Annotated in this window: 58 protein-coding genes and 3 tRNA genes (1 of these 61 running past the window's edge); 29 read left to right on the forward strand and 32 right to left on the reverse strand. The window is 62.3% G+C overall.

Annotated features, from left to right (window positions below; translation table 11 throughout):
• Positions 1-113: 113 nt before the first annotated feature.
• The 3 genes from Q8L50_RS18020 to hrcA all read right to left on the reverse strand — a co-directional run bounded on the left by Q8L50_RS18020 (position 114) and on the right by hrcA (position 1343).
• Positions 114-190 (reverse strand) — tRNA-Arg (locus Q8L50_RS18020).
• 27 nt (positions 191-217) lie between these two features.
• A tRNA-Ile gene (locus Q8L50_RS18025) sits at positions 218-294 on the reverse strand.
• Positions 295-323: 29 nt separating this feature from the next.
• Positions 324-1343, reverse strand: coding sequence for a heat-inducible transcriptional repressor HrcA (gene hrcA / locus Q8L50_RS18030; RefSeq protein WP_305350012.1), 1020 nt, complete (start codon positions 1341-1343; stop codon positions 324-326).
• Positions 1344-1391: 48 nt separating this feature from the next.
• Here hrcA and Q8L50_RS18035 point away from each other — a divergent pair, with 48 nt between their 5' ends.
• Genes Q8L50_RS18035 through rapZ form a run of 3 tightly spaced genes read left to right on the forward strand, consistent with a single transcriptional unit; the run spans position 1392 to position 4873 of the window.
• Positions 1392-2267: an NAD kinase gene (locus Q8L50_RS18035; protein WP_305350013.1), complete on the forward strand. Its 876-nt coding sequence runs from the start codon at positions 1392-1394 to the stop codon at positions 2265-2267.
• A 54-nt stretch (positions 2268-2321) separates the two neighbouring features.
• The gene (gene recN / locus Q8L50_RS18040) at positions 2322-3965 is read left to right on the forward strand and encodes a DNA repair protein RecN (protein WP_305350014.1); all 1644 of its coding nucleotides are present in this window, start codon (positions 2322-2324) and stop codon (positions 3963-3965) included.
• Positions 3962-4873, forward strand: coding sequence for an RNase adapter RapZ (gene rapZ / locus Q8L50_RS18045; RefSeq protein WP_305350015.1), 912 nt, complete (start codon positions 3962-3964; stop codon positions 4871-4873). Before recN ends, rapZ begins: the two co-directional genes overlap by 4 nt.
• A 57-nt stretch (positions 4874-4930) precedes the next feature.
• On the opposite strand, the gene mutY is transcribed toward rapZ, so the two are convergent.
• From mutY to mutM, 3 genes are all read right to left on the reverse strand, one after another.
• Entirely contained in the window at positions 4931-6025 is a 1095-nt protein-coding gene (gene mutY, locus Q8L50_RS18050) for an A/G-specific adenine glycosylase (protein WP_370869839.1), read from the reverse strand.
• Positions 6026-6072: 47 nt separating this feature from the next.
• Complete coding sequence (locus Q8L50_RS18055; RefSeq protein ID WP_305350016.1) at positions 6073-8043, reverse strand: dynamin family protein; 1971 nt, start codon at positions 8041-8043, stop codon at positions 6073-6075.
• Positions 8044-8118: 75 nt separating this feature from the next.
• Positions 8119-8934, reverse strand: a complete 816-nt coding sequence (mutM, locus tag Q8L50_RS18060; RefSeq protein ID WP_305350017.1) for a bifunctional DNA-formamidopyrimidine glycosylase/DNA-(apurinic or apyrimidinic site) lyase — start codon at positions 8932-8934, stop codon at positions 8119-8121.
• 61 nt (positions 8935-8995) lie between these two features.
• Here mutM and Q8L50_RS18065 point away from each other — a divergent pair, with 61 nt between their 5' ends.
• The 7 genes from Q8L50_RS18065 to pth all read left to right on the forward strand — a co-directional run bounded on the left by Q8L50_RS18065 (position 8996) and on the right by pth (position 15265).
• Positions 8996-10771, forward strand: a complete 1776-nt coding sequence (locus Q8L50_RS18065) for a tetratricopeptide repeat protein (RefSeq protein WP_305350018.1) — start codon at positions 8996-8998, stop codon at positions 10769-10771.
• 14 nt (positions 10772-10785) lie between these two features.
• Entirely contained in the window at positions 10786-11295 is a 510-nt protein-coding gene (locus tag Q8L50_RS18070; RefSeq protein WP_305350019.1) for a lipoprotein insertase outer membrane protein LolB, read from the forward strand.
• A 32-nt stretch (positions 11296-11327) separates the two neighbouring features.
• Complete coding sequence (gene ispE / locus Q8L50_RS18075; RefSeq protein ID WP_305350117.1) at positions 11328-12182, forward strand: 4-(cytidine 5'-diphospho)-2-C-methyl-D-erythritol kinase; 855 nt, start codon at positions 11328-11330, stop codon at positions 12180-12182.
• A 108-nt stretch (positions 12183-12290) separates the two neighbouring features.
• A tRNA-Gln gene (locus tag Q8L50_RS18080) sits at positions 12291-12367 on the forward strand.
• A gap of 224 nt (positions 12368-12591) precedes the next feature.
• Positions 12592-13566, forward strand: a complete 975-nt coding sequence (locus Q8L50_RS18085; RefSeq protein WP_305350020.1) for a ribose-phosphate pyrophosphokinase — start codon at positions 12592-12594, stop codon at positions 13564-13566.
• Positions 13567-13795: 229 nt separating this feature from the next.
• Complete coding sequence (locus tag Q8L50_RS18090) at positions 13796-14494, forward strand: 50S ribosomal protein L25/general stress protein Ctc (RefSeq protein WP_305350021.1); 699 nt, start codon at positions 13796-13798, stop codon at positions 14492-14494.
• 144 nt (positions 14495-14638) lie between these two features.
• The gene (pth, locus tag Q8L50_RS18095; protein ID WP_305350022.1) at positions 14639-15265 is read left to right on the forward strand and encodes an aminoacyl-tRNA hydrolase; all 627 of its coding nucleotides are present in this window, start codon (positions 14639-14641) and stop codon (positions 15263-15265) included.
• 581 nt (positions 15266-15846) lie between these two features.
• Here the strand turns inward: pth and Q8L50_RS18100 are convergent.
• The 5 genes from Q8L50_RS18100 to Q8L50_RS18120 all read right to left on the reverse strand — a co-directional run bounded on the left by Q8L50_RS18100 (position 15847) and on the right by Q8L50_RS18120 (position 20403).
• On the reverse strand, positions 15847-16128 hold the full coding sequence (locus Q8L50_RS18100) for a YfhL family 4Fe-4S dicluster ferredoxin (protein WP_305350023.1): 282 nt from the start codon (positions 16126-16128) through the stop codon (positions 15847-15849).
• Positions 16129-16130: 2 nt separating this feature from the next.
• Positions 16131-16634 (reverse strand): pantetheine-phosphate adenylyltransferase, encoded by a 504-nt coding sequence (gene coaD / locus Q8L50_RS18105; RefSeq protein WP_305350024.1) that lies wholly within the window; start codon positions 16632-16634, stop codon positions 16131-16133.
• A gap of 219 nt (positions 16635-16853) precedes the next feature.
• Entirely contained in the window at positions 16854-17522 is a 669-nt protein-coding gene (gene rsmD / locus Q8L50_RS18110) for a 16S rRNA (guanine(966)-N(2))-methyltransferase RsmD (RefSeq protein WP_305350025.1), read from the reverse strand.
• Positions 17519-18886 carry a M16 family metallopeptidase gene (locus Q8L50_RS18115; RefSeq protein WP_370869835.1) on the reverse strand — a complete coding sequence of 456 codons (1368 nt, stop codon included), beginning with the start codon at positions 18884-18886 and terminating at the stop codon, positions 17519-17521. Before Q8L50_RS18115 ends, rsmD begins: the two co-directional genes overlap by 4 nt.
• A gap of 62 nt (positions 18887-18948) precedes the next feature.
• Positions 18949-20403, reverse strand: coding sequence for a pitrilysin family protein (locus tag Q8L50_RS18120; RefSeq protein ID WP_305350026.1), 1455 nt, complete (start codon positions 20401-20403; stop codon positions 18949-18951).
• 28 nt (positions 20404-20431) lie between these two features.
• Between Q8L50_RS18120 and ftsY the strand changes: the two genes are divergently transcribed.
• A complete protein-coding gene (gene ftsY, locus Q8L50_RS18125; protein WP_305350027.1) occupies positions 20432-21538 on the forward strand; it encodes a signal recognition particle-docking protein FtsY in 1107 nt (368 codons plus the stop codon).
• An 8-nt stretch (positions 21539-21546) separates the two neighbouring features.
• On the opposite strand, the gene Q8L50_RS18130 is transcribed toward ftsY, so the two are convergent.
• Together Q8L50_RS18130 and Q8L50_RS18135 are read right to left on the reverse strand one after the other, a co-directional pair.
• A complete protein-coding gene (locus tag Q8L50_RS18130; RefSeq protein ID WP_305350028.1) occupies positions 21547-22587 on the reverse strand; it encodes a YeiH family protein in 1041 nt (346 codons plus the stop codon).
• Positions 22584-23372 (reverse strand): GntR family transcriptional regulator, encoded by a 789-nt coding sequence (locus Q8L50_RS18135; RefSeq protein WP_305350029.1) that lies wholly within the window; start codon positions 23370-23372, stop codon positions 22584-22586. The genes Q8L50_RS18130 and Q8L50_RS18135 overlap by 4 nt, the downstream gene beginning before the upstream one ends.
• Before the next feature lie 118 nt (positions 23373-23490).
• On the opposite strand from Q8L50_RS18135, the gene Q8L50_RS18140 reads away from it, so the two are divergent.
• From Q8L50_RS18140 to rpoH, 12 genes are all read left to right on the forward strand, one after another.
• Positions 23491-23772, forward strand: coding sequence for a UxaA family hydrolase (locus Q8L50_RS18140; protein ID WP_305350030.1), 282 nt, complete (start codon positions 23491-23493; stop codon positions 23770-23772).
• Positions 23773-23924: 152 nt separating this feature from the next.
• On the forward strand, positions 23925-25100 hold the full coding sequence (locus tag Q8L50_RS18145) for a UxaA family hydrolase (RefSeq protein ID WP_305350031.1): 1176 nt from the start codon (positions 23925-23927) through the stop codon (positions 25098-25100).
• 9 nt (positions 25101-25109) lie between these two features.
• Positions 25110-26036 carry an NAD(P)-dependent oxidoreductase gene (locus Q8L50_RS18150; protein WP_305350032.1) on the forward strand — a complete coding sequence of 309 codons (927 nt, stop codon included), beginning with the start codon at positions 25110-25112 and terminating at the stop codon, positions 26034-26036.
• Entirely contained in the window at positions 26036-27058 is a 1023-nt protein-coding gene (locus Q8L50_RS18155; RefSeq protein ID WP_305350033.1) for an Ldh family oxidoreductase, read from the forward strand. Before Q8L50_RS18150 ends, Q8L50_RS18155 begins: the two co-directional genes overlap by 1 nt.
• A gap of 63 nt (positions 27059-27121) precedes the next feature.
• Positions 27122-28096, forward strand: coding sequence for a tripartite tricarboxylate transporter substrate binding protein (locus tag Q8L50_RS18160; protein WP_305350034.1), 975 nt, complete (start codon positions 27122-27124; stop codon positions 28094-28096).
• A gap of 135 nt (positions 28097-28231) precedes the next feature.
• Positions 28232-28693, forward strand: coding sequence for a DUF962 domain-containing protein (locus Q8L50_RS18165; protein WP_305350035.1), 462 nt, complete (start codon positions 28232-28234; stop codon positions 28691-28693).
• Positions 28694-28760: 67 nt separating this feature from the next.
• The gene (locus Q8L50_RS18170) at positions 28761-29057 is read left to right on the forward strand and encodes a hypothetical protein (protein WP_305350036.1); all 297 of its coding nucleotides are present in this window, start codon (positions 28761-28763) and stop codon (positions 29055-29057) included.
• A gap of 131 nt (positions 29058-29188) precedes the next feature.
• Positions 29189-29890, forward strand: a complete 702-nt coding sequence (locus tag Q8L50_RS18175) for a GntR family transcriptional regulator (RefSeq protein ID WP_305350037.1) — start codon at positions 29189-29191, stop codon at positions 29888-29890.
• Between the two features lie 35 nt (positions 29891-29925).
• Positions 29926-30897 carry a tripartite tricarboxylate transporter substrate binding protein gene (locus Q8L50_RS18180; protein WP_305350038.1) on the forward strand — a complete coding sequence of 324 codons (972 nt, stop codon included), beginning with the start codon at positions 29926-29928 and terminating at the stop codon, positions 30895-30897.
• 101 nt (positions 30898-30998) lie between these two features.
• Positions 30999-32378 (forward strand): MmgE/PrpD family protein, encoded by a 1380-nt coding sequence (locus Q8L50_RS18185; RefSeq protein WP_305350039.1) that lies wholly within the window; start codon positions 30999-31001, stop codon positions 32376-32378.
• Positions 32375-33358: a D-2-hydroxyacid dehydrogenase family protein gene (locus Q8L50_RS18190; protein WP_305350040.1), complete on the forward strand. Its 984-nt coding sequence runs from the start codon at positions 32375-32377 to the stop codon at positions 33356-33358. The genes Q8L50_RS18185 and Q8L50_RS18190 overlap by 4 nt, the downstream gene beginning before the upstream one ends.
• Before the next feature lie 294 nt (positions 33359-33652).
• Complete coding sequence (gene rpoH / locus Q8L50_RS18195) at positions 33653-34597, forward strand: RNA polymerase sigma factor RpoH (protein ID WP_305350041.1); 945 nt, start codon at positions 33653-33655, stop codon at positions 34595-34597.
• A 99-nt stretch (positions 34598-34696) separates the two neighbouring features.
• Here the strand turns inward: rpoH and Q8L50_RS18200 are convergent, their stop codons facing one another.
• From Q8L50_RS18200 to Q8L50_RS18220, 5 genes are all read right to left on the reverse strand, one after another.
• A complete protein-coding gene (locus Q8L50_RS18200; protein ID WP_305350042.1) occupies positions 34697-35326 on the reverse strand; it encodes an SCO family protein in 630 nt (209 codons plus the stop codon).
• Positions 35323-36240: a heme o synthase gene (gene cyoE / locus Q8L50_RS18205; protein WP_305350043.1), complete on the reverse strand. Its 918-nt coding sequence runs from the start codon at positions 36238-36240 to the stop codon at positions 35323-35325. Before cyoE ends, Q8L50_RS18200 begins: the two co-directional genes overlap by 4 nt.
• The gene (locus Q8L50_RS18210; protein WP_305350044.1) at positions 36237-37406 is read right to left on the reverse strand and encodes a heme A synthase; all 1170 of its coding nucleotides are present in this window, start codon (positions 37404-37406) and stop codon (positions 36237-36239) included. Before Q8L50_RS18210 ends, cyoE begins: the two co-directional genes overlap by 4 nt.
• Before the next feature lie 136 nt (positions 37407-37542).
• Positions 37543-38172 (reverse strand): hypothetical protein, encoded by a 630-nt coding sequence (locus Q8L50_RS18215; RefSeq protein WP_305350119.1) that lies wholly within the window; start codon positions 38170-38172, stop codon positions 37543-37545.
• Positions 38173-38285: 113 nt separating this feature from the next.
• Complete coding sequence (locus Q8L50_RS18220; RefSeq protein ID WP_305350045.1) at positions 38286-39011, reverse strand: SURF1 family protein; 726 nt, start codon at positions 39009-39011, stop codon at positions 38286-38288.
• An 18-nt stretch (positions 39012-39029) separates the two neighbouring features.
• Between Q8L50_RS18220 and Q8L50_RS18225 the strand changes: the two genes are divergently transcribed.
• The gene (locus Q8L50_RS18225) at positions 39030-39251 is read left to right on the forward strand and encodes a twin transmembrane helix small protein (RefSeq protein WP_305350046.1); all 222 of its coding nucleotides are present in this window, start codon (positions 39030-39032) and stop codon (positions 39249-39251) included.
• A 44-nt stretch (positions 39252-39295) separates the two neighbouring features.
• Here the strand turns inward: Q8L50_RS18225 and Q8L50_RS18230 are convergent, their stop codons facing one another.
• The 8 genes from Q8L50_RS18230 to Q8L50_RS18265 form a co-directional block, all read right to left on the reverse strand.
• Positions 39296-40177 carry a cytochrome c oxidase subunit 3 gene (locus Q8L50_RS18230; protein WP_305350047.1) on the reverse strand — a complete coding sequence of 294 codons (882 nt, stop codon included), beginning with the start codon at positions 40175-40177 and terminating at the stop codon, positions 39296-39298.
• Positions 40178-40230: 53 nt separating this feature from the next.
• Positions 40231-40443 (reverse strand): DUF2970 domain-containing protein, encoded by a 213-nt coding sequence (locus Q8L50_RS18235; protein ID WP_305350048.1) that lies wholly within the window; start codon positions 40441-40443, stop codon positions 40231-40233.
• Positions 40440-41030 carry a cytochrome c oxidase assembly protein gene (locus Q8L50_RS18240; protein WP_305350049.1) on the reverse strand — a complete coding sequence of 197 codons (591 nt, stop codon included), beginning with the start codon at positions 41028-41030 and terminating at the stop codon, positions 40440-40442. Before Q8L50_RS18240 ends, Q8L50_RS18235 begins: the two co-directional genes overlap by 4 nt.
• A 3-nt stretch (positions 41031-41033) precedes the next feature.
• Complete coding sequence (locus tag Q8L50_RS18245) at positions 41034-41147, reverse strand: cytochrome oxidase small assembly protein (protein ID WP_305350050.1); 114 nt, start codon at positions 41145-41147, stop codon at positions 41034-41036.
• Positions 41148-41171: 24 nt separating this feature from the next.
• Positions 41172-42788: a cytochrome c oxidase subunit I gene (gene ctaD, locus Q8L50_RS18250; protein WP_305350051.1), complete on the reverse strand. Its 1617-nt coding sequence runs from the start codon at positions 42786-42788 to the stop codon at positions 41172-41174.
• Between the two features lie 104 nt (positions 42789-42892).
• Complete coding sequence (gene coxB / locus Q8L50_RS18255) at positions 42893-44023, reverse strand: cytochrome c oxidase subunit II (RefSeq protein WP_305350052.1); 1131 nt, start codon at positions 44021-44023, stop codon at positions 42893-42895.
• 218 nt (positions 44024-44241) lie between these two features.
• Positions 44242-44733: a DUF2244 domain-containing protein gene (locus tag Q8L50_RS18260; protein WP_370869836.1), complete on the reverse strand. Its 492-nt coding sequence runs from the start codon at positions 44731-44733 to the stop codon at positions 44242-44244.
• A gap of 184 nt (positions 44734-44917) precedes the next feature.
• Positions 44918-45817, reverse strand: a complete 900-nt coding sequence (locus Q8L50_RS18265; protein ID WP_305350053.1) for a biotin synthase — start codon at positions 45815-45817, stop codon at positions 44918-44920.
• A gap of 72 nt (positions 45818-45889) precedes the next feature.
• Between Q8L50_RS18265 and Q8L50_RS18270 the strand changes: the two genes are divergently transcribed.
• Both Q8L50_RS18270 and Q8L50_RS18275 read left to right on the forward strand, forming a co-directional pair.
• A complete protein-coding gene (locus Q8L50_RS18270) occupies positions 45890-46630 on the forward strand; it encodes a ComF family protein (protein ID WP_305350054.1) in 741 nt (246 codons plus the stop codon).
• Positions 46631-46765: 135 nt separating this feature from the next.
• The gene (locus Q8L50_RS18275) at positions 46766-47245 is read left to right on the forward strand and encodes a tRNA (cytidine(34)-2'-O)-methyltransferase (protein WP_305350055.1); all 480 of its coding nucleotides are present in this window, start codon (positions 46766-46768) and stop codon (positions 47243-47245) included.
• Here the strand turns inward: Q8L50_RS18275 and Q8L50_RS18280 are convergent.
• Positions 47242-48195 carry a LysR family transcriptional regulator gene (locus tag Q8L50_RS18280; RefSeq protein WP_305350056.1) on the reverse strand — a complete coding sequence of 318 codons (954 nt, stop codon included), beginning with the start codon at positions 48193-48195 and terminating at the stop codon, positions 47242-47244. The two genes, Q8L50_RS18275 and Q8L50_RS18280, sit on opposite strands and share 4 nt — an antisense overlap.
• Before the next feature lie 210 nt (positions 48196-48405).
• Between Q8L50_RS18280 and Q8L50_RS18285 the strand changes: the two genes are divergently transcribed.
• Together Q8L50_RS18285 and Q8L50_RS18290 are read left to right on the forward strand one after the other, a co-directional pair.
• On the forward strand, positions 48406-48699 hold the full coding sequence (locus Q8L50_RS18285) for a DUF4148 domain-containing protein (RefSeq protein ID WP_370869837.1): 294 nt from the start codon (positions 48406-48408) through the stop codon (positions 48697-48699).
• A 330-nt stretch (positions 48700-49029) separates the two neighbouring features.
• Positions 49030-49251: a hypothetical protein gene (locus Q8L50_RS18290; protein WP_305350057.1), complete on the forward strand. Its 222-nt coding sequence runs from the start codon at positions 49030-49032 to the stop codon at positions 49249-49251.
• Between the two features lie 30 nt (positions 49252-49281).
• On the opposite strand, the gene Q8L50_RS18295 is transcribed toward Q8L50_RS18290, so the two are convergent.
• A complete protein-coding gene (locus Q8L50_RS18295; protein ID WP_305350058.1) occupies positions 49282-50199 on the reverse strand; it encodes a LysR family transcriptional regulator in 918 nt (305 codons plus the stop codon).
• A 202-nt stretch (positions 50200-50401) separates the two neighbouring features.
• Here Q8L50_RS18295 and Q8L50_RS18300 point away from each other — a divergent pair, with 202 nt between their 5' ends.
• On the forward strand, positions 50402-50686 hold the full coding sequence (locus Q8L50_RS18300) for a DUF4148 domain-containing protein (protein WP_370869838.1): 285 nt from the start codon (positions 50402-50404) through the stop codon (positions 50684-50686).
• Positions 50687-50805: 119 nt separating this feature from the next.
• Here the strand turns inward: Q8L50_RS18300 and Q8L50_RS18305 are convergent, their stop codons facing one another.
• The 4 genes from Q8L50_RS18305 to Q8L50_RS18320 all read right to left on the reverse strand — a co-directional run.
• The gene (locus tag Q8L50_RS18305; RefSeq protein WP_305350059.1) at positions 50806-51261 is read right to left on the reverse strand and encodes a MaoC family dehydratase; all 456 of its coding nucleotides are present in this window, start codon (positions 51259-51261) and stop codon (positions 50806-50808) included.
• A gap of 63 nt (positions 51262-51324) precedes the next feature.
• A complete protein-coding gene (locus Q8L50_RS18310) occupies positions 51325-51942 on the reverse strand; it encodes a ParA family protein (protein ID WP_305350060.1) in 618 nt (205 codons plus the stop codon).
• Between the two features lie 153 nt (positions 51943-52095).
• Entirely contained in the window at positions 52096-54126 is a 2031-nt protein-coding gene (locus Q8L50_RS18315) for a serine/threonine-protein kinase (RefSeq protein ID WP_305350061.1), read from the reverse strand.
• Positions 54127-54219: 93 nt separating this feature from the next.
• A protein-coding gene (locus tag Q8L50_RS18320) for an adenylate/guanylate cyclase domain-containing protein (RefSeq protein ID WP_305350062.1) crosses the window boundary here: on the reverse strand, positions 54220-54899 show its 3' portion. Its footprint extends 208 nt past the window's final position; 680 of the gene's 888 nt are visible here — the last part of the coding sequence; its start codon lies beyond the right edge, outside the window; it ends in the stop codon at positions 54220-54222.

Here is a 54899-nt window from a genome sequence, read left to right on the forward strand (position 1 = left end):
TCGGTTTCTTTGGTGAAGGCTTTGCTCATGGGAGCTTGGGGGTAAAAACGTGTTCAGAGAAGAACATCGTAACGAAAAAGCCCTGGAACCTTGCAGTTCCAGGGCTTGACGTCTGGTGCGGCTGGCAGGAATTGAACCCACGACCCCTTGGTTCGTAGCCAAGTACTCTATCCAACTGAGCTACAGCCGCTAAGCCTCAAATTATAGCGTAATTGGGTGGTAGGGCGTCACAGACTTGAACTGTGGACCAAAGGATTATGAGTCCTCTGCTCTAACCAACTGAGCTAACGCCCCACGTCGCCAAGGCAGATTGTAAGGTGTCGCTACTTGCTGTGACTGAGCGCGCTGCTGACCATCTTGGCGGTGATATCGACGATCTGGATCATTTTTTCGTAGGGCATGCGCATGGGGCCGATGACACCCAGCGTGCCCACCACCTTGCCGTCCACCTCATACGGCGCCGTCACCACGGACAGCTCATGGTAAGGCACCACCTGGCTTTCGCCGCCGATGTAGATACGCACGCCTTCGGCGCGGCTGGACACGTCAAGCAGGCGCATCAGCTGGGCCTTTTGCTCGAACAGGTCAAACAGCTTGCGCAAATTGCCCATGTCGCCAGAAAAATCGCTGACGGCCAGCAGGTTGCGTTCACCCGAAATCACCACCTCGTCGCGCGACTCGATCGCCTCGGAGCTGACCTGCACCGCCGCCTGCATCAGGCTGGCAATCTCGCCGCGCAGGGCTTCGACTTCGCGCGCCAGACGTTCACGCACTTCCTCGATGGCCATGCCGGCGTAATGCGAGTTGAGGAAGTTGGCGGCTTCCACCAGCTGGGTCTGGGTGAAGTCGGTTTCGGTGAAGATGACGCGGTTTTGCACATCGCCATCGGGCGAGACGATGATGACCAGGATGCGTTTTTCCGACAAACGCAAAAATTCGATGTGGCGAAACACGGAGGTGCGGCGCGGCGCCATCACCACGCCAACAAACTGCGACAGGCTGGACAACATGTTTGCAGCGTTGCTGAAGACCTTCTGCGGCTGGTCCGGCGCCAGCCGGGGAGCGGCCAGAGGCCCCCCCGCTGAAAACTGGTCGCGCTGCACGGTCAGCATGGTGTCGACAAAAAGCCGGTAACCCCGTGCCGTCGGGATGCGGCCAGCAGAGGTGTGCGGGCTGACGATCAGGCCCAGCTCTTCCAGATCGCTCATGACGTTGCGTATCGTCGCCGGCGACAGGTCCAGCCCGGAGGCCCTGGACAAGGTGCGCGAGCCGACTGGCTGACCGTCGGCGATGTAGCGCTCTACAAGCGCTTTTAACAACAGGCGGGCACGTTCATCAAGCATGGGGCCATTCTACGAAGCTTGTTCACCATGTTGTGATGTAATTTGGCGATGAAGTCGCAATTTCGTCACGTCGCCCTGATTGGCAAGTACCACGCTCAGGGGTCGCGCTCCGCGCTGGAAGAAATTGCGCACTTCCTGCACGCCCAAGGCTGCGAGGTCGCCCTCGAAAAGGACACCGCCAGCAACACCGGCCTGACGCAGTACCCCGTACTTGACGTGGCAGCCGTCGGCGCTCAGTGTGACCTGGCCCTGGTGGTCGGCGGTGACGGCACCATGCTGGGCATAGGGCGGCAGCTGGCCCAGTTTGGTGTGCCGCTGGTGGGGATCAACCAGGGTCGCCTGGGCTTCATCACCGACATCGCTTTTGAGGATTTTCAGACGGCGCTGGGGCCCATGCTGCGCGGTGAATTTGAAGAAGACCGGCGCTGGATGATCCAGGCCGAGGTTGTGCGTGACGGACGCTGCGTCTTCAGTGCCACAGCCATGAACGATGTGGTGGTCAACCGCGGCGCGTCGGCCGGCATGGTCGAACTCCGTGTGGAAGTCGATGGCCGTTTTGTGGCGAACCAGCGCGCCGACGGCCTGATCATCGCCACCCCCACCGGCTCCACCGCCTACGCGCTGTCGGCGGGCGGGCCGCTGCTGCATCCCTCCATTTCAGGTTGGGTCATGGTGCCAATTGCGCCTCACACGCTGTCGAACCGGCCCATCGTGCTGCCCGACACGGGTGAGATCACGGTTGAAATTGTGGCCGGCCGCGACGCCAGTGCCAACTTCGACATGCAGTCGCTGGCCAGCCTGCTGCACGGTGACCGCATCACGGTGCGGCGTTCGGATTACCAGATGCGGTTTTTGCATCCCAGGGGCTGGAGCTACTTTGACACCCTGCGTAAAAAACTGCACTGGAACGAGGGTGTGGCATGAGCCGCCGGACCGCCCCAAGGGAAATACCGCAGTGCGCAGCGCGGAGGTTCTCCCATGAGTCTTAAAAGTATTGCCCTGCGCGACTTCGTCATCGTCCGCGAACTGGCACTGGATCTTGAAGGCGGCTTCAGCGTCCTGACTGGCGAAACCGGCGCCGGCAAATCGATACTGATAGACGCTCTGCAACTGGCCCTGGGTGCACGCGCCGACGCCGGCGTAGTACGTGAGGGTGCAGAGCGCTGCGAGATCAGCGCCACCTTTGATGCGCCCGCTTCCCTGGCCGGATGGCTCGAAGAAGCCGGCTTTGCCAGTGACGACGAGTTGCTGCTGCGCCGCACGGTCGATGCCCAGGGGAAAAGCCGTGCCTGGGTCAACGGAAGCCCGGCTACGGCCACACAATTGCGTGAAATCGCCGACCTGCTGGTGGACATCCACGGCCAGCACGCCTGGCAAAGCCTGACGCGGCCTGATGCGGTACGCGGCCTGCTTGACGCCTACGCCGGGCTGTCCACGCACGCGCTGGTGCAGCAGTGGCAGGGCTGGCGCGGCGCACACAAAACCTTGCAGGAAGCGCGCGACGCACAAGACAGCCTGCAGCGCGAACGCGAACGCCTGGCCTGGCAAATTGGCGAGCTCGACAAGCTGGCACCCGGCGCCGAGGAGTGGAACGAACTCAACACCCAGCACAGCCGGCTGTCCCATGTCCAGGCGCTGCGCGATGCCGTGCAGGCGGCGCTTGACGCCCTGCAAGAGGCCGATGACAACGCCGCCGCGCTGATCGGCCGGGCGCTCTCGTCGCTACAAAATCAGGCGCACATTGAACCCGAATTCAAGGGTCTGACTGAGGTATTGGGCAGCGCATTGGCGCAGGTTGAAGACACGGTGCATTCGCTCAATGGTTATGCCCGACACGCAGAGCTGGAGCCGCAGCGCCTGGCCGAACTTGACGAGCGCCTGGCACTATGGGTCAGCCTGGCACGGCGCTACAAACGCACACCGGCCGATCTACCCGAGCTGCTGGCCGGCTGGCGCCGGGAGCTGCGCCAGCTGGACGCAGCAGCCGATCTGGTTGGACTTGAACAGGCCGAAAAACTGGCCAGGGCGGCCTATACAGAAGAGGCGGGCAAGGTGTCGAAAGCGCGAGGCAAAGCCGCACCCCAGCTTGCCAAAGCCATTACCCAGGCCATGCAGGGCCTGGGCATGCAGGGCGGCAAGTTTGAAGTGGCACTGACACCGCTGCCGCAACCGGCCCAGCACGGGCTGGAGCAGGCTGAGTTTCTGGTCGCCGGGCACAGCGGAAGCACGCCGCGCGCGGTTGGCAAGGTGGCCTCGGGCGGCGAGCTGTCGCGTATTGCGCTGGCCATTGCAGTGACCACCAGCGAGCTGGGCCAGGCGCAGACGCTGATTTTTGATGAGGTGGACTCCGGTGTCGGCGGGGCCGTCGCAGAAACCGTGGGCCGGCTGATGAAGCAGCTGGGCAAAGACCGTCAGGTGCTGGCCGTCACGCACCTGCCACAGGTCGCCGCCTGCGCCGATCACCACCTGCTGGTAGCCAAACGCAGCGACAAGGGCCAGACCGCCAGCAGCGTCGCCCCGGTTCATGGCGAGCAGCGCGTTGCCGAGGTTGCGCGCATGCTGGGCGGCGAGAAACTGTCCAGCACCACACTGGCACACGCCAAGGAGATGCTGGGCCAATGAGCAACGCGCCGGTTCTCGATATGGTGCTGATCACCGGCATGTCGGGGTCGGGCAAATCCGTGGCCCTGCATGCGCTCGAAGACGCCGGCTATTACTGCGTGGACAATCTGCCGCCGGAATTGCTGCTGTCTTTTGTGGCACTTGAGAAGCAGCACGGCGCGAGCAAGGTGGCCATCGCGATGGACGTGCGCAGCGCCGTCTCGCTGCCGCTGGTGCCGCAACAACTCAGGCAGATGCGCGAGCAGGGTGTGGCCGTGCAGTCGGTGTTTCTCGATGCCAGCACCGACACGCTGGTGCGGCGCTTCTCGGAAACCCGGCGTCTGCACCCGCTGTCGCGCCGCGATGCGTCGGACCAGCAGCGCGCGCTGGTCGATGCCATCAACGAAGAGCGCGAACTGCTGGGCGAGCTGCGCGAACACGCCCATGTGATCGACACCAGCATGATTCGTTCGTCGCAGTTGCAGGGCTACGTGAAGGCGCTGATTTCGTCGCCAGCGGCCCAGCTCACCCTGGTGTTCCAGTCCTTTGCCTTCAAGCGCGGCGTGCCGGTCGATGCCGACTATGTGTTCGACGTGCGCATGCTGCCCAACCCGCACTATGAAGCCGGCTTGCGCCACCTGACCGGCAAGGACAGCGAGGTCGTGAGCTACCTGCAGGCGCATGCCGATGTGGATGACATGTTCCGGCACATCGAGCAGTTCATCGGCCACTGGCTGCAGGCGCTGGTGCGCGACCACCGCAGTTATGTGACGGTGGCCATCGGCTGCACCGGCGGCCAGCACCGCTCGGTTTACCTGGTGGAGCGGCTGGCATCAGCGTTCAGCGCCAACTGGGTCACGCTCAAGCGCCACCGTGAGCTCGACTCGGCCCTCCATGTCACTTCGGGACAGGCCGAAAAACGCTCCTGATTTGATAGCTGATTGCACCCGTCGAATAAGGGCCGGAGGCCGATTTGACTATAAACCTCAGGTTGAAACGGTCAAAGCATGCAGCGCCAGCAGTTTTCGGATGGGCGCTGGCAGGCCCAGGCCAAGCCATACATCGCGTGCCACCCACGCACCCTGCCCCGGAAGCTGGATGCTTTTTGCTTCACGCGCCGACACCTGCAGCAGCATCGGCGACAGGCGCATGTCCTTGTGGGTCAGCACATGCACAAAAGGTGTGACTGCACTCAGGCGAGTCTGAAACTTCACCGGCAATGCAGCCAGCAAGGCATCTTCACTGTCAAACACCGGAAAGCAATACAGCCCGCCCCAGATGCCGGGCGCCGGTCGGCGCTCCAGCCAGACGGAGCCGTCGGCTTGTTGCGCCCAAAGCAGGCTCAGCGCCATCGCGCTGCGTTTGAGCTTGCGGGTCTTGACCGGGTAGGCCTGCGGCTCGCCCGTGGCCAGACCCCGGCACAAGGCCTGCACCGGGCACAGCAAACAGGCTGGCTGGCGGATGGTGCAGACCGTTGCGCCCAGGTCCATCAAGCCCTGCGTGTAGCGCGGCATCGCGGTGCCCAGCTGGCGCTGCGGCAGCAAGGCGGTGGCAATCGCCTGCAGTTCGCGCGCCTGGGCACTGGACGCCAGATCGCCGGCAAAAGCAGTCACCCGCGCCAGCACACGCTGGACATTGCCGTCAAAAATCGCCACTCGCTCGCCAAAGCAGAAAGCGGCAATCGCTGCCGCTGTGGATGGCCCGATGCCGGGCAGGGTTTGCAGCAGCTCGGCAGTCTGCGGAAACTGCCCGCCATGCAAAGACACAATATCCCGCGCGCAGCGGTGCAGGTTACGGGCGCGGCTGTAATAACCCAGGCCACTCCACAGACCCAGCACCTCGTCCAGCGGCGCTGCGGCCAGATCGGCGACCGCCGGAAACCGCAGCAAAAAGCGCGTGTAGTAGTCCAGCACCGTCGCCACCTGGGTTTGCTGCAGCATGATTTCTGACAGCCAGACGCGGTACGGGTCGCGCGTGTTCTGCCAGGGCAGACCGTGGCGGCCATGGCTTTTCTGCCAGCGCACCACATCCGCAGAAAATTGCGCCAGCAATTCGGTGGAAAGGCCGGGCAAAGCGGTGATCGGGGACGTGGCAGGGTCAGCGGGCAAGGCGGCAGGTCACCCGGCCTTCAAGCGGCCACCACTGCGGCCAGCACCGGCATGGCTGCAGCGGGCGCCTGCTGCTCATGCGGCGTCTCCAACAAGCGGGCCGTCAGTTCGTCGAGCTTGCTGTCCATCTCATTGATGGCGCCCTCATGGGCATCAATCTCTGCAATCCGTTCGTCGAGCCCGGTGGCGGCATGCTGGATACGTTCAATCGCCTCGATACGCCGGCTGAAGTTGCGCCTGCGCTCCTTGAGCTGTGCATCCAGCTGGGAAGCGGCCGACTTGTTCCAGAGTTCGACTTCGCCGAGCGCGGTTTCATACACCACGCGCAGACGTGTCGCCAGGGCCCGGACCAGGCGCTCGGAAAATTCGGGCTGCGCGAGTTTGAGGATGTTGGCCACCCCCAGGTACTGCAGGTGGCTGCGTTCAATCTGCTCCAGATCGACCATGAAGCGGCTCATCTCCGGCTCTTTAGGCGCCTGCAGGGAAAAACCGAATTCGGAATTGAGTTGCTTGAAAGAGCCGCCCAGCATGTTATGGATTTCTGCGCTGGTGCTTTGTGCTTTCTGCAAACCTTCGCGCAGCCGCGCAAAAGTCTGCCCATAGGCTTTCTTGACCCCCAGCTTGATGCCGGGTTGCTTGAGCGCGTCGGTCAGCTGCGCCAGCTCGGTTTTCAAAGTCGGTGTACCCAGCAGGTGAAACACCTCGCGGAGCAGCTTCAGGTGGATGGAGCGCACCGCCTGTATCTTGGCGCCGCTGGTGTTGAACTCGACCTGCTCCTGCTCAATGCGCGAGCGCATGTGCTTGATGACGGTGTCGTTTTTGCCGCGCAGGCCGCGCAACTCAATCATCTGTTCAGCCAGGTCTCGGCGGCGGATGTGGATCACGCGCCCCGCCTCAGCCCGCAGCTCGGCAATGCCGCCGGCCACGGCCGAGCGCAGGATTTTCTGGCGCTGCCCCATCACGCCCTGGCCCAGCGCCTGCTCCAGCGCGGGCAGGCAACTGGCCTGCAGCAGCTTGTCGTCGCGAGTGACTTTGGCGACCAGGCCCTTCTGGGCCGACACCGGGATCACCTGCTCTACCGGCAAACCCAGGATTTCTGCTGATGTTGCGCGCTGGCGGTCAATCTGCGCCTGAATCTGAGCGGGTGAGCTGAGTGCATCCCACAAGGTATCGATCTTGTTGAGCACCACCAGCCGGGATTCGTTGCTCTGGTCTTCGGTGATCAGGTGCTCGCGCCAGATGGCCAGGTCGGACTTGGTGACGCCGGTATCTGCCGCCAGAATGAACACCACCGCATGCGCCTGCGGAATCAGGCTGACGGTGAGCTCCGGCTCTGCGCCTATGGCGTTGAGCCCCGGGGTGTCCAGAATGACCAGGCCCTGCTTGAGCAGCGGATGGGCGATGTTGATCAGGGCGTGGCGCCACTTGGGCACTTCAATCAGGCCGTCTGCACCCACGCGGGGGTTGTCATCGGGCGATTCGTCGTGCCAGAACCCGAGCGCGCGGGCCTCGTCGCGGCTCACATGCCGCACCTCGGCCACTTTTTCAAGCGCCTGCGCGAGCTGCACCGGGTCGTTCACATCCAGGTCAATGCGCGTCCACTTTTCCGGGACCATGCGCCACTCCATCAGTGCCTGGGGCTTGAGCCGGGTCTCAATCGGCAGCAAACGCAGGCAGGGCGGCACCTCGGCGTCGTAACCCAGTTCGGTCGGGCACATGGTGGTGCGGCCGGCGCTGGCCGGCATGATGCGGCGACCATAACCGGCAAAAAATATCGCGTTGATCAGCTCTGACTTGCCGCGCGAAAACTCGGCCACAAAAGCCACCATGACCTTGTCGGAGCGCACCTGCGCTTCCAGCCTGAGCAAGCGCTCTTCCACCGCCGCATTGAGCAGGTCGTGGTCTTTCATCCACTCAGACAGGAGCTTGAGCCGCAAGGCAAACTCGCGCCGCCAGGCGCCGTGCTGGTCGAATTTTTCGTTAAAGGACATGGTGCGCCGCAGACATAGGTCAATCAATATAGCATCGCCTACCCGAAACAGGCATTGAAGTACTCCGCCCGGCGTTCAGGGTTTCTGGCAGTTGACACAGAAAAAGGTGGAGCGCTGGCCCTGCCGCAGGCTGCGCACCAGGCCAGCGCACACCTTGCAGGGAAGCCCGGCCCGGTCATACACCATGGCCTCCAGCTGAAAGTAGCCACTCTGGCCCTGGGCGTTGGAAAAGTCCTTCAGGGTGCTGCCGCCCTTTTCAAGCGCGCGCGCCAAAACCGTGCGAATCGCCGCATGTAACCTGGCCGCGCGCGGTTTGCTCAGACGCGCCGCCCGCACGGTGGGACGAATACCGGCCAGAAACAGCGCCTCGGAGGCGTAAATATTACCCACGCCCACCACCACATTGCCAGCCAGCAGCACCTGTTTGATCGCCGATTGCTTCGATTGCAGCGCGCGATGAAAAGCCAGCGCATCAAAGCCATCGCTCAGAGGCTCCACCCCCAGGTGCCCCAGCAATTTGCGGGCTGCCGGGTCGTCTTCGCTGGAGGCGTACACCACCGCACCAAAGCGGCGCGGGTCATGCAGGCGCAGACGGCCTGTGCTGGTGCGCATTTCAAAATGGTCGTGTTTGCCGGGCGGCGGCAAGTGCGTGCCAAAACCCAGACTGCCCGACATGCCCAGATGAATCAGCAGCAGTCCGCCGGTGGTGTCCAGCAACAGGTATTTGCCGCGCCTGCGCACCTGCAGCACCGTGTGACCCACCAGCTGCGACGGCTCGCAGCCCAGCGGCCAGCGCAGCGCTTTGCCCATCTCCAGATCCAGGATTTCGGCCCCGGCGATACGGTCGGCAAAACTCAGCCGGGTGACTTCAACTTCGGGCAATTCGGGCATGCAATGGGGCAATCGGTCGGGAGCGCCTGTGTCGGCGCGGTGCTTCAATTATCATGGCTTGATGAACCCACTTTTCAGCGTTTTCAGCGCGCTCTGTCTGGCAGTGCCAGCGGTACTGGCCCAGACCACCCCGACGGTGCCGGCAGAACCCGCGGCCGCGCGGCCCAATGCGCCGGCGGCCAGCGTGGCCAGGCCACCGGCGGCCTCCAGCCTGGACGGTGAGTTGTTTTACCAGGTGCTGATCGGCGAAATCACCTTGCGCAATGGGGATGCCCCCGCCGGCTTTGCCCTGATTCTGGATGCTGCACGCAAAACCGGCGACGCCAAGCTGTACCAGCGCGCCACCGATATTGCCCTGCAATCACGCTCCGGCGACGCAGCGCTGCAGGCTGCCCGGGCCTGGCGCCAGGCCCAGCCTGCGTCGCGCGAGGCCAACCGCTACGTTCTGCAAATCCTGGTGGCGTTGAACCGCCTGACCGAAACCGTGGAGCACCTCAAGGCCGATGTGCAACTGGCAGCACCCGCAGAACGCACGCAGGCGATCATTAACCTGCCGCGCTTTTTTGCCCGCGTGGGCGACAAAAAACTGGCCACCGAGTTGTTTGAACAGGCGCTGGCCGCCGAGCTCAAAACCAGCACGCCCGAAAGCACTGCCGCCTGGGCCGCAGTCGGGCGCATGCGCCTTGCCGCAGGCGACATGCCTGGTGCACTGAACGCGGCAGAACGCGGACAGGCGATCAGCCCGCAAGCCGAGGCCCCGGCGCTGCTGGCGCTGGAGCTGATGGACCCGAAGATGCCCCGCGCCGAAGCGCTGGTGCAATCGTATTTGAATATCAACGCCGCGGCCCAGCCTGAAATCCGCATGGCCTATGCACGCGCCCTTCTGGACACGCAACGATATGCAGAAGCCAGCACCCAACTACAGATGGTGACGCGCGACAAGCCCGACTACCCTGAAAGCTGGCTGGTGCTGGGGTCGCTGCAACTGCAGGACAACCAGTTGGCTGCGGCGCAGGCCTCGCTGCTGCGTTACCTGGAGCTTGCCGGACAAGGAGAAGCCCAGGCCGGTCGTGGCCCGTCGCAGGCCTACCTTGCGCTGGCGCAGGTGGCTGAAAAACGCAAGGATTATGCGGCAGCGGAACTCTGGCTCAACAAAATTCCGGACTCCCAGGAGCTGGTTCAGGCCCAAACCCGGCGCGCCTCGCTGTTGGCCAAACGCGGCAAACTCAGCGAGGCCCGCCAGTTGCTCCAGCAATTGCCCGAACGCAACGCTGAAGAGGCCCGCATCAAGCTGATGGCCGAGGTCAATTTGCTGCGCGAACAAAAAGAGTACCGCAGCGCCTACGACCTGCTGGCGCAGGCCGTGGCCCGCTACCCGAACGAGCCCGAGCTTGTTTACGACCAGGCCATGCTGGCCGAAAAACTGGAGTTGCTGCCAGAAACCGAGCGTTTGCTGCGCCAGGTGATACAACGCAAGCCGGACTATCACCACGCTTACAACGCGCTGGGGTACTCGCTGGCTGAGCGCAACATACGGTTGCCCGAGGCCAAGCAGTTGATCCTGAAAGCGCTGGAATACGCGCCACAAGACCCGTTTATCCAGGACAGCCTGGGCTGGGTCGAATTTCGCATGGGCAACAAGGCCGAGGCCCTGAAAATCCTCGAGGCTGCCTACAGGGCCAAGCCCGACTCAGAAATCGCCGCGCATTTGGGTGAGGTGCTCTGGAGCATGGGACAGCGCGACCGCGCGCTGGCGATCTGGAAAGAGGGTGCCCTACTCAATCCCGACAACGAGACCCTGCTGGGCACTCTCAAGCGCCTGCGCGTGCGGCTGTGAAGGCGCCAGCCCGCGTGGATGCCGTCCTTACGCGCCGTCTGGGCCTGCTGGCCAGCCTCTGGTTTGCTACCGTTTTTATAGCTGGGTGTGCACAAACACCAAGGGCTGCAGCCCCAAATGATGCTGAAGTTTCATCGTGGACCGGGCGCATCAGCCTGCAGGTACAGAGCGAACCGCCCCAGGCCTTTTTTGCCGGTTTTGAACTCAAGGGATCAGCCGCGCAGGGCGAGCTGGTACTCAACAGTCCGCTGGGCAACAGCCTGGCGTTGCTGCGCTGGTCTGCCGAAGAAGCGGTGCTTGATTCGGGCAACCAGATCCAGCGATTTGCCTCGGTGGGTGAGCTGATCGAAAAAGCCACTGGTGCGGCCCTGCCCGTGCCCGCGCTGTTTGATTGGCTGCGCGGCAAAAACACCGCCGCAGATGGCTGGACCGCCGACCTTACCCAACAGGCCGAAGGCCGCATCTCGGCCAGCCGCAGCATACCGCTGCCGCGCGCCGACCTGCGGGTGGTGCTGGCACGGTGATGCAGCAGCAGCCCATCCGCGCTGCCGCGCCGCTGAAGGCCCTCTACGACGTTGCGGCGCCGGCCAAACTCAATCTGTTCCTGCACATCACCGGCCGAAGGCCCGATGGCTACCATTTGCTGCAGTCGGTTTTCATGCTCATCGACTGGTGCGACACCCTGCATTTCGAATTGCGCACCGACGGGCAGATCACACGCAGCGATCTGGGCACCGGCAGCGCAGAGGCGCTGCCGGCCGAAGACCTGGTCGTACGTGCGGCCCGGGCGCTGCAAAACGCTTCGGGCACGTCGCTGGGGGTTCACATCGGGCTGGAAAAGCGCATTCCTGCGCAGGCAGGCATGGGCGGGGGCTCATCGGACGCCGCGAGTTGCCTGCTGGCGCTTCAGCGCCTGTGGGGCGTGCGCCTGCCGCCAGCCAACTTGCAGGCCATTGCGCTGAAACTCGGCGCCGACGTGCCATTTTTTCTCTCAGGTGGCCATGCGTGGGTGGAAGGGATAGGCGAAAAGATCACGCCCCTGGCGCTGCCGGCCGCACGTTTCGTGGTGGTCAAGCCCCTTGCCGGCCTGCCGACCGACGCCATTTTCCGGGCGCCCGAGCTCAAACGCGACACAGAAACTGCTACAATCCAAGGCTTTGCTGCAAACTCAAATGGCCCTGTTTACGAATTCGGCCATAACGACTTGCAGCCAGTCGCGCAGGCCTTGTGTCCGCAGGTTGGTCAATCCCTTGATTGGCTTTCCATGCAGCATTTAAAGGGCCGCATGACTGGCTCTGGAAGTGCTGTATTTGCGCATTTGCCGCATGCGATGACGCTGGCAGTCGCCCCGGGCGACTGGCAAGTCCGCACATGCAGCAACCTGGAGGCACATCCCCTGGCTGGCTGGTAAACCCGGCGCCATGACATGTGTTTCCGGAAACAACGGTTTATAGGTTGATTGCCCTGACCCGCCACCTGTCTGTCTGACAGGTTCGGGAAAGAAGCAGTGGACCTGTGTAGGGGTGTCGCCAAGTTGGTTAAGGCACCGGATTTTGATTCCGGCATTCGCAGGTTCGACTCCTTCCACCCCTGCCAAAATTTTCGGGTCCCTTGAGGGGCCCGTGTTTTTAGGCCCCCGATGTCGGGGGCCTGTGTTTGCTGACTGCCAGTATCTGCGCTTGAATTTTCGGGTCTGCCTCCCGCAAAATCCACTCCAGGCCACATGCACACCCAGCAGCCAGAGGGCGTCCATGTTTAAAGTGCGTTATTGCCACCTTCCATTCAGCCTCGTTCATCTCTAGACACCAGCTGGGCCCCACATGCAACCGCACCACTCCGACTTCATGCTTTTTACAGGCAATGCCAATCCGAGCATGGCCTCTGAAATCGCGCAGCACCTGGGCATATCGCTCGGTGCGGCCCATGTAGGCCGCTTTTCAGACGGCGAAGTGACGGTCGAGATCCAGCAGAATGTGCGCGCGCGCGATGTGTTTGTGGTGCAGTCCACCTGCGCTCCAATCAATGAAAACCTGATGGAATTGCTGATCATGGTCGATGCGCTCAAACGCGCCTCCGCCGAGCGCATTTCCGCCGTGATTCCCTACTTCGGCTACGCCCGCCAGGACCGTCGCCCGCGATCGGCACGTGTGCCCATCAGCGCCAAGGTAGTGGCCAACATGCTGCAGGCGGTGGGTGTCTCGCGTGTGCTGACCATGGACTTGCACGCCGACCAGATACAGGGATTTTTTGACATCCCGGTGGACAACATCTATGCCTCACCGGTGCTGCTGGGCGATTTGCGCCTGAAAAACTACAACGACCTGATGGTGGTTTCACCCGACGTCGGCGGCGTGGTGCGCGCACGGGCACTGGCCAAGCAGCTCGGCTGCGACATGGCGATCATCGACAAGCGCCGGCCCAAGGCCAATGTGTCGGAAGTGATGCACGTCATTGGTGACATCGACGGGCGCAACTGCGTGATCATGGACGACATGATTGACACGGCCGGCACGCTGGTCAAGGCAGCCGAGGTGCTGAAAGAGCGCGGCGCCAAAAAGGTTTATGCCTATTGCACGCACCCGATTTTTTCGGGCCCGGCCATTGAACGCATTGCGCAAGGTGAAGCCCTCGACGAGGTGGTCATCACCAACACCATTCCCCTGAGCCAGGCGGCCCAGGACTGCAAGAAAATTCGCCAGCTCTCCGTGGCCCCGCTGATTGCCGAAACAATCCAGCGCATTGCCAACGGTGAGTCGGTCATGAGTTTGTTCTCGGACCAGGACAATTTGTTCTGATCCGGGGCAAAAAGCCGGCTGCATTTTTGTGCAGCTTTTTTAGGAAAGTTTCAGAAATTCCGTTATGGGGATGCAGGGCAAGGCGCCCGGAGCGCAGGACACCGGAATGCACTTCAGTGCATGAGGATTCCGAGCACCACGCAACGCCGCCATGCGCCCAAAGACGGGATTTATGGGACTTTCCATGTCGGGGTGAGCTGGTCGCGGCCCACCTCTTTTGGAGAAGATTATGAAATTCGTCGCTTTTGAGCGCGCCAAGCAGGGTACGGGTGCGAGCCGCCGTCTCCGCATCACCGGCCGCACGCCCGGTATTGTTTATGGTGGTACCGGTGAGCCGTCGCTGATCGAACTCGATCACAACGCACTCTGGCACGCCATCAAGAAAGAAGCCTTCCACGCTTCCGTCCTCGAGATGGAAATGGGCAGCAAGACTGAAAAAGTCCTGCTGCGCGATCTGCAGATGCATCCGTTCAAGCAACTGATCCTGCACATCGACTTCCAGCGCGTTGACGCGAAAACCCGCCTGACCATGAAAGTGCCACTGCACTACAGCGGTGAAGAAGAGTCCCCAGCGGTCAAAGCCGAGAACTGTCTCGTCAACCATGTGCTGACCGAGCTGAGCATCTCCTGCCTGCCAAAAGACCTGCCTGAATTCATTGCCGTCGATCTGACCGGCCTGAAAAAAGGCAACTCGCTGCGCGCCAAGGACATCACACTGCCCAAAGGCGTGAAACTTGTTGCCAAAGGCACCCAGGACAATCCGGTTCTGGTTTCCGTGTCGGCCGTCTCAGCCGAAGCAGAAGCCGATGCAGCAGCCGCTGCAGCAGCCGCTGCGCCAGTTGACCCGAAAGCTGCCAAAGCCGCTGCCGCCAAGGACGCCAAAGCCGGCGCCAAAGCCGATGCGGCCAAGCCTGCTGCCAAGAAGTAATTTACCTCCTGCGGCAGTGGCCTGAAAAGCCAGCGGCCCTTGTTCTCTGCGGAGGACAAGGGCCGTTTTTCTTGGGCGGCGGTCTGCCTTGCGATAATCCTCTGGGCAGCCACGTCGGCAGCATCTTTCAGCTTCATCCATCGCATGATCAAACTTTTTGTGGGCCTGGGCAATCCGGGCACCGAATACGAGGCAACACGCCACAACGCCGGCTTCTGGTGGACCGAGGCGCTGGCGCGTGAACTCAAACTGTCCCTGGCGCTGGACAAAAATTACCACGCCCGTGTAGCACGCACCACCATCGCCGGTCAAACCGTCTGGTTGCTGGAGCCCCTGACCTTCATGAACCTGTCCGGCAAATCCGTGGCGGCGCTGGCGCGCTTCTTCAAACTCGCGCCCGAAGAAATCCTGGTGGCGCATGATGAGCTGGACATCGTGCCGGGCCAGGCCAAGCTCAAGTTCGGCGGCAGCCACGCCGGCCACAACGGCCTGCGCGACATCCACGCGCAGCTCGGCACCGGCGACTACTGGAGGCTGCGCATAGGTGTCGGCCATCCCGGGGTGAAGTCCGAAGTCATCAACTGGGTGCTGAAAAAGCCGTCGCAGGAGCACCGGGTGGCCATTGAGGACAGCATCACCCGCTCACTCAAGGCGGTACCGGCGCTGCTTGCCGGCGAGATGGAAAAAGCCACGATGCTGATCCACACCAGTGCGCCGCAGCGGCCCAAGCCGCCGCGCAAGCCTGAGGCTGAAGACTCGGAAAACGATTAGAGGCATCACGCTGCTGCTGTGGACTGCCTTGGACAGTAGGACAGACTCCCCACTCCCACCCCTAACCCCTCCCTCGCCCCGCTGGGCGATGGAGGGGGACTTCATTTGGCCGCGTGTGCTGCTCTCGCGTGCAAACATGACCGACTCTTGGGATTCCCGCAGAAGAAGCGCTGCGCGCTTCTTCTGCTCCGGATTTATGTCCCCGGCATTCGTTTTCTTCTCCCCCACCCGTCGGGCTGGGCCGAGGAGCGCAGGCAAAAGCGGATCAGGGCTCGCGATTGTCTGAGCCGGAGGCGAGTTCGAGCGAGACCCCGCTTTTGACGAGCACCACAGGTTGCCTGGAGCGAAGCGGAAGGACCCAGACCATCGGGTCGCCTTTTCTTTTGCTTACTTTTCTTTTGGCGACGCAAAAGAAAAGTGAGTTGCCGCCGGGCAACCCCCGGCTTGTAGGCACACCCAACAGTACGAGGTAACAAACATGGATCCCGGGGCCAGCCCGGGATGACGAGAAGCGGTGCGAAATTCGCTATAAATTCAATAGCTACTCACACCCGCCAGTCAAGGGCCAAACTCCGAAAAGGCTATAAGCCCCGAGCCTGGACGACACCAGCAGCAGACTCGGCCTGCAAACGCCGGTATTTCTGCCAAAGCGTCTCCTGGTCTTCGATGAAAGCCGGGTTCAGGGGAATACAGGCCACCGGACAGACCTGCACACACTGCGGCTCGTCAAAATGCCCCACACACTCCGTACAACGTTGCGGGTCGATCTCGTAGATCTCTTTGCCCAGATAAATCGCCTGATTGGGACACTCCGGCTCGCACACGTCGCAGTTGATACATTCGTCGGTGATCAACAAGGCCATGCTCAGCCTGCCTGTTGCGGCGCGTGCGCCCCTTGCAGGGCTGCGGCCACTGCGGGGCTGACCATCTGCCCCACGTCGCCGCCCAGCTTGCTGATCTCACGCACCAGGGTGCTGCTGATACATTGCAGCGGCGCATCAGGCAGCAAAAACACGGTTTCAACGCCAGGCTGCAGCTTGCGGTTCATGGCTGCCATCTGCGCTTCGTAGTCGAAATCGGTCAGGTTGCGAACGCCACGCACCACGGCCACCGCCTGCTGAGCCACGCAAAAATCCATGATCAGGCCGTCAAAAGGCAGGACGCTGACGTGGCCCATGGCCTGGGTTTCGTCTTTGACCTGCTGCAGCCGCTGCTCCAGGCTGAACAGCGTCTTCTTGTGGTGGGCAACGGCAACCCCGATGACGAGCCGGTCAAACAAGCCGCCAGCGCGGCGCGCGATGTCTGCATGACCGAGGGTGAAGGGGTCGAAGGTGCCGGAATAAACCGCAACGCGGGGGTTTGCTGCCATGCGGCAATTATGCCGCGCTACCTCAGGGGCCGCCCGCCCCTGCCGCCCGAAGGGCCAGGAGGCTGGGCGGCAGAAGGCGTCGAAGCGAAAAGCGGCCCCAGCGAGGACGGTTTTTGCCGGGTTTGTAGGCCCATAGCCGTAGCTATGAGGCAAAAAGACGGTGAAAAACGGACCGCTGCGGTCGCTTTGCAGCCGACGACCCTTCTGCCGCCCAGCCTCCTAGGCTGGTTGCCGCAAAGCCGGGGCGCGCACCAGCAAATGGTAAAACACCGCGCCCGCCTTGCCGCTGCGGTGCACCTGCAGGCCGTAATCGGCCAGTGCCTCGTCGGCCCACGCCTGCGGTGCTTCCAGATACACATAACCGGGCTCGGCCACCGCCTGGGCGGCAGCACGAAGCGCAGGCTCGAACAGCGGCGAGTCAAACGGTGGGTCCAGAAACACCAGTTGCTGACTACCCGCAGACAAGCGGCGCAAAACCGCCAGGCCGTCGCAGCGCTCGACTTTCACCATGGTCGCATGCAATTTGTCCTGAAGCGCCTTGAGCTGAGCTGCCAGGGCGGCGTCCTGCTCGCACAGCAAGACCTCTGCGGCACCGCGCGAGGCGGCTTCAAAACCCAAAGCGCCGGTGCCGGCAAACACGTCGATGCAGCGCCAGCCGGTCAGGTCTTGCCCCAGCCAGTTGAAAACGGTTTCGCGCACGCGGTCTGGTGTGGGCCGCAAACCCGGCTTGTTGGCCACCGGCAGCTTGCTGCGTTTGTACTGCCCGCCGATGATGCGTACTTCGCCGGGCGGCACGGTTTTGCGTGCCACCACTTTGCCCGACCTGGCGCGCGTTGCGGCGGCAGTGGCGGGGGCTGGTTTGGCGCTGGAAGCGGGGGTGTATTTCATGGTGTGGCGTTTGGAGCGGCCCCAAGAATAACAGTCACCATTTTTTCAGGCTGCAGCTTGCGTGCAAATGCGGCTCTGACATCGGCCACGCTCACTTTGGCGATGCGTGCGGTCCAGCTGTCGAGGTAATCGAGCGGCAGGTCGTTCCAGGCGATGTTGGAGAGGTTACCGAGCAGCTTGCGGTTACTGTCGATCAACAAGGGAAACCCGCCAATCAGGTTGTCCCGTGCGGCTTGCAGCTCGGCTTCGCTGGGGCCGTCTGCCACAAACCTGGCCAGCACCTGGCGCGCCACCTCGGTGGCCTGCGCGGCCTGGTCAGGCCGGGTCTGCAGGCCCAGGGTGAAAGCACCGGCATGTCGGCCAGGCGAGAAATAGCTGGAGACGCTGTAGCTGAGGCCGCGTTTTTCGCGCACCTCTTCGGTCAGGCGCGAGACAAAGCCACCACCGCCCAGCACGTAGTTGCCAAGCGTGAGCGCAAAAAAATCCGGGTCATCGCGCTTGTAGCCGGGCTGGCCCAGCAGCACATGCGCCTGCGCCGAGTCAAACGGTATGCGTATCAACCGGGCGGCCTCCAGCGCCGCCACCTCGGGCACCGGCGGCAAGGGTGGTACGGCCGCGCAGTCGCTTGTGGGCAGCCGCGCCAGCAGACCCTTCACCAGGGCATCGGCCTGCGCACGCGTCAGCGCACCGACGATGCTGACGCGGGCGTTGCACGCCGATATGTAGCCCGCATGAAACGCGCGCATGTCGGCCACTCCAATACGGCCCAGCGTGGCCTCACTGACTTCATGCCCGTAGGGATGGTTGCGGTACACCGCCTCGGAAAATGCCCGGGCCGCCAGGTAAGCAGGCCGGGTGTAGGACTCCTTGAGCTGGGCCAGCAGGCGCTGGCGGTCACGCTGCCAGACCGCATCGGGAAACGCGGGCTCAGCGATCTGGCGCGCCGCCAGCTGGACGGCCCGCTCCAGCAAATCCGGCTCGGTGAGGCTGCGCAGCGAAAAACTGAAGCGGTCGCTGCCGGCAGAGACCCCAAATTGCGCGCCCAGATCAGCCCAGGCTTCGCCCAGCGCGTTTTCATCCAGCGCCGGCGCGCCGTTGCGCGCGGCCACCCCTTTGGAGAGCAGGGCCGCGGTCACACCGGCCAGCCCCGCCTGGTCGGCTGCAACCCGACGGCTCCCGCCATCCATGTCGACCTGCACATCGACCATGGCAATCGCCGGGCTTTCGATCAGATACACCCTGGCGCCACCGGGCTGGGTCCAGTGCTGGATGGGAATCGCTGCCAGTGCAAATCCAGAATAAAAAAGGCCTGTAGCCCATACCAGTATTGCGCAAACAGCTCTGTTTTTGATAGCAATTTTCACATCAGTTCCCGCAGAAATCAAAAGGTGGTGGAAGCGGCGAAAGGCAAGCGGGCAAGCCGCACTCAATGCCTGCTTCCCGCAGCTGGCGCTGGCCTGGCGCGAGGCGGACCCGGCGGCTGCGGCAGCAAGCTGGCCAGTGTCAACTGGTCGTCCGAAAAATAACGTGCCGCCACGGCCTGTACTTCAGCGCTGGTGATGCTGCGCAACTGGGCAATCAGGCGCCTGTCGGTATCCAGCGGAAGGCCGTTGATCCAGTATGAGCCCAGCTCGCGCGCCTGGCTGAAAACCGCATCGAGCTTGTAGGTTTCGCTCGCCACCCATTGGGTTTTGACCCGTTGTAGCTCGGCCTGACTGACACCCTCTCGCGCAATCAGCGCTACTTGCTGGCGCAGGGCGTCGGCCACCTGCTGCGTGGTTTTTCCCTGAGCCGGTACGCCGTCCAGCGTGAACAGCTGGGGGCCACGGCCAATCAGGCCGCTGCCTGCGCCCGCACTGTCTGCCAGGCGGTTGTCACCCTGGGTCAATGCGCGGTCCAGGCGCGCGCCGCTGTAACCGTCCAGCACGGCTGAAAGGACGGCGAGGGCCAGCGCATCGCGGTTAAAGCCGCCGTCTGAAACGGGAACGGCACCCGGCGTTTGCAGACCCGGCACCTTGTACGACAGGCTCACATAGGCCTGGCTCGCCGGGGCCTTGAAGTCCAGCTGGCGCAAGCCCGCCTGCTCCGGCTCCAGCCTGGGCTTGCGCGCAGGCACCGGCCGCGCTGCAATGCGGCCATAATATTTTTCAGCCAGTACACGCGCCTGCACGACATCCACATCACCGGCAATCACCACCGCCGCATTGGCCGGCACGTACCATCGCCGGTAAAAGTCTCGGGCGTCGTCGGGCTTCATGGCGTCCAGATCACTCATCCAGCCAACCACAGGCCGGCGGTAGGGTGAAGCGGTGAAGATGATGGCATTGGCGGCCTCGTACATCAGCGCGCGCGGCGAATCCTCGGTACGCAGGCGGCGCTCTTCCTTGACAACTTCCAGCTCCTTGACGAACTCTTCGTCGGCCCACTGGTTGCGGGCAAAACGGTCGGCCTCCAGGCGCATCACGTCTTCCAGCTTGCCAGCGGGAATTTGCTGGTAATAACCGGTGGCGTCACGGCTGGTGAAGGCGTTTTCGCGGCCACCGAGCGCCGCGACCCGGCGCGAGAACTCACCCGGCTTCATGTCCGGCGTACCCTTGAAGAGCATGTGCTCCAGCACATGGGCCACGCCAGTGGTGCCATCGACCTCGTCCATGGCGCCGACCCGAACCCAGAGCATATGCGCTGCCGTGGGTGCGCGCCGGTCGGTCTTGACGATGACGGTCATGCCGTTGGCCAGCTGGAACTGGCTGATTGGCGCAGCGCTTTGCGACCACGCAGGGTTTGTCAAAAAAGTGCCGAAAACCAGAGGAAGTAAGAGCTTGCACGAACGTGCCGGAAAACGGATAAACATGCCGATCAAGCCCTGCGTGGTGTGTTTCATAGAATAGTGTGACTCCAAAGCCCAAGCAATGTTCAGTTTCTTCAAGAAAAAAAAGCCCACACCCCCGACCGAACCTGCGCCCGTACCAGCACCGCCACTGGTGTTACCGGACAGGGCCACGCCCGCTGCCGCCAGCGGCGGGCTGATAGGCAGTGCACTGGTCACACCTATTGCCATTCCGCTGCCAGGCGCCGTGCCGGCCGAGCGCGAGCGCTGGGTCAGCAAGCTGCGATCAGGCCTGCACAAGACCGGCGCCAGCATCTCTGGCGTTTTCACCGGCAACCGCATTGATGAAGCGCTGTATGAAGACCTGGAGTCTGCTTTGCTGATGGCAGACACGGGTGTGAGCGCCACCACCTACCTGCTGGCCGAGGTCAGGCAGCGCGTGGCAAGCAGTGGCGTCACACACCCGGTGGCCGTCAAAAATATCCTGGCCGAAGCACTGGCCAGCCTGCTCAAGCCCCTGGAACAGGCACTGGTGATTGGCGAATACAAACCCACTGTCATCATGGTCGCCGGCGTCAATGGCGCAGGCAAAACCACATCCATCGGCAAGCTCACCCGGCACCTCGCCAGTGAAGGTGCCACAGTATTGCTGGCGGCAGCCGACACCTTCCGCGCCGCGGCCCGCGAGCAGCTGGAAGTATGGGCCGACAGAAACGCAGTGGAGATCGTCAGCCAGGAAGGCGGCGACCCGGCCGCTGTGAGTTTTGACGCGGTGAGCGCTGGCAAGGCGCGCGGCAAGGACGTGGTACTGGTCGATACCGCAGGCCGCTTGCCGACGCAGCTTCACCTGATGGAAGAATTGCGCAAGATCAAACGCGTGGTCAGCAAGGCTGACGCAACCGCACCTCATGAGGTTCTCCTGGTGATCGACGGCAACACCGGCCAGAACGCGCTGAGCCAGGTGAAGGCCTTTGACGACATCCTGCAACTGACCGGCCTGATCGTGACCAAGCTCGATGGCACGGCCAAGGGCGGTGTGCTGGCAGCCATTGCATTGTGGGCACGCGAACGTCAGAAAACATCACCGGCATTGCGGCCTGTGCCCGTGTATTTCATAGGTGTCGGCGAAAAACTCGAAGACCTGGAAACCTTCAACGCCCGCGAGTTTGCATTGGCCCTGCTGGCCTGAAGACGTCGTCAGACACCGCCCAGCCGCAGCAACAGCACACCCAACACCACAAACGCCACAATAAACACGGTCTCGCCCAGCAGCATGGCGACCGGCTTCCAGCCGAGCTTGAGCAGGTCTTCAAAACTGGTCTTCACGCCGGCGGCGGCAATCGCCGTCACCAGCATCCAGCGCGAGACGTCCCCTGCCACCTGCGCCATGACCGGCGTGATGGTGCCCACGCTGGCCAGCATCACCATCACGATGAAGGCCAGCAGGAAGCCGGGGATCAGTGGCACTTCGGTATCCGGCGTTTTGACCGCCGGGTGATGGCGGTACAGCACCGCTATAAGCAGCACCACCGGCATCAGCAGCATCACCCGGAACAGCTTGACCACGGTGGCCACATCGCCAGCCTGCGGGCCCAGCATCATGCCCGCAGCCACCACCTGCGCCACGTCGTGGATGGAGCCGCCCAGCACGATGCCAGCCTGCGCCGGTGCCAGGCCGATGACCTGGAGGCTGAAGGGGTAGATCACCATGGCAACCGTCGACAGCACCGTGACGCCTACCACCGCCAGCAGGGTGAAACGCTCGTTCTCGCGGGTCTGCGGCAACACCGACGACACCGCCAGCGCCGCTGACGCGCCGCAAATCGCCACAGCGCTGCCCGTCAACAAACCCTGATCGCGCGAACATCCCAGCCAGCGGGCCAGCACTACACCCAGCAAGATGGTCAGCAACACAGCCAGCACCAGCAACACGGCGGTTTGCACCCCGAGCTGCGCCACCTGCGCAAAGGTGATGCGCGCTCCCAGCAGCGCCACGCCCACGCGCAGCACCGTACGACCGCAGAAGTTGATACCCGTGACCACACGTGTATGGCCATTGAGGAAATGAAACGCCAGCCCAATCAGCAACGCGTACAGCAGTTGCGGCCCGCCGTAATGCTCCGAAACAAAGGTGGCCGCCAGCGCAATCACCAGGCAGACCAGCACGCCGGGAAAATGCGACGCGACCTGAGCCCGCCATCGGGCGGGCGCGTGCCGCACCGCTTGTGCCCAGCTCATGACGCTTTCGACAACATGCTGACGTAGTCATGCGCCTGCGTGTTGATGGATGAAATCCGGTACTCCACCGGTTTGTCGCCGAAGGTCAAGGCCAGCCGGTGCACCTCCATGACCGGGGTACCGACCGGCAAGGCCAGAGCGCGCGCCACGGCCTTGCTGGCCGGCACAGCGCGAGCGCGCTCCTGGGCGCGCAGCACGGTGATGCCAAAGTCGGTCTGGTACAGCGCGTACACGGTGCCCGGCCTCTCGATAAAACGTTTTTCAGTGAGATTGCGAAACATCATGGCAGACAGCGCAAGACGGTCGTGCACCACCGGACGCCCTCGCAGCGCCAGCTTGTTTTCTATCCTGAAAACCGCTTCACCCGGCTTGATGCGCAAGGCCCGGGCTTCAAGCGCATCTGCATTGTCACGCGCGAAAGCCATGCAGGTGATTTCGGGAAACTCCTGCTCCTGTGGTGTGTCATCCTCCGGATCCCAGCGCGGCTCCACATGGAAAAACTGGAACATGAAACGCGCCCGGTTGTGTGGCGCCACGAACGTACCCTTGCCCTGGCGCCGCACCAGCACATGTTCATGCACCAGCTCGTCGACCGCATGGCGCAAGGTGCCTATGCTGACCTGCAACGCGAGTGCCAGTGTGGCTTCGCTGGGCAGGGGTTTTCCCGGACCGTAATGCCCGTCTTCGATGATTTTCTGCAGCTCCCGCTTGACCTGACGGTACAGCGGCAGCGACTCGTCCGCCGGGGAGGTTTGGGGGGGAACCGTTTTGTTGTTGACCTGCACCGGACTATTGGAACATTGTGGGCGGGGCTCGTACAAGTCATTTATATGAGTTGATTGACAAGCTTTTGAGCGCGCCTAGACTGGCGGCTCGATTCAACTTCGGACCTCTGGAAAAACAATGATTCATTTTGTATTGCATGACGCCAAGGACACCGTGGCGGTTGTGGTGGTGGAAGGTGTGAAGTCGGGCATGGACATGACCGGCTGGATCATGGACGAAGACCGCATGATCAATGTAAAAGCGCAGCAGGACATCCCGATCGGCCACAAGGTGGCGCTGAAGGACATGGCCACGGGCGACACCGTCTGGAAGTACGGCATCGACATGGGCAAGGTCGTGGCCGACATCAAGGCCGGCCAGCACGCGCACGTGCACAACATCAAGACAAAGCGCTGGTAATTTGACGGCCCATCCAGCTACTGCACGACCCGCATGCGTCGTTGCGAATCCTCGCCGGGTGTTACCCCGGCTGCGGTTCGCGCCTAGCCTGCAGACCGCTCGCGACGCTGGCTGAACCCCCAAAATGCCTCACAATTTTTTAAGGACTCCCCATGTCAGTCATCGATAAAAACACCACCTTCCTCGGCTACCGTCGCGAAAACGGACGGGTTGGGGTTCGTAACCACGTGATCATTCTTCCGCTGGACGATTTGTCCAACGCCGCCGCCGAGGCCGTGGCCCACAACATCAAGGGCGCGATGGCCATTCCGCACCCTTACGGCCGCCTGCAGTTTGGCGCCGACCTGGAGCTGCATTTCCGCACCTTGATAGGCGCGGGCTGCAACCCCAACGTCGCAGCTGTCGTCGTCATCGGCATTGAGGACAGCTGGACCAAGAAAGTGGTGGACGGCATCGCCACGACGGGCAAGCCGGTGGTGGGCTTTGGCATTGAAGGCCATGGCGACCACGAAACCATCATGCGAGCGTCCAAAGCCGCCCGTGAGTACGTGCAGTGGGCCAGCGAAAAGCAGCGCGAGGTCTGCCCGATCTCCGAACTGTGGGTTTCCACCAAATGCGGTGAGTCGGACACCACCTCCGGTTGCGGCGCCAACCCGACTGTCGGCAACGCTTTCGACAAGCTGCACCCGCTGGGCAATTACCTGTGCTTCGGTGAAACGTCGGAGATCACCGGCGGTGAAAAAATTGTGGCCGAGCGCTGCGCCACCGATGCGATCCGCGATCAGTTCATGTTCATGTTCAACCGCTACCAGGCCATGATCGACCGCCACAAAACCAGTGACCTGTCGGACTCGCAGCCGACCAAGGGCAACATCGCCGGCGGCCTGACCACCATCGAAGAGAAGGCACTGGGCAACATCCAGAAGATCGGCAAAAAGTGCACGGTGGACGGCGTCATCGACAAGGCCGAGATGCCGACACACCCGGGGCTGTGGTTCATGGACTCGTCGAGCGCCGCCGCCGAAATGGTGACACTGTGTGCCGCCTCCGGTTATGCGGTTCACTTCTTCCCCACCGGTCAGGGCAACGTGATCGGCAACGCGATTGTCCCGGTGATCAAGATCTGCTCGAACCCGCGCACCGTTCGCTTGATGAGCGAACACATCGACGTGGATACCTCCGGCCTGCTGCAACGCGAGATCACGCTGGACCAGGCGGGTGACCAACTGCTGGAAAACATGCTGCGCACGGCCAACGGGCGCCTCACCGCAGCCGAAGCGCTGGGCCACCGGGAATTTGTGTTGACTCGCCTGTTCGAATCGGCCTGAACAAGCGCCATGGCACGCATCGTCATCAGCGAGTTCATGGACGAGCGCGCGGTCGCACAACTGGCGGCAGCGCACGACGTTCTGTACGACCCGTTGCTGGTGGACGACATGCCGCGCCTGATCACCGAGGCGCGAGGCGCTGAAGTCCTGATCGTGCGCAACCGCACGCAGGTCCGCAACGCCCTGCTCGCTGCGCTGCAACGCTGCAAGGTGGTGGGCCGGCTGGGGGTCGGCCTGGACAATATCGACGTCACCGGATGCGAAGCCCAAGGCATGCGTGTGATCCCGGCCAGCGGCGCCAACGCGCTCAGTGTGGCCGAATATGTGATCACCAGCGCCATGCTGCTGTTGCGCGGGGCATATACCTCGACGCGAGCCGTGGCCGCAGGCCGGTGGCCGCGTGCGGCCCTGAGCGACGGGCGCGAGACCGCCGGCCAGACGATGGGCGTGATTGGTTTCGGCGCCATCGGCCAGACCACGGCCCGGCTGGCGCAAGCGCTGGGCATGAAGGTCATCGCTTTCGACGCAGCGCTGGCTGCGGATGCGCCGGTATTTGCGCGCGCCGGGGTGCGCAGCGTCGGCCTTGATGAGTTGGTGGCCAGTGCCGATGTGGTTACCCTGCATGTTCCGCTGGTGGACGGTACACGCGGCCTGTTAAGTGCTGCCCGCATCGCGGCCATGAAACCGGGCGCCATCCTCATCAACACCTCGCGCGGCCATATTGTCGACCTGCCCGCCCTGGTGGCCGCGCTCCGCGCCGGACGCCTGGGTGGCGCGGCGATCGACGTGTTTGATGTCGAGCCGCTGACAAACAGCGATTTGTTGCCCGACTGCCCCAATCTCCTGTTGACGCCCCATGTATCCGGCCTCAGTGTTCAGGCCAACGAACGGGTGTCATTCATGATTGCCGAAAAAATTCTGGAGCACCTGCACTGATGGCCCAACTGTCTGTCGAACAAGCAACAACGCTTGCCCTGCGGGCCTTGCGCAATGCAGGCGCCGGCGAAGTCATGGCGACCAGCACCGCGCGGGCACTGGTGCGCGCCGAAGCGCAGGGCCTGGCCTCGCACGGACTGAGCCGCGTGCCGCAATACGCCACCCATTTGCGCAACGGCCGGGCCGATGGCACAGCGCAGGCCGTCATCGTGAGCCACAAGGGCGCGGCCCTGCTGGTTGATGCAAAACAGGGCCTGGCGTTCCCCGCCTGCGATCTGGCGATTTCGACCGCCATCGACACGGCACGCTCGCTGGGCGTTTGTTTTGCCGGCGTGACCAACAGCCATCACTGCGGCGTGCTGGTGGATCACCTGCGTGCGGTTGCCGATGCCGGCATGGTCGGCCTCGGCTTTGCCAACTCGCCAGCAGCCATGCCAGCGGCGGGTGGCAAACACCCGATTTTCGGCACCAACCCGGTGGCTGCGGCTTTTCCGCGGCGCAATGCGGACGCCCTGATGATTGACCTGTCGCTCAGCGAAGTTGCGCGCGGCAAGGTGATGCTGGCTGCCAAGGAAGGCCGAGCCATTCCCCTGGGCTGGGCCCTGGACAGTCAGGGGCGCCCGACCACCGATGCAAAAGCCGCACTGGAAGGCTCCATGCTGCCGCTGGGTTCGGTCAGCAGCCCCAAGGGCTCCATGCTGGCGCTGATCATCGAGCTGCTGGTGACTGCAGTGATCGGCGCGCAATTCGGCTTTGAAGCGTCCTCGTTTTTTGTGGATGAAGGCAACGCACCGCGCATCGGTCAGGCCTTTGTGGTGATCGATCCCGGCGCGCTGGCCGGCAATGACGTTTATTACGAACGCATGGAAACCCTGATCGGTGAAATGCTGCTTGATGACGGGGTGCGCCTGGCAGGCGCACGCAGGACAGGCCTGGAACAACAGGCGAACCAATCAGGGCTGACGATTGCGGATGCCCTGAAGAGTCAGCTCGACATGCTGGCGGCAGAGGTCTGTGGGTGACGGCGCTGCCCGCAGGACAGGCGTGGCATGACAGGCTTGAACATTAAAAAGAAGGAGACAGACATGAAACGTAGAGACATTGTGGGCGCATCTGCTGCCGGCGCCGTGCTGGCCTCGGTTCCCGCCTGGGCGCAAGACCCGCCTTTTCCCAAACCCGGCGCCACCCTCAAATACGTCGTACCCTTCGCACCCGGCGGCCTGACCGACGTGATGGCCCGCGCCGTGGCGCAAAAGCTCACCGAAGCCTGGAAGGTTCCGGTCATTGTGGAAAACAAGGCCGGTGGCAATGCGCAGATTGGTGCCGAACAGGTAGCCAAATCGACACCGGATGGCAGCAGCTTGCTGGCCATCACCCTCACACATGCCGCCAATGTCGCGTTGTTCCCGAATGCGCCTTACAGCTTTGTCAGGGACTTGCGGCCCGTTGCGCTGCTGGCGGGTTCGCCGATGCTGGTGGTTGTACCCACGGGCAGCCCGATCAAGGATTTCAAGGACCTGGTCGCGGTCGCCAAAACCAGACAGCTCAACGCAGGTTCCAGCGGCAACGGCACGCCACCGCACTTGACCATGGCACTGTTCAACGACCTGAATAAAACGCAGATGACCCATGTGCCTTATCGTGGCGGCGCGCCCTCCATGACGGACCTGATTGGCGGCCAGCTTGACGTTATCTTTTCGAACTTTCCCGAGTCGATTGCGCACGTCAAGAGCGGAAAACTGCGCGCTCTGGCGATCTGCAGCCTGAGCCGCCACGCCATGGTGCCCGACGTGCCAACGACCATGGAAGCGGGCATGCCCGGCCTGTTCGTTGAAAACTGGACTGCCGCGATGATTCAGGCCAGAACACCGGACGTCATCGTGGACCGTTACTCGCGCGAAATGATCAAGATCATGTTCAGCGCAGAAGTTGAAGAGCGCGCCAAACAGCAGGGCTTTCGCGTCACACCCAAGGGATCGGCCGACTTCGCCGTTTTCCTCAAAAGCGAGATCGACCGCTGGAGCCGCATCATCCGCACCGCGAAAATCACGGTCACCTGACACCTGTGAATGGATCCGGACCTGCAGGTCCACCTCCAGCGGAAAACGCAGTACTTCCCTCCTTTCGCAAACCGCCGTCATGCCTTAAAGTGCCCGTACCCCGGGGCTTTTTTGTGGCCGGAAGAAGGAAACACCATGACACAGACCGTCGATTCAAGCGCCGCCGCAGAAACCCGCCAGGTGGACCGCCTTCTGGCGCACTACGGCGAAAGCCACCAGAATCCGAAGAACGAAATCATCCACTTCATCGCCATTCCGCTGATCATGCTCAGCCTGCTCGGCATGATTTTTGGCCTGCACCCCTATGCTGCCTACGCCTTCATCGGCGCCAGCATGGTGTATTACGCCCGACTGTCACTGGTTTTTTTCGGCACCATGGTCGTCTGGTCGGCGATATTGCTGGCGTTGGTACATGCCATGGGAGAACGGGTACTGCCGCTGTCCCTGGGGATTTTTATCGGCGCCTGGATCCTGCAATTTGTCGGGCACAGGCTTGAAGGGAAAAAGCCTTCCTTCTTCGAAGACATCCAGTACCTCTGGGTGGGACCGCTGTTTGTTCTCAGCAAGCTGTTTGGCAAGATCGGCGTTCGCTGGTAAACGCTGGCCGGTTGAACTGGGCATTTCCGTCCGCATATGTGCTTTTCTGAATTGACCGGAATCCTACGTGCCCAGTTTCATTAGCCGTGTTCTTCGTTTTATCCTGCGTTTGGTCCTGTGGGTCTTTGCGACCATTTTTGCGCTAAGCCTGCTGCTGGCCACCCTGGTACTGCTGGTGCTTGGCCTTTTGCGCGCCCTCCTCACCGGCCAAAAGCCCAAGCCCATGGTGTTTGGCCGGTTCCAGCGATTTTCCTCCCAAGCCCCGTGGACGGGCGCCGGCATGCGTGACGCCGCTCCCGGGCAGCAAGGTGAAGTGGTGGATGTCGAAGTACGCGAGATCCGGGACGACGCGCCCCGGCCCTGACAGCGCAGCGGTCGCCACCGTAGCCCCTGCTGCTCTTCCCCGTTAATTGAGCCCACGCCCTCATCGGTATTGGACATATCTCATTTTTCCGTTTTCGTATACGATATAACGCGTTCCAAACAGAAATTTCCATGCTCCCCTGGCTCACCGAATTTCCCGCCCAGCGTTTCAACGACGTCCGCGACACCTCGCTGGCCAAGCTGGTGCGCGACGACATGCTGGCCCTGATCCTCAAAGGGGTGCTGATCCCCGGCCAGCGCATCAACGAACCCGACGTGGCCGCCCGACTGGGTGTGTCGCGGGTGCCGGTACGCGAAGCCCTGCGCGAACTTGAAAGCTCGGGTCTGGTGGTGGCCCGCAAACATGCGGGCGTGTTTGTGCGCCAGCTCGATGCGTCGGAAATCCGGGACCTGTACCAGATGCGCGGCCTGCTGGACGGTTTTGCCGGGCGACAGGCCGCGCTGCTTGTGGGGGAGCCCAAGGCGGTGCTGCTGGCCCTGCTGGACGATTCGGTCCATGCCATGAAAGAGGCCTCCGCCAGGCATGAGGTGCAGCGCTACTACGGCGAAAATCTGCGTTTTCATTGGGCCATCATTGAAGCCGCAGGCAATCAGACTCTGACGGAAACCTACCGCAGCATCGTGCAGAAGCTGCACCTGTCGCGCCTGAAAAACCTCTCCCACGACGTCGGCATGCAGGCTTCGATTGCCGAGCATGCAGAGATAGTCCAGGTTCTGCGCCAGGGCGACCCGCAACGCTGTGAGGACCTGATGGCCCACCACGTCAGCGATGCCTTCACGCGCCTGGTCCATGCGACACCGCCTGTAGCCTGAATCCGGACTTTGAACGAACCACCCACGGAGACAACATGAAACGACGCACCCTTCTTCAGGCCGCCCCCGCGCTGCTGGGCCTGCCCGGCCTGGCGCGGGCACAAGCCGCTTACCCGTCCAAACCGATACGCTACATCGTGCCGGTGTCCGCCGGGGGCGGTAGCGACATGGTGGGCCGCACGGTCACCGAGCGCTGGGGCAACCTGCTCAAGCAGAGTTTCATCGTGGACAACCAAGGCGGCGGCGGCGGTGTGATCGCGTCGCAGGCCACGGCGCGCGCCGCGCCGGATGGCTACACGCTGTTGCAGGGTTATGTGGCCACGCACGGCACCAGCCCGGCCACGCGCAAGTTGCCTTATGACGCGATCAAGGACTTCACGCCTATCGGCATGATAGGCGGCACGCCCAATGTGCTGGTGGTCAACGCCGCCCTGCCGGTCACGAACATCAAGGAGTTCATCGACTACCTGAAGAAGAACCCCGGCAAGGTCAGCTACGGCTCCGCTGGCGCCGGTTCGCTGACCCACCTGACCATGGAGCTGTTCAAGCAGCAGGTCAACTCCTTCATGGTGCACATTCCCTACCGAGGCATAGCGCCCGCGTTTACCGACCTGATAGGTGGGCAGACCCAGGCCATGTTCCCGGGCCTGGCCGCCGCCGTGCCGCACATCCGCTCGGGCCGGGTGCGCCCACTGGCAGTGACCGGCCTGCAGCGCCATCCGCAATTCAAGGACGTGCCGACGCTGGACGAATCCGGCTTCAAGGGTTTTGACGCCCAGCAGTGGTACGGCGTGGTGGGGCCAGCCGGCATGCCTGCGCCTATCGTCAAACAGCTCAACGATACGCTGGCCGCCGTGCTGCGGGCGCCCGACCTGCGCGAAAAACTGTCGGTGGAAGCGGTCGAGCCCATCGTCATGACACCGGAGCAGTTTGGCGAATTCATGCGGGCCGACATTGCCCGCTGGACCAAACTGGCGCGCGACCGCGGGATCCAGCTCGACAGCTGATCTTCACAACAATACTGCTTCCTAGCCCTTTATCCACGTGCGTAAGCAGCTACATTTTTAATAGCAATTTCCATTCCTGGCAGCTCCTGCCGAAAGACACCATGGCCCGCAATACCCAGGTCGCCGCCGACCACAACGCTCCTCCCGTCACCCGGATCCTTGCCCAACACGTCGCCACCCACCCCGGCTTTCTGGACGGCGGCTGGAGCGCAGCGGTTGACCGCGAAGCCCACCGCACCTTCATGAACTGGTTGGGCTGCGCTGTCGGCGCCGCCCATCACGAAGCCGCAGACGCCGCACTGGCTGCGGTGCAGATGCTGCAGCCCGCCGCGCAGGCCAGCGTGCTGGGCCGTGCAGAAAAGGTCGATATGGCCAGCGCTGCGCTGATCAACGGCATCACCTCGCACACCTTCGACTTCGACGACACGCACCTCAAAACCATCATCCACCCGGCTGGCCCGGTCGCCTCTGCGGTGCTGGCGCTGGCCGAACACACCGGCGCCTCCGGCCGCGAGGTGATCGACGCCCTGGTGCTCGGCATCGACGTGTCCTGCCGCGTCGGCAATACGATGTACCCCGAGCACTATGACCGGGGCTGGCACATCACCGGCTCGACCGGCACCCTGGGCGCAGCCGCCGCCTGCGCGCGCCTGCTCAAGCTCGATGTGCAGAAAACCGCGATGGCGCTGGGCATCGCCGCCTCGCAACCCATTGGCATGCGCGAGCAGTTCGGCACCATGACCAAACCTTTCCACCCGGGCGGCGCCGCGCGCGCCGGCCTGATGTCGGCCCTGCTGGCGCAGCACGGTTACACCGCCAGCCCGAAGGCGCTCGAAGCGCCGCGCGGCATGATGCAGACGGTCTCGACCAAAAACGACTGGAACGAGATCACCGGCGAGCTGGGCCAGCGATTTGAAATATCGTTCAACAGCTACAAACCCTTTGCCTGCGGCATCGTGATTCATCCGAGCATCGACGCCTGCGCGCAGTTGCGCGCCCAGGGCGTGACCCCCGATCAGATAACCCGCATTGAACTCAAGGTGCATTCGCTGGTGCTGGAGCTCACCGGCAAGAAGGAGCCGGTGGACGGCCTGCAGGCCAAGTTCAGCGTTTACCACGGCTGCGCAGCCGGCTTGACGTTTGGCCGCGCCGCCGAGGACGAGTTCTATGACGAGGTGGTGAACCGCCCCGACATGGTGGCGCTGCGCCGCAAGGTGGTGGCCACGGTAGACGATTCCATCGACGAAGCCAGTGCCGACGTGACGGCCGTGCTGACAGACGGCCGCCGGGTGCATGTGTTTGTCGAACACGCAATAGGTTCGCTGCAAAACCCGATGACCGACGCCATGCTGGAAGCCAAGTTCAGCGGCATGTCGGATGCGGTGATAGGCGCTGCCAAAACAGCCGACTTGATCCGGGCCTGTTGGGCCATAGGCACTGCGACAGATGTGCGCGCGCTGACCGCGCTGGCGCGCCCATGAGCAGGCCGCATATCGTCGTCCTCGACGACACCGAACGCGCGATGCGCCGCCTGGGCGACTGGACACGCATCGATACCCAGGCCGAGGTCACCATCCACCACGCGCCGCTCACAGGTGTGGCGCTGGTCGATGCGCTCAAGAATGCCGACGCGATTGTGCTGATGCGCGACCGCACGCCCTTCACCGCCGAGCTGCTGGCGCAGTTGCCGAAACTCCGCTACCTGGTGTTCACCGGCACCCGCAATGCGAAGCTGGACCTGGCAGCCCTCGCCGGGCGCGGCATCCCGGTCAGCCACACCGAATTCGGGCCGTCCAAGGACAGCACCTGCGAGCTGACCTGGACACTGATCCTGGCCGCGACCAAGCAACTGGCCAGCCACACCGCGCGCCTGAAGGCCGGGGCCTGGCGTGGCGAGTTGTCCGAAGCCCTGCCCTGCACGCTGGCGGGCCAGCGCCTGGGCCTGATCGGGCTTGGCGAAATCGGCGGGCGCGTGGCGAAAGTCGGAAAGGCGCTGGGGATGGAAGTGGTGACCTGGAGCCCGCGCATGACGGCCGAACGCGCCGCAGAGCAGGGCGTGGCCTTTGTGCCGCTGGACGAACTGCTGGCCACCTCACCTGTCGTCAGCCTGCATCTGGTGGTGCTGGAGACCACGCGGCATCTGCTCAACGCAGCGCGGCTGGCCCTGATGCAGCCGGGCAGCCTGCTGGTGAATACCTCGCGGTCGGAGCTGATCGACACCGCGGGGCTGGTGCAGGCCCTGCGCCAGGGGCGGCCCGGATTCGCCGCACTGGACGTTTTCGACGTGGAGCCCCTGCCGGCAGATGACCCGCTGCGCGGACTGCCCAATGTGCTTTTGACCCCGCACCTGGGTTTTGTCACTGAGCCGGTGTTCCAGCGCTTCGCCAGCGGGGTGACCGAATGTCTGCAGGCCTGGCTGGCAGGCGCGGCCCCGATACGTCCGGTGCCCGTCAAGACCTGAATTCACTCCTAATTTGATAGCTGCTTGCGCTTTACCCATAAGGGCTGAGGCCATATTTCAGCATCAATGGGCGGCAGGGGCGGCCAGCCCCCGGCTTGAAAACTGCAGGACGGGCCAATGGATTCCCCCGGCTTAGTCTTGTGACCTACAGCGCGGGCGGAACCAACGCGCAAAATCAGACCCTAACCCCGGGTAAGTACTTATTAGCCATACCCTATCCGGGAGATTGAACCTATTGCTTAGCACTCTCTCTAACAGAGTGCTAATATTGACTTCGAAAAGGAGTTTTGCTCTATGACTTACGCCCTGTCCCCTCAAGCGGCCCCCGCAACCACCCAGTTGGCGGCCGCCAATCCGTGGTCCTTGCTGCCACCTCTGGGTAACCTGGACGCCTATATTTCTGCGGTCAACCGCCTGCCCATGCTGACTCTGGAGCAGGAGCAGGAGTTCGCCCGCAGCCTGAAAGACAACAACGACCTGGACGCGGCCGGAAAGCTGGTGCTGTCCCATCTGCGCCTGGTGGTAGCCACATCGCGCAAATACCTGGGTTATGGCCTGCCCCACGCCGACCTGATCCAGGAAGGCAATATCGGCCTGATGAAAGCCGTCAAACGCTTCGATCCCGACCAGGGCGTACGCCTGGTCAGCTACGCGCTGCACTGGATCAAGGCCGAGATGCACGAGTACATCCTGAAAAACTGGCGCATGGTCAAGGTGGCCACCACCAAGGCCCAGCGCAAGCTGTTTTTCAACCTGCGTTCCATGAAACAGGGTTTCAAGGACGACGCCGATGTGGCAACACACCGTGACACGCTGACGCAGGACCAGATTGACTCGATGGCCAAAACGCTGAACGTCAAGCGCGAGGAAGTGATCGAGATGGAGCAGCGCATGTCGGGCCACGATGTGTTGCTGGACCCGAGCCCCAGCGACGACGGTGAAGAGGCGTTTGGTCCGATTGCCTATTTGTCCGATGCCACGCAGGAGCCCACCATGCTGATGGAGTCGCGCCAGCGCGACTACCTGGCCAGCGATGGCATCACCACCGCGCTGGAAGGCCTGGACGATCGCTCACGCCGCATCGTTGAGGAGCGCTGGCTCAAGGTCAACGACGACGGTTCGGGCGGCATGACGCTGCACGATCTGGCGGCCGAGTACAAGGTCAGCGCCGAGCGCATTCGCCAGATTGAAGTGGCAGCGATGAAGAAAATGAAAAAGGTCCTGGCGGCTTATGCCTGATCAAGCCTGATCCCTTGACCGTGGTGCGGCGAAAGCGGCACCGCCAAAGCCTGCATACGACCATCGTATGCAGGCTTTTTTTTGACAATCGCCAGCGCCTCACCCGCTCTTGAGCAAGAGCCGGATGTCCGCTGCAAGTGCTGGTGCACCGCTGCCATACCGGCTGTACAGGCGCACCTTGCCAGTCGGGTCAAACACATAACTCCCGGCCGTGTGATCGATCGAGTAGCTGCCCGGGGTTTTGCCGTCGACCTTTTTGTAGAAAATCTTGAAGTTTTTGGCCAGCTGCGGCAGCTTGTCCAGTTCGGGGCGCAGCGCCAGAAAACCCGGATCGAAATTGGCCATGTAGGCCTTGAGCACATCCTGGGTATCGCGCTCCGGGTCAAGCGTGACAAACAGGCCTTGCAGACGTGCGCCGTCAGCGCCCAGCATTTTCCTGATTTCGGCCAGTTCGGCCATCGAAGTGGGGCAAACATCCGGGCACTGGGTGAAGCCAAAAAACACCACCACCACCTTGCCCTGAAAATCCTTCAGGCTGCGCGCCTGCCCATTGTGGTCGGTCAGGGCAAAGTCGCGTGCATAGTCGGCGCCGGTGATGTCGATGCTGGCAAACTGCGGTTTGGACTCGGAGCAAGCGGTCAAAAAGCCTGTAGACCCGACCAGCAAAGCGCAAGCAGCTACTGATTTAATAGCGCTTCGCCTGGCCAGAAAGAAGGGTGTCGCGCTCATACGAGGTAGTGGTCCAGCAGCAGGGCCGCAAATAAAACAGACAGATGAATCAGCGAAAAGCGGAATGTCTTTCGTGCCAGGGCATCGGAATAGTTGCGCCAAAGACGCCAGGCGTACCAGCTGAAACCAAAGCTCAAACCGACCGCCGCCACCAGGTACAGCCAGCCGCTCATCTTGAAAACAAAGGGCAGCAGGCAGGCAGCAAACAGAACCAGCGTGTACAAAAACACCTGCAGCCGCGTAAACGCGTTGCCGTGCGTGACAGGCAGCATCGGCAGACCGGACTTGCGGTAGTCCTCCACGCGGTACAGCGCGAGTGCCCAGAAGTGCGGCGGCGTCCAGAGAAAAATAATCAGGAAGAGGATCAGTGCCTCGGGGCTCACCGCCCCCGTCATGGCCGCCCAACCCAGTACCGGTGGCATGGCGCCGGACGCACCGCCTATCACGATATTTTGCGGCGTCAGCGGTTTGAGGATCACGGTGTACACCACGGCGTAACCGACAAAGGTGGCAAAGGTCAGCCACATGGTCAGAGGATTGACCCAGACATATAGGATGAATGAACCCGCCGCGCACAGGGCGCCTGAAAAAGCCAGCGTCAGCGGGTTGCTGATCTCCCCTTTGGCAGTCGCGCGCCAGGCGGTGCGCTTCATCTTCGCGTCGATCTGCTGCTCAACCAGGCAATTGAAAGCCGCTGCGGCACCGGCCACCAGCCAGATACCGGCGCAGGCCACCAGCGCAAGCTTCAGTTCAGCCCAGCCGGGCACACCCGGCACCGCCAGCACCATGCCTATCAGCGCGCAAAAAACAATGAGTTGCACCACGCGTGGCTTGGTCAGGGCGTAAAACTGCGCGAATTTGGACGGCACAAAAGGAGTGATCGCCACGGCGGCTGAAGTATCGGAGGGGTTCATGGGTGGGCAGCCCTCAATTTTGGCGCAGTTGCCGCCTGCACGGCGCGATGGCTCGAAAAAAGAGCGCCGGTCAGCACCACCACCAGCGCCGCCGCGCCGCCGGTGTGCGCCACCGCGGCCAGCAGTGGCCAGCCCAGCACCACATTGCTCAGCCCGCTGGCAAACTGCCACAGCGCCAGGGCGCCGACCCAGTTTCCATATGAACGCATCGCGGGAATCCGCCTGAGCCGCCAGGCCAGCGCCAGCAGCGCAACAAATACGAGGTAGGCAGCGAGCCGGTGCACATAGTGGATGGCGGTCAGTGCCTGGAAGCTGATGTTGTCGCCGTCCAGGCCAGCACCCAGCGCGCGCCAGAAAGTGAAGCCTTCGCGGAAGTCCATGGCCGGCCAGAAGCTTCCCTGGCAGGCGGGAAATTCGCTGCAGGCCAGCACCGCATAGTTGGTGCTGACCCAGCCGCCCAGCGCGATCTGCAGCCACAGCAACACAAATGTCGCGGCCAACAACAACCCGACCGTCCGGGGCAGTGCCACCCGCTGCGCCGCCTCGTGCGCCTGGGCGTAACGCACGGCCTGCGCCTGCAGCAAGGCCAGCAGGACCATGCCGCCCAGCAGATGGAGGGTGACGATCAGCGGGAACAGCTTCATGGTGACGGTCAGCGCGCCGAAAGCGCCCTGGATGCAAACCCAGACCAGGGTTGCCATCGGCCACCATGCCGACAGGATGTTGGGGGTAGTGCCGTTTTCCTTCGCCTTACGGCGGCTCAGCCAGGTGACCACCGCCAGCGTCAGGATCAACACGCCGACACCGGTCGCCAGGTAGCGGTGGATCATTTCTATCCAGGCTTTGGAATGCGTCACCGGACCGGTGGGCATGGCCGACTGCGCCGCACTGATGGGCTGCTGCGCGCCCAGGGGGCTGGCATGGCCGTAACACCCCGGCCAGTCAGGGCAGCCAAGGCCCGAGTCCGTCAGGCGGGTAAAGGCACCAAACAGCACCAGGTCGAAAGTCAGAAACAGTGTCACCAGCGTCAGCACCTGCAGTCGCCGCGCCATGGGCTGCTTCCTGTTGCGCAGCCACACCCAGGCCAGCGGGCCGAGGGCCAACACCATGCCCATGCCCATCAGGCGCAGTGCCGGGCTCAGGTTGTAAAGCTCCTGTGCGTCCATTACGTGCCTCGCGCAGCCCGACGTATTGACTGTTCAGACAAGCAGGGGCCGCGGGTCCGGCTTCGCCGGCCCGCAGGCGCAGCGGCCACCTCGGGGGGCAGCGCAGTACGCGAAGCGACAAGCGTGGGGGCCATATTCAACGCCCTTCCTTGTCCCACGACGCAGACGCGCGCAGCAGGCGTTCAAGATCACGCTTGGCCTGCGCAGCGCCTGCGGCATCCATGTTCGCCGGAAAACGCATCATCCAGTTGCCCATCGGGTCAACCACATACAGGTGGTCGGCGAGTTTGTGGCCGACCGCGGGTTGCAGCCATTGCTCCAGGCCACCCACGCGCAGCACTGTGGCGCCCTGCAGCGCAGTGTTCAGCGCATCGGGAATCGCCGCTTCATCGCTGACCAGCCAAACGCGGTCCAGCCGGTCTTTCTCGCGGCCCAGCGACTCGCGCAGCTGGCGCTGGAAATACAGATGCTGCTGGCAAACCGCATCGCAGGCTCCGCCGGCAAGACTGACCAGCAGCCACTGCCCCTTCAGCGCAGTCAACTCGATGCGCTTGCCGTCGGTCGCCACGGCCGCCAGTGCCGGCAGCGGTCGCTGCGGGTCTATCAGCTCGCCGTAGTTGCGCCTGCCGTCGGGACGGATCACGTAATAGGTGAAGTAGGAGGCAATCACCGGCGCAGCGCAGACCAGCAGCACGGCCAGCATCTTCCAGCGTCCGGCCCGGGTGTCCGGGAGCTGCGCTGCCGTGCCCAAGTCGGGTTGCGGCATGGCATGAACAGTCAGACCCAGCGGCTGGTCCTGATGCGGGCGGGTTCCCGAGCCATCGGCCGGTGAAGGAGTATCGGTAGGTGGGTGTTGCACTTTGAAATCGCCGTTTGTTGTCATGAGGCCGGGCGGCGCGGAAGAATCAGCTGAAACCAGACATAAAGACACACAATCAGCGCGCTCAGGGCAAACCACTGGAAGGCGTAACCATGGTGTTTATCCACGCCCAGGTTGGGCGCCGCCCAGTCGCGCAGCAAACCTTCACTGGCGGCATCGGTCTGCAACAGCGATGCGGGCAGCAGGGGCTGGCCAATTTCAGCGCTGAAAGCAGTCAGGTCAAGATTTTGCCGGATGCGGCCAGTTTGCACGCCGTCAAACTCATATAGCTTGGACGGTGGCGGGGCCATGCGGCCGCTGACGGTCACCAGCCCTTGCGGCGTGGACACGACTGGCAGACGGCTGCGATCCTTGAAATCACGCGGCACCCAGCCGCGCTGTACCAGCAACCAGCGTGGGCTGCCCTCCAGCGCCAACGGCGTGACCACCCAGAAGCCGGACTTGCCGGACATGGGCCGATTGTCCAGGTAAACCGTGTGCGCCTCCTGCCATACGCCTTGCAACACGGCTGGCCGATGCACTACATCTGCTATATTTTCAGTAGCTGCCAGCGCACGACCACCAAGGGCTGGAAGGACTTTTTTCTCTTCAATCGCAACTTGCAAGGTTTGTTTCTGGGCCGCCCGGCGCAGCTGCCACTGGCCCAGCGACAGGGTCACACCTGCCATCGCCACAGCAGCCACGGTGACGATCCAAAAGCGCAGTCTCTGCGTGGGTTGCCTCATGCGCGGATAATCCAGGTCATGAATTACCTCGTTGCAATTGCATTTTTGGCCATCCTCGCCAGCCTGGGATCGGCGCTGTTTTTCATGCTCCGGGGCGGCAGTGGTGCCAAGGCCAAAGGCGGCAACATGGCGCGCGCACTGGCGTTTCGGGTCGGTTTTTCGATTGTGCTGTTTGTCTGCATTCTGATTGCCTGGAAGATGGGATATATCCAGCCTACCGGCATACCGCCCGGCAAGTAAAAAGGCCGCACCAGCGACCTTTTATGCGCAGCGCGGCGTAGGCGTCACAGCCAGTAGACGAGAACGTACAGGCCCAGCCACACCACGTCCACAAAGTGCCAGTACCAAGCAGCGCCTTCAAAGCCAAAGTGACGCTCTGCAGTGAAATGGCCTTTTTGCAGGCGCAGCGTGATGAACAGCAGCATCAACATGCCCACAAAAACGTGGAAGCCATGGAAACCGGTCAGCATGAAAAACGTGGAGCCGTACACGCCCGACGATAACTTGAGGTTCAAGTCCGCGTAGGCATGTGCGTATTCATATCCCTGCACACACAGGAAGATGACCCCCAGCAACACCGTCATCCACATGAAAGCAATTGTTTTGCCGCGGTGATTTTCACGCAGAGCGTGGTGGGCGATGGTCAAGGTGACGCCAGAGGTCAGCAACAAGGCGGTGTTGATGGTTGGCAACCAGAACGGGCCCATGGTGGTGAAAGGCTCGACGATGTCGGCGGGCGATCCGGTCACGCCAGCGGCGACGCTAGGCCAGACGGCCTTGAAGTCGGGCCAGAGCAGCGCGTTTTCCAGGCTGCCGAGAGTCGGCAGGGAGTGAGCGCGTGCCCACCACAGCGCCGTGAAGAACGCACCAAAAAACATCACCTCCGAGAAGATGAACCAACTCATGCTCCAGCGAAATGAGAGATCGATCTTGTGGCCATAAAGCCCGCCTTCGCTCTCTGCGACCGCCGCGCGGAACCAGAAAAACAGCACAGCCAACCACCAGACCATGCCCAGAGCCAGCGAGTAAGCACCCCAGCCCGCGCCGTTGATCCACTGTCCGGCACCCAGAATGACGAAGAACAGGCCGATGGCAGCCATTACCGGATAGGCCGACGGTGCCGGGACAAAGTAATAAGGGGTTCCTGCATGTGCTGCTGAAGACATTTCCAACTCCTGTTTCGCTAAATTCTGAAATTCATTTTGATCAATGGCGGGGCTTATTTGCCGACCACCCAGGTCGCCAGAAAAATCAGGCTACCCACAAAAACCAGCACCCCGACCAGCGCCACAATCACAATGTGCACGGGGTTGAGCTGCGCGACATCCTGCTCATAATCACCCCGCGCGCGCAGCCCGACAAATGACCAGCTCACCGCCTTGATGGTGCGCCAGATCGAACCCTTGCGCTTGATGGGCGGGGTATGGGTCACGCGCCCGGCTCCCGCGGGGAAGCAGCCGCCACCGGCGCCGCAGGCGTCTTGCCGCCAACTTCAAAGAAGGTGTAAGACAGCGTGATGGTGGTCACGTCTTTGGACAACTTGGGGTCAATCACAAAGGCCACGGGCCACTGCTTTTTCTCGCCCGGCGCCAGGGTGTACTGACTGAAGCAGAAACACTCCAGCTTGTTGAAGTGTGCGCCAGCCTGTGAGGGCGCGTAACTCGGGATCGCCTGCGCAGACATGGTGCGATTCTGTACGTTCTGGAACTCATACATGACCGTGGCGAGCTCTCCCGGATGCACCTGCACCGAGCGTACGGCCGGCTTGAACTGCCACGGGCCGCGCGCGTTGGCGTCAAATTCGACAGTGATGCTGCGGCTGGTATCGACCTGGGTGTTGGCGGCCATCTTCGACGTGGCACCCGGAATCTGCCTGTCGCCAAGCGCGAGAATGTTGATGCCGGTCATCTCGCAAATGGCTTTGTAGATGGGCACCAGCGCGTAACCGAAGGCAAACATGCCGAGCACAATCACGCCCAGCTTGCCGACCATCCTGAAATTCTCGCGCTTCAAACCCATGGCTCAGCCCCGGCCCAGAAAAACGAGTTTGGCCATGAAGCCCAGAAAAAACACGACTGCGATCGAGCCGAGAATCAGCCCGAGTCGCCGGTTGTTCTTTTTCTGTTCAGGAGTCATGGCGAGGCACTTCATGCAGGCTGATCAACCGATCACGCGGGTGGCGGTCGAGTCCAGGCGAGGCGGAGTTTCAAAAGTGTGGAAGGGCGCGGGAGACGGTATTTCCCACTCCAGGCCTTCTGCGCCCTCCCAGGGTTTCTGAGGTGCTTTTTCGCCTTTGCCACGCATGGTGGGCAGAACAACGAACAGGAAGAAGTACACCTGCGCGAAGCCGAAGAAGAACGCACCCACGCTGGCGATCGCATTGAAATCGGCGAACTGCATCGGGTAGTCGGCATAACGGCGCGGCATGCCAGCCAGGCCCAGGAAGTGCATCGGGAAGAAGGTCACATTGAAGGAGATCAGCGACCACCAGAAGTGGATCTTGCCGCGGCGCTCGTTGTACATCACGCCGGTCCACTTCGGGGCCCAGTAGTAATAACCTGCGAACAGCGCATAAAGCGAGCCTGCGACCAGCACGTAATGGAAGTGGGCCACCACGTAGTAGGTGTCCTGGAGCTGGATGTCTATCGGTGCGATCGCCAGAATCAGGCCGGTGAAACCACCCATGGTGAACACGAAAATGAAGCCGACGGCAAACAGCATGGGGGTCTCGAAAGTCATTGAGCCCTTCCACATGGTCGCGATCCAGTTGAATATCTTCACGCCTGTGGGTACCGCGATCAGCATGGTCGAGTACATGAAGAACAGCTGGCCCGTCACCGGCATACCGGTGGTAAACATGTGGTGCGCCCAGACGACAAAACTCAGAATGGCGATCGAGCCGGTGGCGTACACCATGGAGGCGTAGCCGAACAGGCGCTTGCGGGCAAAGGCCGGGATGATCTGGCTGACGATGCCGAAGGCCGGCAAGATCATGATGTAGACCTCGGGGTGGCCGAAGAACCAGAAGATGTGCTGGTACATCACCGGGTCGCCGCCGCCGGCGGGGTTGAAGAAGCTGGTGCCGAAATGGCGGTCCGTCAGCGTCATGGTGATCGCGCCAGCCAGCACCGGCATGACGGCGATCAGCAGGTAGGCGGTGATCAGCCAGGTCCAGCAGAACATCGGCATTTTCATCAAGGTCATGCCGGGTGCGCGCATGTTCAGGATGGTCACGATGATGTTGATCGAACCCATGATCGATGAAGCACCGAGGATGTGCAGGGCAAAAATGCCGGCGTCCATGGACGGGCCCATTTGCAGTGTCAGGGGTGCGTACAGCGTCCAGCCGGCAGCGGGTGCGCCACCCGGCATGAAGAAGGAACCAACGATCATCAGGCCGGCCGGAATCAGCAGCCAGAAGCTGAAGTTGTTCATGCGCGCAAAAGCCATGTCGGCAGCACCGATCTGCAGCGGAATCATCCAGTTTGCAAAACCAACAAAGGCCGGCATGATGGCGCCGAACACCATGATCAGGCCGTGCATGGTGGTCAACTGGTTGAACAGCTCGGGGTTGACCAGTTGCAGGCCGGGCTGGAACAGCTCGGCCCGGATGCCCAACGCCAGAATGCCGCCGACGATGAACATCGTGAAGCTGAACAGCAGGTACAGCGTTCCGATGTCCTTGTGATTGGTCGCGTACACCCAGCGCCGCCAGCCCGTCGGGGCATGGTCGTGGTCGTCATGCGCGTGATCATGATGGTCGAGAACTGCACTCATCTTGGCTTCCTTTGGTGGCTTTTGCCTGTAGCTTTGTCTTTGCGGCGAACGGGATGGTCGGGCCGGCTGTGACGGAGTCTGTGGAAAATTACTGGGCGGCCGGCTTACTTGCGCGCCGCAAGAACCTCGGCGGGCTGAATCAGCTGACCGGTCTGGTTGGACCAGTTGTTCTTGGTGTAGGTCGCCACGGCGGCCAGGTCGGTATCGCTCAAGGCCTTCCATGAAGGCATGGCACCGGCGGCCGCGCCGTTGAGCAGCACGGCGATTTGTTTGCCATGGTCTGCATCCAGCACGATGGCTGAACCGTCAAGCGCCTTGATCGGGCCCGCGCCTTTGCCAGTAGCCTGGTGGCAGGCCGCGCAGTTGGCGGCGTAGACTTTTTCGCCGCGCGCCTTCAGCTCGGGCAAGGCCCAGACTTTGGCCGGATCATCAGCTTTCGCAGCAGCTTCCTTGACCTTGACGCCGACCCACTTGCTGTAGTCTTCAGCGGACAGCACCTTCACGTGAATCGGCATGTAGGCGTGCTCCTTGCCGCACAGCTCGGCGCACTGGCCGTAGTAATCGCCGATTTTTTCAGCACGGAACCAGGTGTCGCGCACAAAACCCGGAATCGCGTCCTGCTTGATGCCGAAGGCCGGCACCATGAAGGCGTGAATCACGTCGTTGGCAGTGGTAATAATGCGAATTTTGCGGTCCACCGGCACCACCAGCGGGTTGTCCACTTTCAGCAGGTAGTTGTCGAGCTCTTCACCTTTTTTCGGGCCGCCGGTGTTGGAGATTTCGCGGTGCGTGCTGTCCAGCGTGGAGACAAAACCGATGCCTTCGCCTTCGCCCTTGATGTAGTCGTAACCCCATTTCCACTGCATGCCGGTGGCCTTGATGGTCAGGTCGGCGCTGGTGGTGTCCTTGGATGCCACCAGCACCTTGGTGGCCGGCAGGGCCATCAGGATCACGATGACAAACGGCACAATGGTCCAGATGATCTCGACCGTGGTGGACTCATGAAAATTGGCCGATTTGTGGCCAACGGACTTTCGATGCTTCCAGATCGAATAAAACATCACACCGAAAACCGCAAGGAAAATGATCAGGCAGATGATCATCATGAACCAGTGCAACCACTGCTGCTCTTCCGCAATTTTGGTCACTGCTGGATGCAGATTCAACTGGTTGACCGCCGGACCGCCAGGCAGGTCATTGACCGCATATGCGGCCGTGCTGATCCAGGCTGCCATCGTGGCTGTAAATCCCGCGAGCTTGCGGCTTGCTTGCAAAAGCAGAAACTTCAACACTGCGCCTGCTTGCTTCATGCCTGACCCTGTTGTGGTGCGTACGTTCATCGTGATCACTTTTAATGCCTCAATTACCGACTGATTAAGCGCCTGATTATAAAGTTACCCTTGGCGCCCTCCAGAGCCACGCTCCGGCCTGATGCCATGTCCCCGTTGCGGACTCAACAGCCACGCAGTGCGTAGCGAATTTCCCGTGCCAATGCCGGCCTCAATTCGGGACGCACATGCCGCCCCACCCGCACCGAACGCCCCTGACCGGATACCTCGATCAGTGAACCATCGCCGCTTTTTGGCTCCACACGCACCCACTCGCGATTGAACTCTGCCCGCTCCAGGCGCCCTGCGCTTTCCAGCTCAACCACCAGCCGGGCACCCTGCAACACAATACGCTCGCCGTCCGTGGCATGGCGGGCATACACCAGGAAAGCCACACCGACCGCCGCCAGCTCCAGCAGGGCAAAAAGCATGACGATCCGGACGCCCTGCGCCCAGAAGACTCCTGCAATGCCCAGTGAGACCATGCACAAAGAGGCATACAGGAACGCGAGTTGAACCGGGGTCACCGAACAGTTGCGCCTGAGCAGCCACTGAGCCGCCTGCTGGCCCTGGTCGGGTACAGCGGTGAAACGGAACGCCGGGATGGGGTGCGTCACGGGTCAACACTCAAAAAAATTGCCGCCGATCAAACAGTCTCGGCGGCGCGGTGCGCGGGAACATGCCCAAAAATCAACTTTGAATTGTAGCCGGGTTTACCCCGCCCAGGCCCGCATTCCCCCCTGAAACCCGACTAAGCTGGTCTGCTGCGAGGAACGCAGACCAAAACGCTGCGGTCCGGCATCATGGCCTGCTGCGCGCGCCCTGCAGCATGGCGCGCATGTCCTGCTCCGACACCGCACTGCGCGCGCTGACTCTGACTTTGGGCTGCGCTTTGAGCGCGTGTCCGTAAATGACCTCGAAGGTCAAGGCCAGCCTGCCGTCGGCCTGACGCGGCAAGCGCTGCGCCAGCACCTGCAGCAGCTGCTTTTTCCACCCGCGGCCGCGCAGCGCACCAAACCGCTCGGGGTGGTAGTTGCGCCCCAGCTCGCGCAACTCCTGCAACAGCCGCTCAGGCGTCTCGTAGGTCAGGGTGATGCGCTCCATGTCCATCACCGGTTCCGAAAAACCGGTTTGCACCAGCATGTCGCCCCAGTCGTGCATGTCGGTCAATTGATGGCTCGCCGGCGGCCAGCCCAGCACCTGATAAATCTCGCGCAGCTCGCGCGCGCTGTCCGGCCCCAGGCAGGAAAACATCACAAAGCCACCGACCCGAAGTGCCTGGTGCCATTGAACCAGCAAGGCCTGCGGGTCGGCGGACTCGTGCAGCGCCATGTTGGCCCAGAGCATGTCCATGCTGGCAGCTTGCGGCGCTTGAAAAACCACCGCCGGCGCGAGCCAGCGCCTCGGATTCCACCATGGAATTGCTGTTATTTTCATAACTACATGCGCATGTTCTGTTTGGCTTTCAACCACAAAACACTTTGCAGCAGGATAGGCCGCTGCAATCGCCCATTGCGCCTGCAAGCCGCCACGCAGCGCCCCCCAGTGCAGCCAGGCGCGCGGCTGTAGCTTGATCCACTGCAGCCGCTCCAGCATGCGCCGCGCGACTTCTTCATGCAACCAGGGCGCTGCCGCTGGCGCAATGCGCTGCCAGCGCTCAGCGGCAACCGGGTCTACGGTGGGGGGACGATTGGCAGACATGAAGAGTCAGGCGTGGGGGATGGAGCTGATGAGGGGTGAGCGGTGAAGGTGAGCGCCGAGTATATTGACACGATGGCACTGCAACCGCTTTTGCGCTTGATCGAACCGGCCTTGCGCCTGTTTCCCTCGCTTGCCAGCCAGTGCGCGGTGTGTCACAGCTGGCCGGCACGCCGTGTGTGTGCGCCGTGCATCGGCCGTTTTGTGCAAATCCTGCCGCGCTGCCGCACCTGCGCGCTGGCGCTGTCCGGCGGGCTCAGCCAGTGCGCTGCCTGCGTGCGCCAGTCACCGCCCCTGCATGCTGCTTTTGCCGCGGTAAGTTACGGCTTTCCATGGTCCGAACTTATTGCCAGCTACAAGTTCGGCACCGATGCGGCTTGGGCTTCGGTATTCGGCGAGTTGCTGATGCGTGCGCCGGGCCTGTCCGCACATCTGGCCGGACTGCAGGCCGATGACTGGCTGCTTCCCATTCCCCTGTCTGCACAGCGCTTGCAGTCACGCGGCTACAACCAGGCCTGGCAGCTTGCCAAGGCACTTGGCGCGCAAAGCGGCGCGCGGGCCAAGTCCGATGCAGGTCTGTTGCTGCGCATCAAGGACACACCGCCGCAGACCCGGCTGGAACGCCATGCTCGGCTACAAAACGTCGAGGGCGCTTTTGTCGTCGAACCGCTGCGCCGGGCCGGACTCGAAGGCCGACGTGTCGTTCTGGTCGATGACGTGATGACCAGCGGCGCTTCACTGTTCGCTGCGGCTCGCGCATTGCGTGATGCCGGCGCAAGTGAAGTCACCGGCGTCGTATTCGCGCGAACCGAATGATGGCCCCCACGGTTGCTCACCGCGTGTACCGCCCTGCCCCCTGGGGAGCGCTGCGCCTGCGGGCCGGCAAAGGCGCACCTGCGGCCCCGGCTTGATTGAAGAGAACTCGCGCCCATGGCGGGCGACAATCGGGCCATGTTCAATATCGTTCTGGTCGAGCCCGAAATACCGCCAAATACCGGCAACGTCATACGCCTGGCCGCCAACACCGGCTGCCGGCTGCATCTGGTCGAGCCGCTGGGGTTTTCGATGGACGACAAACACATGCGGCGCGCCGGACTGGATTACCACGAGTACGCTGAGCTTACGCGCCATGCCCACTGGCAGGCTTTTATGGACAAAGCGCGACCGGATCCGCTCAGGATGTTTGCCATGACCACGCACGGCTCGGGGTTTGTGCACTTCACGCCTTTCACACCGGGGGATTGGTTGGTGTTTGGCGCGGAGACCCGCGGATTGCCACCCGAAGTGCGCGCAACTTTTGCGCCGTCACAGTGCTTGAAGCTGCCCATGCTGGCCGGACAGCGCAGCCTGAACCTGTCCAACGCGGTGGCGGTGACAGTGTTTGAAGCCTGGCGGCAAAATCACTTTGCCTCGCCGGCTAAGCAAACCTAGGGCGACACGTTTTGACCTACGCGGGAAGGCCAGGTTCGCTCCGCTTCGGCCGCCTTCAGACGTGTCTGTTCGATCAAAAATTCCATGAACACCCTGGCCCGGGCCGGCACATATTTGCGGCTTGGCAAGGCGGCGTAAAGCGTAAAGCGGCCCGTGATCCAGGGCGCCAGCACACGCCGCAGTTGCCCGTCCCGCAGGTAGTTGGCCACCAGGTCGAGCGGCTGTGCACTGATGCCCGTGCCGTCCAGTGTGGCGCGCAGCAAGGTATCGCTGTGGTTGGCCATCATCACCGGCTTGATCTCGACCACCATTTCCCGGTCTTCTTCGTCGGGGTTGATCAGCTGCCATTCGCGCTGCCGGATGCCGGGAAGCGTGAGCCGCAGCAAGGCGTGGCTTTTCAGGTCAGCGGGCTGGCGCGGCGTGCCCGCTGAGCGCAAATAACGCGGCGAGGCACACAACAAGCCCTCCGAGACAATCACGGGGCGTGCGATCACATTGGCGTCATACAGCCGCCCGGCGCCCAGAATCGTCAGGTCGTAGTCCTCGATCGGTGGCACCAGCGGAGAGTCCACGGTGATGTCAAGCACCACATTCGGATAGCGGCGCCGGAACTCGGCCACCAACGGCGCAATGATGTGCACCGCCATCACTGGCTGGGTGTGGATACGCAGCAAACCGGCCAGCTCATCAGTCTGTTGCCGGGTGGAGGCCTCAGCCTGATCCACGTCGTTGAGGATGTGCCGCACCCGCAGCAGGTAGGACTGGCCAGCCTCCGTCAGCGACAGCTTGCGGGTGGTGCGCTGCAGCAGTCGGGCACCCAGGTGCTGCTCCAGGTCAGTGATCAACCGCGTCATCACCGCCGGCGACATACCCAGCGTACGGGCCGCTGCGGAAAAACCGCCGTCGTCGACCACTTGCTGGAAGGCGCGCATGGATAAAAGTCGATCCATAGGGTAATTACCTAAATTTCAAGCGCTTATTGTTTCTTATTCAGCAAATACATATTGATTGTATTGCTATTTTTCTTTGATTATCGCAATAGTAAAGTTCACCCCATCGATGAGCCGAAACCAATAAAAGACTCACCGAGGCTGGACAGACGGGGTCAACGATGCCCGCCATGCCCGGAAATGTTTATTAACCCCTGAGAGGAATCCATCATGAAAACATCCAAACTCTTCGCTGTTGCAGCAATCGCCGCCGTGGCTTCTTTCGGCGCTTACGCCGATGAAGCTGACGGTTCACAATTTGCCGTCAAGGTCGAAAGTAATCGCAGCCGTGCGGAAGTACAGGCCGAAGCCGTCAACAAGGTCACCACGCACAGCCAGGAGCCCGCAGGTTCGCGCGTGCTGGCCCGTGCGGCGTCTGGCACGGAGCGTACGCTTGTGCGCGCCCAGGCTGCGGAAGCCGTTCGTCTGGGCCAGATTCCCCACGGCGAAGCTGGTTACATGTAAATCCCGCGCCCGCGGCTTTGCGCCGTTGACAGGCTCACCCGTCCGGTCGCCCCGGGCGGGTTTTTCTTTTGTGGATCAGCAGTCGAAATGCACCCGTTTTTAGGGGTGCCGATCCAATCGGATGCAGGCTGCTCCCTATACTTGATCCCACGCCTCGCTCTGGCCGCTCCTACCGGGGAGGCCACGAAATTCCCTTTCTCGCGGCTCACAAATCCGCCAGATCGTTTCAGGACTGATATGTCTCCACCTTCTATTTTTTCTACCTTGCAGGCCGATTCCGGCGTGTCCGCGTCGCACACCAGGCTCCCTCTGGAGCAGATCAGGCAACAAATGCACAGAACGCTGCACGATTGCAGCGCCAGCGTCGGCGCGCAGCGCATGATCTTCAAAATCAACCTGGCCGAAACCCCCGCCGAGCTCTGGCAGTTGCGCAGCGACGTGCATCTGTGCATCTCCCGTTTGCACGGGCAGGCGGAAGCGGCCAAACGCATCAATACATTGCTGGCGGGCTTTGCGGGCTGGATTGAGCCAGCCCAGCTGGTGCATATCTGAATCCTCAGGCAACAAGCGCCAACCAATTTTCTAGGCTTTGGGACCGCCCTGCGGCGCAAATTCCGCCAGAAAATCGAGAAAGGCGCGGGTGCGCGCCGGCATGAACTTGCGGGTCGGCAGTGCGGCATAAATCGTGAAGCGACCAAATATCCAGCCGGGCAAAAGGTGCACCAGCGTGCCTCGTTCAATGTGCGAGGCCACCAGAAGGCGCGAAAGGAAGGTGACCCCGGCGCCATCCAGCGCGGCACGCAAAAGCACGTCGAAGCTGGTGGTCTGAAGCGCTGGCTTGAGATCCACCTCCACCGCCTCACCGCCCTGCACCGGCCGCAGGCGCGTCAATCGGCCGTAATGACCGGAGTTTTGGGGCCACTGAAACTTCAGGTAGGTGTGCTTGCCCAGCTCGGCAGGCGATTGCGGTAAGCCCATCCGTTGGAGGTAATCGGGCGAGGCGCAGGCAATCCAGTCGGTAGTGGCCAGTGGTCGCGCCACGATATCGCCATCAAAACCCTCGTCCACCACCATGAAGGTGAGGTCAAACTCCTCAACGCGCGGTTGCGGAAAGGGGTCAATCTGCAGATCCAGCAACACCTTGGGGTGGCGCGTGTGCCAGGTAGCGATACGTGGCGACAGAAAGTAAGAAGCCAGTACGGGGGTGGCCAGCACGTGGAGCGTGCCCTGCAGCTCGCGCGTATGTGCTGCTGCAGCGGACTCGGCGTCTTGCACCTCATGCAAAATGCTTCGTACCCTCAGCAGGTAAGACTCTCCTGCGTCAGTGAGCGCCAGCTTGCGGGTTGTGCGCTGGAGCAGGCGCACGCCCAGATGCTCTTCCAGCGCCGCCACCATGCGCGTCACACCTGCGGGGGACATGTCCAGCGCCCGCGCCGCAGAAGCAAAGCCGCCCTCGTCCACGACGCGCTGGAACACCTTCATCGAGTTCAAACGATCCATGAAACAAATTGTATCGAACAATATTTACTATTGCAAATACTGAAACGGTCAATTGATGACTGTGTAGTTTTAATTTAGCCTTTCAAGGATTAAAGTTCAATCCATCGATGAGCCACTTACGGCCTCAGCGAAACCGGACAAGACGGGAACGATGATGCCCACCCTGTCCGGAACCCTGTACCAACCCTTGAAAGGATTCATCATGAAAACCACGAAACTGTTTGCTGTAGCCGCCCTGTCCGCCTTTGCCGCTTTTGGCGCCCACGCCGACGAGGCCGATGGTTCGCAATTTGCGATCAACTTCAACTCCACCCGCTCGGTGGCCGAAGTCAAGGCAGAAGCCCTGACTCCGGTGAAGGTCAACAACGGCAGCACCGGCTTTATCGGCGTGACAAAGTCTGGACTGGACCGCAGCGACGTCCGCGCTGAAGCCATCTCGGCCCTGCGCAACGGGGAAATCCCCCAGGGCGAAATCGGCTACATGTAATTGCACGCCGCTCACGCCGGGAGCCTCTGCGCTCCCGCAAAAAAGCCCGCCGCATCACTGCAGCGGGCTTTTTTGTAATTGTGGAACGCCCGTCGTTTCAGCGCCGTCTCAAGGCCCGGTCAGGGGTAACGCCTGACCAGCGACTCGGCTACACACACCGGTTTGTCCGCGCCCTCGCGCTCGACCAGCACCTGCCAGACCATTTGCACGCCACCGTTGTCAATCGGTTCGCTGGCCAGCAGGGTCATGCGGGCGCGCAAGCGGCTGCCCACGGGCACCGGCGCGGTGAAGCGCACTTTGTTCAGGCCGTAGTTCACACCCATGCGGCTTTGCACGATCTCGAACGAAGATTCGAAAAATTTTGGCAGCAGCGACAAGGTCAGAAAACCGTGAGCAATCGGGGCGCCAAAAGGCCCGGTTTTGGCCTTTTCAGGATCGACATGAATCCACTGATGGTCCCCGGTGGCTTCAGCAAACAGGTTGACCTGCGCCTGGGTGATCGTGAGCCAGTCGCTCACCGCGACTTCCTGGCCGACACAGGCCGCCAGCTCGGAAAGAGTCTGAAAAGTTTTCATGCGCCAACTTTAACGCCCGCCCAGCGGCGGGCTTGTCCAGCGAGCGACATCAGGTCCGCAGGCTTACTGATCCAGCCAGCGGCAGATGGCCGCCCACTGTTCCAGGTCTTTTTCGACCCGGCCGGGTGCCACATCAAACAGCGTCAGCCCGCGTGCCGCCAGGTGGATGTAGTTTTGCGTGTCGCGCAGATAGCCCAGCACCGGCAGGCCCAGACTGTCCACAAAGCTGCGCAGCTTGTCGGCCGCAATGGTGCGTGAATCCACCCGCATGCCGACTATCCCCACCTGGATTTTGCCGGCATGGCGGTGCTCGGCCAGCTGGTCAAGGAAATTTCGCGTCGCAAAAATGTCAAAAACACTGGGCTGCAGCGGCACGATCACCTTGTCGGCCAGCTTGATCACGTCGTTGAAGCGCCAGCCGTGCAAGCCGCCGGGCGTGTCCAGCACCACATGGGTCGTGCCTTTGGGCGGTTTGACAATCATGTCGGCGTTGACATCCCAGGTTGCAATCGGCCGGGCCGCAGGTGGACGCAGGCCAAGCCACAGGCGAGACGACTGCTGTCTGTCGGCATCACCCAGCATGACCGCATGGCCCTGCCTGGCAAAGTAACCCGCAGCGTTGGTGGCCAGCGTGGTTTTACCGACGCCGCCTTTCGGATTGGCGATCACAAGCACAGGCATACGAAAACTCCTGAAATTTCCATACTATGGTAACGGCAGCTCTGCCATCGTCCAAGCCCACGCCGCCAAAGACCCGAAAAGCGAATAAAAACAGACGTTCGCCCTTTACAGGTAAGCGTAGGCTGCTATATTTTTATGAGCAGTCCGCGCGCCTCAATTGCGCTGTTCCTGCGCCTCCCGGCGCAGTTTTTCATGATTGCTGCGCTCGACGCAGACCGGGTGTTTGCTGAAAGCGGGCTTGGCGCATTGCTCGTTCATGCAGCTTTGAAAGCCGAAAAGCACCCGGTTGTCGCAGGCCTGACGGGGGTTGGTCGGTGCAGCCGGACTGGTCGCCACCGCTGGCGCCGCGCTGGAGGCGGGGGGCGCCAATCCTTCGCCGCTGGCTGGTTTGATCGGCAGGGGCTTGGCGCCGACCGGCTTTTCAGGCACTGACGGGGTCACCCGTTTGGCAACCGGTTTGGCGGTTGGTGCGGAAGCGTTCGCGCTGGCCGGGAGGACGGCTGCCGGAGCTGAACGACCTGCCGCTGTTGCATCCGCAGACGGTGTTGCCCCAGATCCTGGGACCGATGCAGGAGCGTCGACCTGCGCCGCTGGTGACGGCGCAGAAGAACCAGACAAGCCCTTGAAAGCCATTACCGAGACCACCAGAAGCGCCACACCGGCCAACACAATACCCGACATTTTCAGGCGCCGCCCGCTTGTTTCCGCGGTTTCGGCAGAAGTCCCAGCCCCGGCGGTCGGTTCAGCCGGCGCCCCGATTTCAGCCTGCGACAGACTGCCGGACTCAGCGCCGGGGCCTGTTTCGCTGTCCGGCGCAGAGGACTGAGGCGAGTCCACGGCGACCGCCGCTGTACCAGAAGCCGGATTGCTTCCGGTCAGTGGCGCAGCAGCGGCGATGGCAACGCCGGGCACCACCGGTGTGCTGGCAGACGGCCCGACCGCGACTGGCGCAGCTGCGCGCGGCGCTTCTGTTTGCCCGTGTTGAACCTGCAAGCGCGTCCACTCGCTGATTTCGCCGGGCGAGCCGACCAGCGTGGTCGCCTCAGACCCGGTACCCGATCCATCGGCCAGCACCCCACCGCCGAGTTTTCTCAGGCGGCGGCGCGCCAGGTCTGCGTAAATGCCATAGGGAAACTTGCCCAGGAAACCCTCGAGGTCTTCCAGGTCCTCCGAGTCCTTGATGTCCTTCCAGTACACCAGCTCCAGCTCCTGGGTCACGGTTGAGCCGGTGTCGGTGCCCGAGCTGCTGAGCCGGACGGTCGAGCCACCCGCGCGCGAGGCCTGCATGCCGGTATCCGTGGCCGTGCCCCCACGTCTGCCGGGCTGGCTGACCGGCGGGACCACCGTGGGGTCCAAGGCCTGGCCGCTGGCCTCCTGCAGGGCGATGGCAAAGTCCTGCGCCGTGGCAAAACGCTGCTCGCGCTTCTTGGCCAGCGCACGCGCCAGCACGGCATCAATGGCTGCAGGCAACGAGCCGCTGAAGGTGCTGGGCGCCGCCGGCGTGTGGCCGACGATCTGCTGGATGATGGCGAAGTCGGTGTCGCCATCGAAAGGCCGCTTGCCGGTGAGCAGCTGATACAGCACCACACCCACCGCAAACAGGTCGGCGCGCGAGTCAATCGGCACGCCCTGCACCTGTTCGGGCGACATGTACTTGAGCGTGCCCACCATGGTGCCCTGGGTTCGCGTGGCTTCGCCAGAGTCCTGGATGCGCGCCACGCCGAAATCGGTCAGTTTGACCCGGCCACTGGACTCGATCAGCAGGTTGGCCGGCTTGACGTCGCGGTGGACGATGTTTTGCCGGTGGGCGTAGTCCAGGGCTGCCAGCAGGTCGGCCACCATGCCGAGCGACTGCGTCAGGGAGTAGCGCTTGCCGCTGTCCAGATGCTGCTTGAGGTCTTCGCCCTGAATGAACTCCATGACGAGGTAAGCCATGTCGCCATGCCGGTCCGAGTCGTAGACGCTGACGATGTTCGGGTGCTGGAGACGGGCCGCAGACCGGGCCTCGGTGCGAAACCTCGCCTCGTATTCTGCAGCCGCCTCTTCGGAGAGATTCTCGACCTTGATGGTCTTGATCGCCACGCGGCGGTCCAGATTCGGATCGCGCGCCTCATACACCAACCCCATGGCGCCCTTGCCGAGCACACGGATGATGTCGTAACGACCAAGCTTGTTCAAACTCATGGGAGGTGGCGATGGGGCGTGCGATTACGTCTGGAAACGAAATTTGATTCTAGTACGAGCCCGTGACCCGGAATCGTCCCCGGGGGGGGCCTCTCAGCTGCCGACTGAAAAGCTGACCAGCGGGCTGCCGTCCTTGCGCTCACAGCCGGCGCTGATCTGCCCGCTGCCCACCAGATAACACTCGGTACGACGCAGCACCACCGCTTCACTCTGGTTGCCAAAATAAACCCAGGTGCCATAGCTCGATGCATCGCTGAGCACAAACTGCCCGCCGCGCCACTCCAGCGTGGCATGCATGCGGGACACACGCGGATCGTTCAGGGTCAAGGCCGCATCCAGACCCCGGCCCAGCGAAATTTTGGCGCTTTTGGCCTGTAGCTCTACCGTCTGGTCCCCGGTCACCAGTTTGAGCACCTGTGGCGCCGCATCGGACAACATGGACCGACCCATCATGGTGGCGTCTTCGTCACGGCCGCTTTGCCACTCTACCCGGTACACATGGCTGGCTTCTGACTTGCCGCGCAGGTGCATGGGCCCCAGGCTGCGCAGTGATGCGCGCTGCAAGGGCCCGAGGGCAGCCCAGACATTCTGGGTGGTGAGGATTTGCGCCGCGCCGGCAAGGTCTGCCAGACGCGCCGCTGAATTGACGGTGTCGCCGAAGCAGTCGCCGTCGATCTCGACGACCTCACCGGACTCGATGCCCATCTGCATCTGCACCGGCGCACCACTACCGCCGGGGCGTATCGGTTGATCCAGAAAACGCTTCTGAATGC

This window comes from Polaromonas sp., assembly GCF_030680935.1.
Classification (GTDB): Bacteria; Pseudomonadota; Gammaproteobacteria; order Burkholderiales; family Burkholderiaceae_C; genus Polaromonas.

Excerpts from the sequence above, each read along its gene's own strand:
- Q8L50_RS18310 (WP_305350060.1), bottom strand. The coding sequence starts at position 51,942 with ATGCCTGTGCTTGTGATCGCCAATCCGAAAGGCGGCGTCGGTAAAACC.
- Q8L50_RS18035 (WP_305350013.1), top strand. The coding sequence starts at position 1,392 with ATGAAGTCGCAATTTCGTCACGTCGCCCTGATTGGCAAGTACCACGCT.
- Q8L50_RS18180 (WP_305350038.1), top strand. The coding sequence starts at position 29,926 with ATGAAACGACGCACCCTTCTTCAGGCCGCCCCCGCGCTGCTGGGCCTG.
- rsmD (WP_305350025.1), bottom strand. The coding sequence starts at position 17,522 with ATGAAATACACCCCCGCTTCCAGCGCCAAACCAGCCCCCGCCACTGCC.
- Q8L50_RS18175 (WP_305350037.1), top strand. The coding sequence starts at position 29,189 with ATGCTCCCCTGGCTCACCGAATTTCCCGCCCAGCGTTTCAACGACGTC.
- coxB (WP_305350052.1), bottom strand. The coding sequence starts at position 44,023 with ATGGCAGCCTGGATCAGCACGGCCGCATATGCGGTCAATGACCTGCCT.
- Q8L50_RS18130 (WP_305350028.1), bottom strand. The coding sequence starts at position 22,587 with ATGAGCTGGGCACAAGCGGTGCGGCACGCGCCCGCCCGATGGCGGGCT.
- Q8L50_RS18155 (WP_305350033.1), top strand. The coding sequence starts at position 26,036 with ATGGCCCAACTGTCTGTCGAACAAGCAACAACGCTTGCCCTGCGGGCC.
- Q8L50_RS18300 (WP_370869838.1), top strand. The coding sequence starts at position 50,402 with ATGAAAACCACGAAACTGTTTGCTGTAGCCGCCCTGTCCGCCTTTGCC.
- Q8L50_RS18285 (WP_370869837.1), top strand. The coding sequence starts at position 48,406 with ATGAAAACATCCAAACTCTTCGCTGTTGCAGCAATCGCCGCCGTGGCT.
- Q8L50_RS18225 (WP_305350046.1), top strand. The coding sequence starts at position 39,030 with ATGAATTACCTCGTTGCAATTGCATTTTTGGCCATCCTCGCCAGCCTG.
- Q8L50_RS18120 (WP_305350026.1), bottom strand. The coding sequence starts at position 20,403 with ATGAAACACACCACGCAGGGCTTGATCGGCATGTTTATCCGTTTTCCG.
- Q8L50_RS18220 (WP_305350045.1), bottom strand. The coding sequence starts at position 39,011 with ATGAGGCAACCCACGCAGAGACTGCGCTTTTGGATCGTCACCGTGGCT.
- Q8L50_RS18290 (WP_305350057.1), top strand. The coding sequence starts at position 49,030 with ATGCACAGAACGCTGCACGATTGCAGCGCCAGCGTCGGCGCGCAGCGC.
- Q8L50_RS18240 (WP_305350049.1), bottom strand. The coding sequence starts at position 41,030 with ATGGGTTTGAAGCGCGAGAATTTCAGGATGGTCGGCAAGCTGGGCGTG.
- Q8L50_RS18280 (WP_305350056.1), bottom strand. The coding sequence starts at position 48,195 with ATGGATCGACTTTTATCCATGCGCGCCTTCCAGCAAGTGGTCGACGAC.
- rapZ (WP_305350015.1), top strand. The coding sequence starts at position 3,962 with ATGAGCAACGCGCCGGTTCTCGATATGGTGCTGATCACCGGCATGTCG.
- mutM (WP_305350017.1), bottom strand. The coding sequence starts at position 8,934 with ATGCCCGAATTGCCCGAAGTTGAAGTCACCCGGCTGAGTTTTGCCGAC.
- Q8L50_RS18140 (WP_305350030.1), top strand. The coding sequence starts at position 23,491 with ATGATTCATTTTGTATTGCATGACGCCAAGGACACCGTGGCGGTTGTG.
- Q8L50_RS18160 (WP_305350034.1), top strand. The coding sequence starts at position 27,122 with ATGAAACGTAGAGACATTGTGGGCGCATCTGCTGCCGGCGCCGTGCTG.
- Q8L50_RS18055 (WP_305350016.1), bottom strand. The coding sequence starts at position 8,043 with ATGTCCTTTAACGAAAAATTCGACCAGCACGGCGCCTGGCGGCGCGAG.
- rpoH (WP_305350041.1), top strand. The coding sequence starts at position 33,653 with ATGACTTACGCCCTGTCCCCTCAAGCGGCCCCCGCAACCACCCAGTTG.
- Q8L50_RS18100 (WP_305350023.1), bottom strand. The coding sequence starts at position 16,128 with ATGGCCTTGTTGATCACCGACGAATGTATCAACTGCGACGTGTGCGAG.
- Q8L50_RS18185 (WP_305350039.1), top strand. The coding sequence starts at position 30,999 with ATGGCCCGCAATACCCAGGTCGCCGCCGACCACAACGCTCCTCCCGTC.
- Q8L50_RS18200 (WP_305350042.1), bottom strand. The coding sequence starts at position 35,326 with ATGAGCGCGACACCCTTCTTTCTGGCCAGGCGAAGCGCTATTAAATCA.
- ftsY (WP_305350027.1), top strand. The coding sequence starts at position 20,432 with ATGTTCAGTTTCTTCAAGAAAAAAAAGCCCACACCCCCGACCGAACCT.
- Q8L50_RS18190 (WP_305350040.1), top strand. The coding sequence starts at position 32,375 with ATGAGCAGGCCGCATATCGTCGTCCTCGACGACACCGAACGCGCGATG.
- ctaD (WP_305350051.1), bottom strand. The coding sequence starts at position 42,788 with ATGAGTGCAGTTCTCGACCATCATGATCACGCGCATGACGACCACGAC.
- Q8L50_RS18065 (WP_305350018.1), top strand. The coding sequence starts at position 8,996 with ATGAACCCACTTTTCAGCGTTTTCAGCGCGCTCTGTCTGGCAGTGCCA.
- Q8L50_RS18275 (WP_305350055.1), top strand. The coding sequence starts at position 46,766 with ATGTTCAATATCGTTCTGGTCGAGCCCGAAATACCGCCAAATACCGGC.
- Q8L50_RS18150 (WP_305350032.1), top strand. The coding sequence starts at position 25,110 with ATGGCACGCATCGTCATCAGCGAGTTCATGGACGAGCGCGCGGTCGCA.
- recN (WP_305350014.1), top strand. The coding sequence starts at position 2,322 with ATGAGTCTTAAAAGTATTGCCCTGCGCGACTTCGTCATCGTCCGCGAA.
- Q8L50_RS18265 (WP_305350053.1), bottom strand. The coding sequence starts at position 45,817 with ATGTCTGCCAATCGTCCCCCCACCGTAGACCCGGTTGCCGCTGAGCGC.
- Q8L50_RS18085 (WP_305350020.1), top strand. The coding sequence starts at position 12,592 with ATGCAACCGCACCACTCCGACTTCATGCTTTTTACAGGCAATGCCAAT.
- Q8L50_RS18315 (WP_305350061.1), bottom strand. The coding sequence starts at position 54,126 with ATGAGTTTGAACAAGCTTGGTCGTTACGACATCATCCGTGTGCTCGGC.
- hrcA (WP_305350012.1), bottom strand. The coding sequence starts at position 1,343 with ATGCTTGATGAACGTGCCCGCCTGTTGTTAAAAGCGCTTGTAGAGCGC.
- Q8L50_RS18210 (WP_305350044.1), bottom strand. The coding sequence starts at position 37,406 with ATGGACGCACAGGAGCTTTACAACCTGAGCCCGGCACTGCGCCTGATG.
- Q8L50_RS18165 (WP_305350035.1), top strand. The coding sequence starts at position 28,232 with ATGACACAGACCGTCGATTCAAGCGCCGCCGCAGAAACCCGCCAGGTG.
- coaD (WP_305350024.1), bottom strand. The coding sequence starts at position 16,634 with ATGGCAGCAAACCCCCGCGTTGCGGTTTATTCCGGCACCTTCGACCCC.
- Q8L50_RS18230 (WP_305350047.1), bottom strand. The coding sequence starts at position 40,177 with ATGTCTTCAGCAGCACATGCAGGAACCCCTTATTACTTTGTCCCGGCA.
- pth (WP_305350022.1), top strand. The coding sequence starts at position 14,639 with ATGATCAAACTTTTTGTGGGCCTGGGCAATCCGGGCACCGAATACGAG.
- Q8L50_RS18090 (WP_305350021.1), top strand. The coding sequence starts at position 13,796 with ATGAAATTCGTCGCTTTTGAGCGCGCCAAGCAGGGTACGGGTGCGAGC.
- Q8L50_RS18245 (WP_305350050.1), bottom strand. The coding sequence starts at position 41,147 with ATGACTCCTGAACAGAAAAAGAACAACCGGCGACTCGGGCTGATTCTC.
- Q8L50_RS18295 (WP_305350058.1), bottom strand. The coding sequence starts at position 50,199 with ATGGATCGTTTGAACTCGATGAAGGTGTTCCAGCGCGTCGTGGACGAG.
- Q8L50_RS18215 (WP_305350119.1), bottom strand. The coding sequence starts at position 38,172 with ATGCCGCAACCCGACTTGGGCACGGCAGCGCAGCTCCCGGACACCCGG.
- Q8L50_RS18145 (WP_305350031.1), top strand. The coding sequence starts at position 23,925 with ATGTCAGTCATCGATAAAAACACCACCTTCCTCGGCTACCGTCGCGAA.
- Q8L50_RS18270 (WP_305350054.1), top strand. The coding sequence starts at position 45,890 with ATGGCACTGCAACCGCTTTTGCGCTTGATCGAACCGGCCTTGCGCCTG.
- Q8L50_RS18305 (WP_305350059.1), bottom strand. The coding sequence starts at position 51,261 with ATGAAAACTTTTCAGACTCTTTCCGAGCTGGCGGCCTGTGTCGGCCAG.
- cyoE (WP_305350043.1), bottom strand. The coding sequence starts at position 36,240 with ATGAACCCCTCCGATACTTCAGCCGCCGTGGCGATCACTCCTTTTGTG.